This is a genomic window from Rhodococcus sp. AQ5-07, from assembly GCF_009707305.1.
In the GTDB taxonomy this organism is placed as follows: Bacteria; Actinomycetota; Actinomycetes; order Mycobacteriales; family Mycobacteriaceae; genus Rhodococcus_F; species Rhodococcus_F erythropolis.
Window position 1 is genome coordinate 5,274,752 of sequence record NZ_CP046099.1, and the last position, 56,384, is coordinate 5,331,135.

Here is a 56,384-nt window from a genome sequence, read left to right on the forward strand (position 1 = left end):
GCGACCCCCGGTGACGTTGGCGTGGTGAACGGCGTCGTGTGGCCGAAAGTGGAGGTTGCCCGCGGCCTGTATCGATTGCGACTGCTCAACGCCGCAACCTATTCGGTGTGGAATCTGCATTTCGCAAATCGTATGCGGTTCTGGGTGATCGGGTCCGAAGGCGGTTTACTGGCCGCTCCGGCGCCGACGGATCACGTCCGGTTGAGTCCGGGTGAACGCGCTGATCTGCTGGTCGACTTCAGTATGCTCGAGCCGGGCACAACGGTGGAATTGCGCAACGACGAACCAGTACCCCTTGCGGTGGCTCAACGCGGCACGCAGGTGATGCCGGTGTTCTGTCGGTTCGACGTGGGCAGCGCAAAGGGATTCACCGGCTCGATCCCGCAGCAGCTGAATTCCGTTGCCGCCGAACCGGCGTCCCCGGATGTGGTGCGAAATCTCACGATCATGCAGCTGTCGCGTCCGTCGGATTACCCGTCGATCACTATGTCGCTCAACAATTTGAGGTTCACCGATTCGGATATCGAACTGCCACGTCAGGGGGCCGTCGAGCAATGGAATCTGATCAACATCACCACGGAACCACATCCGATTCATCTGCACCTGGTGGCGTTCCGCGTTGTGGGACGCCAGAGCCTCGACACTGCAGCACTGATGCAGCGGTATCCGGTGCCTGACTTGGGGGTCCGGTGGACGCCGTCGGCGGAGGAATTCGTGACCTCTTCGCTGCGGCCTCCCGAAGTGTGGGAAACGGGGGAGAAGGACACGGTCATCGTGGATGCCAACTCGATCACCCGCGTGATCGTGCGCTTTCCGACGGCCGACGAGTTGGGCTTCGATCCGGATGCAACTTTCGCGAGAGGTTCCATGGCAGATCACTCGGCGCACGGAGAAGCTGGCATGGGGGACTTGCAGGGGTACGTCTGGCACTGCCACATGCTCGATCACGAAGACCACGACATGATGTTGCGATACCGGGTGGTGACGTAGCCTTCAAAGGGAGAAAAGTTCCCAGAGGAGGCAGCTGTGTCGGAAGGTGCGCCCACCGGGCCCCTGGACGGATATCGGGTGATTGAACTCGGAACCTTGATCGCCGGGCCCTTCGCCGGGAAATTGCTCGGCGACATGGGAGCCGACGTGATCAAGATCGAATCACCGGACCGTCCAGACCCGCTTCGTACCTGGGGTCAGGCAGAGCAGGACGGTCATCGATTCTTCTGGACGGTTCACGCCCGCAACAAGCGGTGTGTGACGTTGGACCTTCGCGTCGACGCGGGCCGCGACCTGTTTCTGAATCTGATCGAACATGCCGACGTGGTGGTCGAGAACTTCCGGCCGGGCACCCTCGAGAAGTGGGGTCTGGGATTCGACGTGCTGAGCGCGCGCAATCCGAAGTTGGTGTTGGCCAGGGTATCCGGCTACGGGCAGAGCGGACCGCAAGCCAAGAGCGCCGGCTACGCCTCGGTTGCCGAAGCAGTCAGCGGATTTCGGCATCTGAACGGTTATCCAGGGCAGGCACCCCCGCGTATTGCCCTTTCACTCGGAGATTCTCTCGGTGGGATGTTCGCCGTTCAGGGAGTGCTGGCGGCGTTGCTCTCGCGAGAGCGGACCGGCCGTGGTCAGGTGGTCGACGTTGCCCTCACGGAATCCTGTCTGGCGGTGCAGGAATCCACGATCCCGGACTACGATCGGGGCGGGATCATCCGGCAGCCCTCGGGAACGAGGTTGGAGGGTATCGCACCGTCCAACATCTACCAGACCTCTGAAGGAAACTGGGTGGTGATCGCGGCCAATCAGGACACGCTCTTCGTGCGTCTGTGCACCATCATGGGTCGACCGGAACTAGCGCAAGACGACCGATTCTCCAATCATGTTGCGCGTGGCAAACATCAGGACGAGCTCGACGAATTGATCAGCGCCTGGGTTGCGCTCCAAGATCCCACCAGTCTCGTGGAACGCCTCACCGAAGTGGGAGTTGTTGCCGGGCCGATCAATACGGTTGAAGATGTGGTCAAGGATCCGCAGCTGATCGAACGGGGGATGCTCGTCGACCACTACGACGAGCGGATCGGGGAAAACGTCCTCGGCCTGGGCGTCGTGCCTACATTCAGTGAGACACCCGGATCCGTTCGCAACGCGGGAGCAGCGTCGCCGGGGTACGACAACGCTTCGGTCTGGGGTGGGCTCCTCGGACTCTCGGGCGACGAGCAGACAGAACTGAAGAAGAAGGGCGTGATCTGACGTGTCGGTACCTGAAGCAGGTGTTCCCGCGGTCAGCATTCGTGAAGTCGGGCCACGGGATGGGTTGCAGATCGAAGACCCGGTCTCGCTGGCGGAGAAACTTCGTCTTGTCGAAGCTCTGGCTGCGACAGGTGTTTCGCGCATCGAGGCGACGTCGTTCGTGTCACCGCGTGCGGTGCCGGCACTGGCCGACGCGGAGTTGTTGGCCGCAGAGTTGCACCAGTGGCCAGGCATCGAGTTCTCGGCATTGGTCGCCGGAATCGGTGGAGCGAAACGGGCCGTTGCTGCAGGAATGAAAACCGTCGAATATGTGGTGTCGGCATCGAATAGCCACAGCGAGGCCAATACTCGGTCGACGACGGAGCAAGCGACCGAACGTATCGGAGAGGTCGTCCGGATCGTCCACGAGGCTGGTGGACGGGTGGAGGTCATCGTGGCCACGGCCTGGGACTGTCCGTTCGACGGTCCAACCGATCCGGACCGTGTTCTGCGGATTGCGGAGCAGGCCAAAGAGTTCGGCGCTGATCAGTTCTCGATCGCGGATACCATCGGCACTGCCACACCGGGACGCGTCGGACGGTTGATCGACGCTGTCGGCGAAAGAGTGGGTGACTTCGGCTTGGGTGTGCACTTCCACAACACGCGTGGCGCTGGTCTTGCCAGTGCGTTGGCGGCTGTGCAGCACGGAGTTCGAAACCTGGATGCGTCCACCGGTGGCCTGGGCGGTTGCCCGTTTGCTCCTGGTGCCAGTGGCAATATCGCGACTGAGGAACTGGTCTACATGCTCGAAGACATGGGCATTGCGACAGGTATCGACCTGGATGCGAGCATTCGTGCCGCTGCCGTTGCAGAGGAGATAGTGGGCCATACGGTTCCCAGTAATCTTCTCCGCGCCGGCGATCGGAAGCGATAGGGACCTTTACTCTTCTCGGTTGGGTGATGCCAGCTGCAGTTTGACCAGCTGCTCGTGTGCCGCCGGCGGCCAACCGATGCGCTGTTTCTCCAGATACCATGCACCGGCGGCACATGCGATCGCGAGGACGATCCAGATCGCTACGCTTCCGATCTGAGAGCCCAGGTCGCTCGATGAGGATACTTCGCCCGTGCTGTAGTCGTATTCCGTTGTCGTGGTGATTCCCTCGACTGCGAAGGTCCACAGAATCGGAAGGGCACACAGTGCGGCAAGGGCGCGTGCAACATGTGCTGGACGCAGTTCGAAGATCATTCATTTCTCCTGGTGATCGACGCGGTGAATCTCACTCTCCTCGAAAGCTATTCGGGATAGACGGCGCTGTCTGTAGTCGGATCGACGGACATGGACGAGGCGCCGAGTTCCCTCTGATCTTCCTGCCGTAACAGCTGCATTCCGTTGTGATCGAACTCGATTCGTCGAACGTCTTCAGTGTCGACCAGCATCGTGGCCATAGCGGTGCGCCGAGGTGGAAGGATCCGAATGGTCACTTTGCCTCGCGTGATCGCGGTGAGTTCCCGGACGATGCTCGCGTGGATTCGGTCGCGCACGGCGGGGTCAGCGCCATCCATTCCGTGGTCGTCGAGCAGGACTACCTCGACGCCGCGGTTTCGAGTGGCATGCACAGCATCGATGACATCTGTCTGTTGTAAGCCAGGCGCCCTCAGCGAATCTCGGAGTTGCGCCTCGAGGAGTTCGCATTCTTGCCGCTCGGCGGTTGTCAGCGGAATCCCGGAAGCGACCCGTTCGAGGAGTGGGCGCGCAAGTAGATCGAGCCTGTCGAGTTGCGCGTCGCGTTCCTCGAGAATCGCAGCGCTAGCGGATGCGGAGGCAATTCGTTGGGTGGACTGCTCCCGAAGTTCGTAGATAACCCTGGCTTGAGGACGGATGGTGTACGCGAAGAAGGTCGACATCAGAACAGGGCCCGCGTTGATGACCGTCAACGACACTCCGTACATGGCCCCCTGGCCGGTAGTGGAGGACCAGATGGCGGTCACCAACACCATGAGCCCAAGCCCGAGCCACGCGAGTGCTGTACGCCCACGAACGCACATGAAGGTGAAAACGGCCGTAGACATCCCGAACATCCACAATTGAGTCATGTCGTTGACGGGCACTGGAACCACTGACAACACAAGGCCACTCGTGACGGCGCCAGTCAGAGACACCAGAACGCTCTGCCCCAGCGGCATCGGGTCGCCTCGGCTCAGAACGAGTGTGAAAGCCGCAGTCGAGCACACGATAATTGCCAAGACCATCGGCCAGACTGCGCGGACGTCGGAGGAGGTGTACGCGACCGAGATCACGCAGGTGAGCGCGAAGCATGCAGCCATGAATCGAGCAGCACGGCTGTGCATACCGAGGAGATCGCGGACATCTCGTCCGTCCGGTCTGGTCATGCCATCACCGCTGCGGGCAAGCTCAGGGTCAGAGTCACCGAAGTGCCGCGGCCGGGTGACGATCGAATGGTTGCCGATCCGCCGTCGAGTTGGCGCATTCTGCCGCGGATGCTGACAGTGATTCCGAGGCGATGCGTCTCGACGGAGCTCGGATCGAAGCCGACGCCGTCGTCCGCGACGACTACTTCGAGGTGGGTGGCGGTTGCCGTGACCGTGACCGAACGCCGTGCACTGCTTCCGGCGTGCTTGACGCTGTTGCGCAGCGCCTCGGCCATCGCACCGGCCATCGTACGAATCGAGTCGGGTGCGTATCCGCTCGGATCGGACCCGACTGAGAGGGCGGTCTCGAACGTGATGTTTTCGTCTACTTCCGAAGCGGCTGAACGCAACTGAGCGAGGATTCCGTCGAAGTCGAAACTCGTCTCGTGATCGGTTCCGGAGCGGAGTTCGTCAAGCCTCTCGACAGTCCTTCGTGCCTGAGCGATGACCGAGGGATCGGCATCGTTTCTCGAAGCAGCGAGCAGGGTGGACATCACGGTGTCGTGGATGAGTGCGTCGAATCTCTCGCGTTCGACGGACTTGGCCTCGGCCGCGGCGGCGCCTGCCGCAGCGGCATGAGTGGTGGCGATAGTTGCATCCAGCACTCGACCGGTACGCAAGGCCATGACGGCCGCTGCGACGAATACCGCGCAAAATGTCCAGGCGAAGGCGAGGTCGGGAACAAGCAGGTGCGTCGTGGGACTCGTCCGGATTATGTGATTGGTCAACTGTGCGAGTGTTGCCGCCACGAAAAGGTGCACGACGGCAGCGGCCGGTCGCCAAGCCGCAGCTGCCGCAAGGCTGGCGACGCCGGGGAAATTGGAAATCCACAAGGTGAAATCCGTGACGTGCTCACCATTCCAGGCCGGCCACCACAGGAGGATGACCACGACGTAGAGGAGCGCATTTGCACTCGCGGCTCGTTTCACCCACCGGGTGTCTGCGTGAAACGTCGATGCTCCCAATACCAGTCCGCTACCGAAAGTTGCGACCACTGCCAGCGGGGTCCACCAAGACGCGGACATCGCAGTGGCTTCGGCAATGGCAGGGGCGAGCAATATCAGATAGCAGACATAGCCTGCGCCGATGAAACGGCCGAAGAGCCTGAGAATTTCGTCAGAAGCAGTGGCTGTTTTGTCGAAAGCAACTTTGTCGATCAGAGTTCGTCGATCGTCACTATCTGATCTTGTATCGCTCGCACGAGTAGTTCGCATTTCGTCGGTGCGTTCCTTCCAACGTCGGCATACTTCTCGCGAATCCGGGACAGGTGGGTTCCCACCGTTCCCACGCTTATGTAGAGGTTTTGAGCGACGCGTGATTTCGAATCACTCAGTAGCCATTCCCTGAGAACCTCGACTTCGCGCTCCGAAAGGTGCGGTCCGACAGGGTCTTGTGTCATGCAGTTTTCCACAGTGACGGTCATGAGTTTCGTCTTTCTTTCGTCTAGCGGAATGACAGACTCCCCGACAGCGCCGTCTTCTTACCAGGTGAATGTAAGTCGAAGTTGGCCATTTTTCCCAGACATCAATTCCTCTGCCCATATTTCCAGGGGCAGCCTCAGCGAAATCAATCGTTACCGAACTTTTTCATTACTGAAGGTCATTGTTAGTCAAGGTCAGATTTCTACCGAGATTCCTGCGTTCCGGAATCGGTAACACCCCGTCCTCGACCGCGCGTTTGTACAGATCTGTCTTTGTGGGGGCCGGCCGTCCGGCAGCCGCATATTTCTGCCTGATGCGTTGGAGGTAATCGTTGACCGTCTGCGGCGCCAAACCGGTGAGTCGCGCAACGCGATCTGCCTTCTCTCCGGATGCGTAAAGTTCGAGGACCTCGAGTTGTCGAGGGCTCAGACCCACCTCGTCGAGACCTGGATCCCCGTCGATTGCGGCAGCCCACTCCGTCGTCACCACCTGCCTTCCCGACGCGGCGGCGCGTATTGCATCAATCACGACGGCAGTCGGTTCGGACTTGCGCACAACGCCCAGTACGCCGGCACGGGCGGCCGAGCGAACGAGGAACGGGTTTTCCGCCCCGGTGAAGATCAATGTCTCGAGCCCCGCGGCCCGCAGTTCCTCGACGTTGCTCTTGGGCGATGAACCGTCGGCCAGTCGGAGGTCGAGAATTGCCAGATCCAAGCTGACGTTCTGAGCGAGCATCTCGGACACAGTGGTCGCGATGCACACCAACTCGATATCTGGCTCGTCCTTCAGCATCACGGACAAGCCGATAGCCACCGACTCGTGGTCTTCCACCAGTCCGACACGGCGGTGTGGAAATGCAGTTTGCTCTGGCATAGCGATTGTTTCCCTCCGCTCGATGCGAGGACGTTATCAGGCAGAGCTGACTGATCGGTATGTTACGTATCAAGATTTGAAGTCAGCCTGGACTGTTTTACGTTTCGGCTCTACAGTTGTCTTGTGACCGAGACCACTTCCGATGCGAAAGTAAGCCGTACGCAGGCCGAACGAACTGCCGCGATGCGTGGGCGCCTGCTCGACGCCGCTGTCGAATCGCTTGTCGAACTGGGCTACGCCCGGACCAGCACCCAGGAGATCGCCCGCCGCGCAGGGGTCTCGCGAGGTACGCAACTGCATCACTTTCCGACCAAGGAATCGCTGGTCGTTGCGGCCGTCGAGTATCTGGTCGACAAGCGACTGGAAGAAATCCTCACCGCTGAAGTGGATCGCGGCCGAGGTCTCGAGGTCCTGGCGGACGCGTTCTCCGGGCCACTGTTCTACGCCGCCCTCGAATTGTGGGTCGCGGCGCGAACCGATCCTGTTCTGCATGCGGCGACGGTGCCCCTCGAACGCAAGGTCAGTGAGGCACTCGAGTTCGGTAGCGCCGAGTTGTTCGGCGATCGATTCGATTCCGAGTCGGTTGAACTCACCATCGAACTCGTCCGCGGTCTTGCAGTCTCAGCCCTTTTCCGTACACCCGAAGCCGACGACGCGCTCAGAGCGCGACTGTTGCCGGCCTGGCAATCCCGAGTGGAGAAGAAGTGAAGCTTCCCGAACATGTCGAAACGCTGATCGTCGGTGCCGGATTCGCCGGTATGGGCTTGGCAGCCAGAATGCTTCGCGACAATCGCGCGGCGGACGTCGTGTTGATCGAGCGCGGAGCTGACATCGGCGGCACTTGGCGCGACAACACCTACCCAGGGTGCGCCTGTGACGTGCCGACGGCGCTGTACTCGTATTCTTTTGCGCCGAGCGCCGATTGGAGTCATACCTTCGCTCGTCAGCCCGAGATCTACGACTATCTGAAGAAGGTGGCGGCAGACACCGGCATCGTGGATCGCGTAGTCCTGAACTGCGAACTCGAAGCTGCTGTGTGGGACGAGGATGCGGCGCTGTGGCGTGTCCGGACATCCCGAGGGGCATTGACGGCCAAGACGCTGGTCGCTGCGACCGGGGCGTTGTCGACTCCAAAGATTCCCGACTTTCCCGGTCTCGACCAGTTCTCCGGTACCACTTTCCATTCGGCGACGTGGAACCACGAACACGAACTGCGTGGTGAGCGCGTAGCCGTGATCGGAACGGGAGCGTCGGCGGTTCAGTTCGTTCCCGAAATTGCCGACCCTGCTGCCCATGTCACCGTGTTCCAGAGAACTCCGGCCTGGGTGATTCCGCGAATGGATCGCACCCTGCCTGCGGCGCAGAAGGCCGTCTACTCGCGGATTCCCGCTACGCAGAAAGTTGTTCGCGGAGCGGTTTACGGTTTTCGCGAGTTGCTCGGTGCCGCGATGTCACATGCGACGTGGGTCCTGCCGGCCTTCGAGGCGGCCGCGCGCCTCCATCTGCGCAGACAGGTGAAAGATCCGGAGTTGCGCCGGAAACTGACTCCCGATTTCACGATCGGTTGCAAGCGCATGCTTCTGTCCAACGACTGGTTGCGCACCCTCGACCGCGCGGACGTGAGCCTGGTCGACAGCGGGCTCGTCTCGGTCACCGAGGGCGGGGTGGTCGACGGGCACGGAGTCGAGCACAAGGTCGACACCATCATCTTCGCCACGGGGTTCACGCCGACGGAACCGCCTGTGGCGCATCTGATCACCGGAAAACGTGGCGAAACGCTGGCCGCGCATTGGAACGGTAGCCCCAATGCCTACAAGGGCACTGCGGTCAGCGGGTTCCCGAATCTGTTCCTCATGTACGGTCCGAACACCAACCTCGGACACAGTTCGATCGTGTACATGCTCGAGTCCCAGGCCGAGTACGTCAACGACGCGTTGAACACCATGAAACGTGAGCGACTGGACGCTCTTGATGTCAACGAGTCGGTACAGGTGCACTACAACAAGGGAATTCAGCACGAGTTGCAGCACACGGTGTGGAACAAGGGCGGATGCTCGAGTTGGTACATCGATCCGGAGGGGCGCAACTCGGTGCAGTGGCCGACGTTCACATTCAAATTCCGTTCGCTGCTGGAGCATTTCGATCGTGAGAACTACTCCGCTCGCAAGATCGAAAGCGTCCAGGCATGACCACGACGCACTACGACGTGGTGGTAATCGGATCGGGATTCGGTGGCAGTGTCGCCGCTCTTCGCCTGACGGAGAAGGGCTACCGTGTCGGGGTGCTCGAAGCCGGTCGACGGTTTGCCGACGACGAGTTGCCCGAAACCAGTTGGCGGATGCGAAAGTACCTGTGGGCGCCGTGGATCGGATGTTATGGGGTTCAGCGTATCCACCTTCTTCCGGACGTACTCGTGATGGCGGGAGCCGGCGTCGGGGGCGGATCGTTGAACTACGCCAACACGTTGTATCAGCCACCCATGCGGTTCTTCGAAGACCGTCAGTGGGCGCACATCACGGACTGGCACGACGAACTGGCGCCGTACTACGACCAGGCCAAACGGATGTTGGGTGTTCGCACCAATCCGTCCTTCACTCCGGCCGATGCGGTAATGAAAGACGTAGCCGAAGAGATGGGCGTGGGGGAGACCTTCACGTCCACCCCCGTCGGTGTTTTCTTCGGGGAGGCAGGAGTTTCCGTGCCGGACCCGTTCTTCGGCGGAAAAGGGCCCGAACGCACCGGTTGCACCGAATGCGGGGGATGCATGACCGGGTGCCGAGTCGGGGCGAAGAACACGCTGGTCAAGAACTACCTCCATCTCGCCGAGCAAGCGGGCGCCAGGGTTCATCCGCTCACGACCGTCACCGACCTTCGGCCGAGCGCAAGCGGTGGTTATCACCTGCTTGCGAGGCGAACGGACGGCGTCCGCCGGCGAGAAGTTCGGTTCACCGCCGATCAGGTGGTGGTAGCCGCCGGAACTTACGGAACGGCGAGACTGCTGCTCGGTATGAAGGAATCCGGTGCCCTGCCTGACCTGTCGGACACTCTGGGCACCGTTGTACGTACCAATTCCGAAGCCGTACTGGCCGCAACGTCGAAGTCGCGTCGACGGAACTTCACGCAGGGCGTAGCGATCACATCATCCTTTCACCCGGATGATCACACGCACATCGAGCCGGTGCGATACGGCAAGGGCAGCAATGCAATAGGACTTCTGCAGACCGTCCTGAGTGACGGTGGTGGGCGAACTCCCCGGGTGCTGAAGACTCTGGCGGTCGCGGCACGGCACCCAGGTGCCTTCTTCCGGTCCTTGTCGGTACGGAACTGGTCCGAGCGAACCGTCATCGCGCTGGTGATGCAGACCGACGACAACTCCCTCGAGCTTTCCAAGAACACCAAACGATTCGGGCGTTCCCTCACCAGTAGGCCGGGACCGGGTGATCCACCTCCCCAGTGGATTCCGCAGGGCCATACAGCTATTCGCAAGGTCGCCGAGAAGATCGACGGTGACCCGGGCGGTTCCATCGCCGAGATCGTGAATATCCCGATGACGGCGCACTTTCTGGGTGGCTGCGCAATCGGTGACAGCGCGGCGAGTGGCGTCGTGGATCCGTATCTCCGTGCTTACGGACATGCCGGCCTGCACGTCATGGACGGTTCGGTGGTGAGCGCGAATCTCGGCGTGAATCCTTCCCTGACCATCACTGCGCAGGCGGAACGAGCGTGCGCGATGTGGCCGAACAGAGGTGCCGCAGACGCCCGCCCGAAGACCGGCGAACCATACGTACGTATCGATCCGACGTTGCCGTCCAACCCGGTGGTGCCGACGCATGCACCAGGTGCTTTGCGGCTTCCCCTGACCGTTCGAGCTGAGAAGGTGTCCGATGTGGAGCGTGCCTGAATCGACAAGTGACCGCGTCGACTGGCCGGTGAGCGATCCGCCGCCGTGGCCCGCTTCCGTTCGCGCAACACTGTGGTGGCACCGCAGTACGCCGGCGGCGCGGGAACTCGGGCCAGACGGTCGAACGATTCCGGTGACGGTAGCAATGATGGTGGACTACCTCGATTCGCCGGTCGGCCCGTATCGCGAGATCCTCGCCAGTCCGGTCTTGCATGCGCCAGGGAAACGGATCGGGCCTATGCCGCGGATGGCGGTCCCTTTCATCGCGGTGGATTCGGAACCGTCGGTGCACGGCGGACGGTTCCACTGGCAACTACCCAAGGTCCTGGCCGAGTTCGACGGAGACGTGCAGCAGAAATTCATTGCAACCGGCGACGGATGGCGGGTGCGTTCGGACACGCGGATGCTCGGGCCGCGTCTGCCGATTGCCGGGGCGTTGGGATTTGCGCAGCCGGAATCCGGTGGAGGTCTGGCGATCGCGTCGGCCACGCTGACGGGGTCGTTCCGATATGCGCGCGTGAGCGTCGAGGCAGAGGGGCCGACACTGCCGAACTGGTTGGCATCGGGCACTCATCACGGCGCCGTGATTCTGGGCGGAAAAATGACTACGGGAGCAGCCAAGCACCGATAGCGGGGGGTTGACCTGCGAAGGAACGAGCAAGGCCGCCCGTCAGTGATTGGGCGGCCTTGCTCGTGTTGTGTAAAAAGTTGGGTGTCGACGTCCCACAGGCGCCTCTCGGCGGGTGGTCGCTCGCAGCGACAAAAGGGGTGGGGCCCGGGGCTTGTTCGGACGCCGACAGGGTGTTCAACGGTGGTCGCCCCGCATTTGTTCCCGTCCCGGGTATGTGACGCCGGTCTCGATTCAACTTAGGCAATCCTTTTCTTGACTAATTCCAGAAAAGCGGCATACTGGGAAACATGCGAGACGGAGAGCATGACTTCGACCCCCGAGCGCAACTTCGCGCCGTCGGGTTGAGGATCACTGCTCCGCGCCTCGCCGTGCTGGATGCGGTTACAGCCCAACCGCATTCAGACGCCGATTCTGTTGCAGCACTCGTGCGGCAGCAGCTCGGATCGGTATCCACACAGGCCGTTTACGACGTGCTCAAGGCATGCGTGAACGCAGGATTGCTGCGACGCATCGAGCCGGCGGGTTCACCCGCACGGTTCGAGACGAGAACTGGTGACAACCACCATCACCTCGTCTGTCGCGGCTGCGGCAAGGTCGTCGACGTCGATTGTGTTGTCGGCCAAGCTCCCTGCCTCGAACCTTCCGATAATCACGGCTTCGAAATCGACGAAGCCGAGGTCGTGTTCTGGGGCCGTTGCGAAGATTGCCTGAAGAATTCTGCCGAATCCGACACCGCGTCGGACACGGTCTCGCAGAATCGAATTGATGCGTCCAGAACCTCCGAGCCAGCCCCTTCGCATGCAGCCCATGCGTTCGGCTCGGATGCAGCCCCGCTCCTCTGACGCCCAGCCCACAACGCTAGGAGGCTTCGCCATGACCAAGCCCACCACCAACAATTTCGGTATCGCGGTCGCAAGTGATGACGAATCGCTGACCGCGGGTATTCAGGGGCCGGTGCTCCTTCACGACCACTACCTGATCGAGAAGCTCGCGCAGTTCAACCGCGAGCGTGTCCCGGAGCGCATCGTCCACGCCAAGGGCGGCGGCGCTTTCGGTGAACTCGTCATCACACACGACGTCAGCAAGTACACGAAGGCCGCGTTCCTGCAGCCGGGTAAGAAGACCGAGTCGCTCGTCCGCTTCTCCACCGTCGCCGGTGAGCAGGGCAGCCCGGACACCTGGCGCGATCCGCGCGGTTTTGCGATGAAGTTCTACACCGAAGAGGGAAACTACGACCTCGTCGGCAACAACACCCCGGTGTTCTTCATCAAGGACGCCATCAAGTTCCCCGACTTCATCCGTTCGCAGAAGCGACTGCCAGGCTCCGGTCTTCGTGACCACGACATGCAGTGGGACTTCTGGACTCTGCGTCCCGAAACGGCTCACCAGGTGACCTGGTTGATGGGTGACCGCGGTATCCCGAAGACCTGGCGCAACATGGACGGCTTCGGATCGCACACCTACCAGTGGGTCAACGCTGCGGGTGAACGCTTCTGGGTGAAGTACCACTTCAAGACCGATCAGGGCATCGAGTTCCTGACGCAGGCAGAAGCAGACAGCCTCGCCGGTAGCGATCCCGACTACCACCGCGCGGATCTGTACAACGCCATCGAGGCCGGTAATTTCCCGAGCTGGACCCTCAAGGTTCAGATCATGCCGGTCGACGAGGCCGAAGGCTACCGCTTCAACCCGTTCGACCTCACCAAGGTCTGGTCCCAGAAGGACTACCCGCTGATCGAGGTCGGCAAGTGGACGCTGAACCGTAACCCGGAGAACTTCTTCGCGCAGATCGAGCAGGCATCCTTCGAGCCGTCGAACGTGGTGCCCGGCATCGGATTCAGCCCGGACAAGATGCTTCTGGGCCGCGTCTTCTCCTACGCCGACGCACATCGTTACCGCATCGGCACCAACTACGCCGACCTGCCGGTCAACGCCCCGAAGAACGAGGTGAACTCCTACTCCAAGGAGGGCGCCATGCGGTACAGCTTCAATTCCCCGTCGACGCCGGTGTACGCACCCAACTCGTACGGCGGACCTCACGCCGATCCGTCTGTTGCCGGTGACGAAGGCCTGTGGTCGTTCGACGGCAAGGCAGTGCGCGCCGGATACATCGAGCACGCCGAGGACGGCGACTTCACGCAGGCCGGAACGCTGGTCCGTGAAGTTCTCGACGACGCAGCTCGTGAGCGCCTGGTGAGCAACATCGTCGGCCACGCCCTTGCCGGCGTCAGCGAAGAAGTTCTACTGCGTGTCTTCGAGTACTGGAAGAACGTCGACGCAGATTTGGGCAAGCGCGTCGAAGAAGCTGTACGCGCAGGTCAGTGACCCGCTGACATGAGCATCGCCTCGGTTTACCGAATGCGGACCGCTGCAAGGGAAATCACTTCCCCGCAGCGGTCCGTTTTTGTCTGCCCAACTACAGCAGTGCGAACCAGTAGACGAAGCATGCCAGAAGGAACACAACCACTGACTCCATGACGACACCCCTGTTCGACGTGCACTTCTGCTGTCCGCACTCTCCATGATCCGCTTCTCGAGCGGAGAATGCTCGGGGCACAAGTTTCGCGAACCGAGGTGTTGGGCAGTCAATTCCCATGGCAACAGGTGCAGTTCTCTTCGACATCGACGGAACGCTCGTCGATTCCAACTATCTGCATGTAGAAGCGTGGTCGCGAGCCTTCTTCGAGGTGGGTCGCCCGGTTGACGCGTGGCGGGTGCACCGCTGCATCGGCATGGACGGAGACCAACTACTGGAGACGTTGCTCGGCGAAGACATCGACGGGTGCGGGCCTCGGGCCAAGGAACTTCACACCAAGTACTACCGGCAGTCGGCTGACCGTCTCCGAGTACTGCCGGGAGCGCGAGAGTTGATCCGCCGAGTTCACTCGCTCGGACTGCACGTCGTGCTCGCTACCTCGGCGCCCGACGACGAACTGGAGTTGTTGCGCCAGACGCTCGACATCGACGAAATGATCTACGCCGCGACCTCTTCGGAATCCGTCGACGAGGCCAAGCCTGATCCGGACCTGATCGAAATCGCGCTCGCGAAGGCAGGTGTCGACGCGGGCGATGCGGTCATGGTCGGAGACGCCGTCTGGGACATGAAGGCGGCGACATCGGCGGGCGTTGTGGCTGTGGGAGTGCGCAGCGGCGGCATGTCGACCGACGAACTCGAAGGCGCGGGTGCGGCGACGGTGTACGACGACGCCCGCGACCTTCTCGACCACCTCGACGGCAGTGTGATTTCCGAACTCGTTTCAGGCCTAGATACCGGGAGTTGATCAGTGATGGCACGATTCGGCTATACCTTGATGACCGAACAGGCCGGCCCGAAAGAACTGGTCCGCCATGCAGTTCGGGCCGAAGAAGTCGGCTTCGACTTCGAAGTGATGAGTGATCATTACTCGCCGTGGCTGACCGAGCAGGGGCATGCGCCCTACGCCTGGTCGGTGCTGGGAGCAGTTGCCCACGCCACCGAGCGAGTCGGGTTGATGACGTATGTGACTTGTCCGACCGTCAGGTATCACCCTGCCGTGGTCGCGCAGAAAGCCGCGACGATCCAGATCCTCGCGGACGGGCGCTTCACACTGGGATTGGGAAGTGGCGAGAGCCTGAACGAGCATGTGGTCGGCGAGGGGTGGCCGTCCGTCGACACCCGGCACGACATGCTGCAGGAGGCAGTGAGCATCATTCGCGCACTGCTTGCCGGAGATCTGGTGAGCTGGAAGGGGGAGTACTTCGACGTTCAGTCCGCGCGGATCTGGGATCTCCCGGAGAACCCGGTTCCCCTGGCGCTGGCCATGTCCGGCGACAAGTCTGTCGAGCGTTTCGGTCCGATGGCCGATGACCTGATTGCCGTGCAACCGGATTCGGATCTGGTGCACCAGTGGAAGCATGTTCACGGACGGGCGTACGGGTTGGCGCCAGCAGGCCGGACCATCGGTCAGATTCCGATCTCGTGGGATCCTGATCGCGACACGGCCATCGCTCGCGCTCATCAGCAGTTCCGGTGGTTCGGTGGAGGGTGGTCTGTGAACTCCGAACTACCCACACCGGCGAGTTTCGCAGGTGCGACTCAGTTCGTGCGCAAAGAGGATGTGGCGGAAAGTATTCCGTGTGGTCCTGATCTCGATGTCATCGTGGAGGCAGTCAAGGCGTACACGGATGCCGGGTTCACCGATGTAGCGCTGGTACAGATCGGTGGAGATACCCAAGACCGATTCTTCGACGAGGCAGCCAAGCCACTGCTCGAGGCTCTGCACGTCGAATTGGGTTGATCGAGAAAATCAATCGAGTTCCGCCTAGTGGGCTCGCGTCGAGTCGCGCGCTACCGCCGTGCAGCCGCGCCTGCTGCGCGACGAGGGCCAACCCCAAACCGCTTCCGGCGTCGCCGGCTCCGGTACCACGAACAAATCGTTCGAACATCGCTTCGCGTTCCGACGGCGCGATCACGGTGCCGTTGTCGTCGACGAATACCGTCGCCGAACCGGTGGCAGCCCCTGATCGGACGGTGATCTCGACTTCGTCGGCATTGCCGTGCCGAACGGAGTTGGTGACGGCGTTGGTCAACACCAGACGGATGCCCGCGGGAAAGGCCTGAACCGAAAGTTCTTCCGGTGCTTTCAAACGAACGTCGACCTGAGGGTGCAAACGGCCGGCGTCAGCGACGGCGCGATCGGCAACCTCCACGAGATCGACGTCGGCACAATCCTCCGGATCGGCCACTTCACCCAGGGCGAGCGTCTCGAGATCGGTCAGGGTGCGCTCGATCTGGCGCTGCGCCTCCAACAACTCGCTGGACAGTTCGCGGCGTTGGCTTTCCGTGAGATCCAGTGTTGCGAGAACTTCGAGATCGGTACGCATCGATGTGAGAGGTGTGCGTAGTTCGTGGGCGGAGACGCGAGCGAAATCGCGCGCCGACTCCAACGCCTCTTCGGTGCGGCTTCTATCGGTTTCGATGCGACTGAGCATGCTGTGGATTGCCTCCGACAGTTCTTCGGCTTCGCGCGTTCCACGAACCGACGGTGCCCGGCGCGAGAGTCCTTCGGCGTCGAGGTTGTTGCCGATCGAACTGGTGGTCTCGGTCAATTGCTGTAGAGGCCGGACGGCTCGGCCTGTGAGGAACCAGCCGAGCCCGGCCGCGGCAAGGATGGCGACCACTGCCGCAGCAGCCACTTGGAACTGCTGCTCACGGATTGCCTGGGTCAGTGGGTCTTCAGGGATGCTGACGGCCAGTGCGGCGCCGCTGTCGCCGGGCACGAGAACGTCCCGACTGCGAACATCGTTGGTAGCCAAGGCACTCACGGTTGTGGCATTGAATCCAGGGCTGACCACGAATGGTTCTGTGGTTGCAGTTGGTGTTTCGATGAATAGCGGGCTCGGCGCACTCGCTGCGACGCCCAGGGTGACGGAATCGAGAGTGCGTTCGAGTTGTTCGGATCCGTTGACGCGCAAGAAGACCGCGAACGCAATTCCGATCGCGGCAATCACGATTCCGGCGGCCAGGCCCGAGGCGATGGCTACCCGGGTCTGAAGTGACAGCGGCCGCTTCATCGTTCGGCCCTCAGGACGAAGCCCACTCCGCGCACCGTGTGGATCACGCGGGGCGCCCCGTCGACTTCGAGTTTCTTGCGTAGGTAGGTGACGAAGACGTCGACGACATTGGTGTCGGCCGCGAAGTCGTAACCCCAGACGAGTCGCAGGAGTTGTGCGCGACTGAGTACGACACCGGCATGCTCGGCGAGTACCGACAACAGGTCGAATTCTCTTTTGGTGAGTTCGATTCGCCTACCGCCGATGTGCGCTCGATGGCCACGGAGATCGACCGTCAGCAGTCCCACCGTGATCGGATGGTCGACCGACGGAGTGGCTCGCGTCGTGCGTCGTAGCAATGCGCGCAGTCTGGCGACGAGCTCGGCCAATTCGAAGGGCTTGGTGAGGTAGTCGTCGGCGCCCGCCTCCAGCCCCGCGATGCGGTCACCCACGGAACTTCGGGCGCTGAGTACGCAGATCGGAACCTCGTTGCCGATCGCGCGCAGGGCGGTTACCACTCCGACGCCGTCGAGGCCGGGCATGTTGACGTCGAGAACGAGTGCGGCCGGGCATTGCTTGTTCACCGATGACAAGGCCGATCGTCCGTCGACGGCAGTTGCCGTGTCGAAGCCCGACAATCGGAGTCCACGTTCGAGCGAATTCAGAACCTTCGCGTCGTCGTCAACGATCAGGATGCGCTCGCGTGTACTCACTCGAGCCATGGTGCCATCGGATTGCGACCTGGGGCCTCGCTCGGAGCGAGGGCCGCCGCATTCTCATCAACTCCTAAGAAACCGACAACAGATCTGCAGTGTTGGCTTCATAACCTCGGGTTTCTCGGATGCGACCGCGCCGAGAATTCGAGAACGTTCGATCAAGGAGAACAACGATGACGCGATTGAAAGTGAACGGCAAGCGGGCCAGCCGGACCGGTGTGGTGGTGGCGTCGGTGGCGGTCCTCGGTATGGCCGTGGCGCCGGGAATCGCCTGGGCTTCCAACCCGATTTCCGACGGGTCGCCGGTGGCGGTGCGATCGATCGCGACCGCTCCGTCAGAGGCGGGTGTGGCTCCGGAAGTAGCGTGTGGTGCCGCCACGCCGATTTCCGACGAGGAACTGCAGAAGCTCATCGACGAGGGCAAGGTTGTGCGCGCCGAGGAGGCGGGTACAGCCGCAATCACGATCGAAGTCCCTGGCGACGCTGCGACATTCATTGCGCGTGAAGGGGTGCCGGCGTTGCCGACCGTCGAATGGGCTCCGGCGATCGAGGGTGTTCCGGCAGAGGTGCTCAACATGGCAGGCGTCGCTCCGCTGGAGGAAGGCGTTGCCCTGTCATGCGCGGTTGCTGCGGGCTGACGAGCGAAAAAAGCTCCGCATGAACCGCTTTGACCTGGAACGGTACGGCCGTACTCAACCGGGTCCGGAGGTTGGTCAACCCTGTCGGTAGCACTTGCTACGTTCGGGGCGGTCTCGGCGAGCATGCCGGGGCCGTCGCCGACGGCGTCATGTGTGTGGTGTCTTGCAGAGGGTCCGGTACGGCCTGATGCGGGGCGCGTTTCGAAAGGTGTTGTGTTTCATGGTCATGGGCCCCACCCACGCGATGTCCGGTGCTGCTGTGGGGTTGGTGGTTGCAGAGTTGTTGCCTCTCGATTGGGGAGGGCCCACATCCACCGCTGAAACCTTGACTTTTGCCGGTGTGTGCGCGGGAGCCGCCTTGCTTCCCGACCTCGATACCGGTCAGTCGACGGTTTCCCGATCATTCGGTCCGCTCAGCAAAGCGCTGGCCAAAGGTATCGACGCAATTTCGGTGACCTTCTACCGCATCACCAAAGGCAAGAAGGACGGCAAGCGTCGTGGTGGACATCGGACGCTCACGCACACCGCGCTGTTTGCCGCCGGTCTTGGGGCCGGGGTCTCGGCGCTGGTTGTTCAGTTCGGGAAGCCCGCCATCATCATCACGCTGTTCTTCTGCCTCGGGCTGGCGATCCGAGGATTGGCGGGTGAATTGGCCAAGGAGAAGGGGTGGCTCGCCGTCTCCGCCGTTGCGTTGGTGCTCTCGGCCCTCACCTGGCAGTGGTATCCGAGTGAGGCCGGATCCACCGGGCTAGGTGTTGCAGTGGCACTGGGCTGCGCCACACACTGTCTCGGCGATGCGATCACCAAGGAAGGGGTGCCGTTTCTCGCGCCCCTGATTCCGCTCGGCGGCAAGCGGTGGTGGGAACAACGGCTGCCGTCATTTCTGTCCATCCGCGCAGGTGGGAACCTCGAGAAGATTCTGATCGGGCCGGCGCTGACGGTCCTGACTGCCTGGTTGATCATCAGTGCTTTCGACGGCGCCCCGGAAGCGATCTACGCCGTCTTCGCTCCGATGGTGCAGTGAGCATCTAAATCTTTTATTACGGAACCACTGGCATCGTAATCATATTTGTTCTACGTTCGTCCCTGACATGAACCGAGTCGGCTGACGGAGTGAGCAGTGGTGCATCAAGCAGAGCGCAAGGCGGAGCACAGCTCGAGAGAAGACGGTGTGAGCCGGCGCGGATTTCTCGCAGCGAGTGTCGGCGCAGCTGCTCTCGCGGGTATTTCCTGGGCACCGGCGGGAGCTGTTCCCTGGGGCTCGGCATCGACCATCGCGCCACCGCCCGGATTTCCGTCGGACATTCCGTTGTCACAGCAGGCATACGCGAACTGGTCGCGAGAAATCATGCTCGAGAGTGTGTGGACGGCGACGGCGCGTCACAGCGACGACGTCGTCGCCCTCGCCAACTGGGCGTTCGACAACGGGTACACAGTGCGTGCGAAGGGAACGATGCACGGGTGGAGTCCGTTGACGGTGGTGCCCGGCGCGCCTTCGGATCGAGTTCTGCTGGTCGATACGATGGCGAACTTGAATTCGGTTGTGGTGCAGCACGGCACGCCCGCAACGGTCACGGCGGGCGCCGGCGCCAGTATCGAAGCGATTCTGACAGCGCTCGAGCGCGAGGGGCTCGGGTGGGCCAATTCTCCGGCGATCGGTGAGCTGTCCATCGCCGGGGCACTGGCGATCGGCGCTCACGGGGCAACGTATCCGGCGGTGGGGGAGACGATTACCCCTGGCCAGTCGTACGGGTCGCTGAGCAACCTGATCACCGAGATCACGGTGGTGGCGTGGGACGAAGGCAGCAATCGCTACGGGCTGAAGACTTTTCACCGATCAGATGACGAGATCACGGCTTTCCTGACTCACCTGGGCCGAACCTTCGTCACCTCCGTGACGCTGCAAGCCGGGGAGAATTATCGGCTGCGGTGCCAGAGTTTCACCGACATTCCGTGGCAAGAACTCTTTGCTGCTCCCGGTTCGCCAGGGCGTACCTACGAGAGTTTTGTCGAGAAATCCGGACGGGTGGAGGCGATCTGGTTCCCGTTCACGCAAACACCGTGGCTCAAGGTCTGGACGCCGACCCCGGTCAAACCACCGGAGTCCCGAGAGGTGAGCGGGCCGTACAACTACTTCTTCTCCGACGCGATTCCCGAAGAAGTCACCACCCCGTTGGGGATGGTGGCGCAGGGCCTTCAAGCTGCGACACCGCTGTTCGGCGCCTCTCAGTTCGGAGCTGTAGCAGCAGGATTGGCGCTGACCGACACCGACGATCTGTGGGGCTGGTCAAAAGATGTTCTGTTCTACCTGCGGCACACGACGTTGCGCGTAGTAGCGGGCGGCGGCGCGGTGATCACCAAGCGGTCCAACATCGGCCGAGTCGTCCACGAGATGACGAGTTGGTTGAACGAGCGAATGACGCACTACGCGTCGCTGGGGCAGTATCCCGTCAACATGCCGTTCGAAGTGCGTCTCTGTGGTGTCGATGACAGTGGCGAAGTCCTTGTCGACAGCGCCGGCGTGCCGGATCTGTCAGCGGTGCGGCCCCGGGCGGATCGTCAGGACTGGGATACGGCGATCTGGATGAACGTGGTCTCGATTCCCGGCACCGCGGGATTGCCCGCGTTCCTTCGCGAGATGGAACGGTGGATGGTCGCGAACTACTCCGGCGATTACGCGACTTTCCGTCCGGAGTGGTCCAAGGGATGGGCATTCACCGATCAAGCTGCGTACCAGGACGACGAATTCCTCACCAGCACAGTGCCTGCCACCTTCCGTGCCGGTGGCGACGGGAACTGGGACTTCGCTCTCGCCACTCTGGACGAACACGACCCGCACCGCGTCTTCAGCAATACGTTCATCGACCGCGTCTTGCCACCCAGCTGAATCTCCTACTGCGGTAGTGGTTTGCGCCAGCGCACGTCGGAGATGCGGATGCGCTGATTGTTGTCACCGTTCCAGTCGACGCTCAGTCCCTGGGCTCGGAGTGCGTCGGCTACCTGGCGCCCGACGGTCTGATCGGTGTGCGCGATCATCTGTGCCTTGGCGGTTTCGTCGCCGCCGAACGCGGCGGAGACCAGCGCGGGATCGAGATCGTGGGCCGGACGAAACGCACTGTAGGACAAGTAGAGATCGGACGGCTCGTCGCCGAGACGCTCCGCATCTTGCATGTGGAAGAACGTGTACGCCCACTGAGCAAAGGGATACCCGTTCTCGTCCGGTTCGGACGGCGTGCGTTCGTCGTCGATTTCGGTAGTGCCGCACTGCATGCAGCAGGTGAAGTTCATGCGGGCCACGATGCCGTTGCGCTCGAGTTCTGCGAAGGCGGCGGATACGCGCTCGAAGTCGCCGGGACCCGCCCACTGGGTCTGCTCCCCGAGCCTTCGGTCCCAGACCTCACGCACTACTGCGTCGATCTGTCTGCCGAGTTCATCGTTCTCGAAACCGCCCTCGACACAGTCTCGGGCGGCCTCGCAGATTTCATCGAACGTCGCGAACCCGGGGACTACCAATTCGCGTGCTTGCTCACGGACGGCCACGATGTCGGCCGCGCTGAGCACCGTTGCAGGCTGACGTGACCGTGCTGACCGTGACGGTGCTGACCGTGACTGTGCTGACCGTGACCAGGGCAATCGCATACCGGCACCGTACTGCACCGATCCGGCCGTCAGGCGTCGGCTGCTGCCTTTGTTTCCTCCTCGGTCGACGGGGCACGCTTGTTCGGGATGAGCGCGGTGGCGATCAGGCCGACCACGACAAATCCGGCCGCAAGGTATCCGCCGAGTGTGATCCCGTGAGTCATTGCAGACTGTGCAGCGTCGGCGACGAAAGCGGTGCTCGGTGACCCGGCCAGCGAGTCGATGGCGGCGCCCGCGCTGTCGGTGACAGCACGCGTCAACTGATCAGCCTGAGCTTGGTCGACACCGGACTCGGTGAGGTCGTTGTTCAGCGTGGAATTGAGAGTGCTGAAGAAGACCGTGGTGAGGACAGCGATGCCCAGTGCGGATCCGAGTTGGCGGAACGCACTCTGAATGCCGGAGCCTTGACCGGCGCTCTGCTCGGGAATCTCCTCGAGCACGACGTTGGTCACCTGCGCAGTCGCAAAACCGACACCGATGCCGTAGAAGAAGAGCACTGCGGCGATAGTCCACCAGGGGCTGTCTGTCGCAGCGATGAATCCGAGACCGGCGAGACCGAGCGCTTCGAGGGCCAAACCGATACGGACCAAGCCCAACGGCGAGACCTTCGACGCCATTCCGAAGCTCGCACCACTGGCGACAAAGCTGCCGATGGCAATGGGAACCAGCGCGAGCCCTGCCTGGAGTGCGCTGTACCCGAGCGTGAACTGAAGCCAGAGGGGAAGCACCGCAACGATTCCGAACTCACCGAGCCCGATGATCAGCGTCGCGATGTTGCCGTTGCGGAACGACGAGATGGAGAACAGCCGTACGTCCATCAGCGCCCGCGACGGATCGTCGCTGCGGGTGAGCATGGTTTGACGGTAGGCGAACGCACCGAGCGACAGAACGGCGAGAACCAACGCCACCAGAACCGGCGACGGTCCGCTGGACCACGACAGGCCGAACAGATCGAAGGGTTCCTTCGTCGTCAGCCACCCATACGTACGTCCCTCGACGAGGCCGAAGGCGAGCAGGCCCAGGCCGGCGATGGACAGTGCCGCTCCGGTGGTGTCGATGCGCCCAGCGGTGCGGGGTGAGGGCGCGATGAACAGCACCGCGCCGATCAGAATGAGCGCAGCAAGCGGAATATTGATGCCGAATGCCCAACGCCATGAGGCATGTTCGGCAAGCCAGCCGCCGAGTAGTGGGCCGAGGGCGGAAGCAGCACCGATGGTGGAACCCCAGACTGCGAAGGCCTGGCCGCGGGCTTTGCCGGTGAACATCGCGTTCAGAAGCGACAGTGAGGTGGGCAGGATCATGGCCGCGCCGGCGCCCTGCAGGAATCGCGCCAGGATGAGCAGGCCGCCGTTCGGTGCCAGTCCGGCCAGTAGGCTCGTTGCGCCGAACACGACGACACCGGCGATGAAGATGCGACGGGCGCCGACCAGGTCCGCAACTCTGCCGACCAATAGCAGGAGCGCCGCGAACACGATTGCGTAGGACTCTTGGATCCATTGAGCCTGAACGGAGTTGATCCCGAGATCTTCGATGATCGAGGGAACTATGACGTTGACGATAGTGGTGTCGACGACGATCAGTGCCACGCCGAGTGCGATGGCGATCAGGCCCAACCACTTGCGAGTGGTGGGTGAGATGTTCACGAATAAACCTCCATTGTGAAGTAACTTCACAGTGAAGGTATATTTGAGGCGGTAAGTTGTCAACGTGCGCGCTGGGCTCGACCGGCCGCCGTCTGGCACAGGAAAGGTGGGATCACGGGGTGGAAGCACCGCGCGACATCTCCGTGGAGCGGGAGCGGCTGATGGACGAATTCCGCGCGTACGGTGGGACGTTCACCGAATTCAGTCATCGATTCGCGTCGTGGCTCGGCCTGCATTCCACCGACGCGACTGCCTTGATGGAAATCACCGCTGCCGAGGAGAAGGGGGCGCCGCTCTCGCCCGCCCGCCTCGGAGAGCGGATCTCGCTGACGTCGGGCGCAACCACCGCGTTGCTCAACCGCCTGGAGAAGGCGGGACATATCGTCCGGACCCGTGAGAATGCAGACCGTCGCGTGGTCACGCTGCACAGCAGTGCGCATGTGCAGGACCTCGCGGACGAGTTCTTCGGCCCACTTGCCGTGCGACTCGACGCCATGATGGAGAAATACCCGCCCGAACTGCTCAGTCGATTCGAGGAATTTCTCGTCGACCTGCACTCGACGATGAACGAACACCTCGAGCAGGACAACCGCTGAACAAGAAAGCCGCCCGACTCCGGAGAGTCGGGCGGCTTTTTTGTGTCGGTGACGGCTACTTGCCGAGCTTGGCCTGCAGGTCGTCGAGAACCAGGCCTGCGCCTGTCGGGCCGAGGCCCAGGAACCAGGTCTCGTCACTCACCTCGGTGGCGCGGCCTTCCTTGACTGCGTCCATGCTTGCCCACAGCGGACCGGCGACAACGGTGGTCTGACCGGTGTCTGCGGGATTTCCGTAGCTGGAGTAGAAGATTCGGTCACCCTCTGCCTCGGTGATCGTTTCCGGGCTGACCTCGACGGCCAACTCGTTGATGTTCTGGATCGCCGGGCGTGGCAGGCCGACGTCCTTCAAGATGACGCCGATGAACGACAGGTTGCCGTACAGGCGCAGCTTCCCGGACATGAAGCGAACCAGCGAGATCGTCGGCGAACCGTCGATCGACTCACGGACCTGATCCGCGTGCGTCTGGTAGTCGTTGAGAACCTGCTCGGCCTTGGTCTCCTCGCCGAGTGCGTCACCGGCAAGGAGGAAGTTCTCCTTCCACGGGAAGCCGGGGCGGATGCTGAAGACCGTCGGCGCGATTGCCGCGAGCTGCGGGTAAAGCTTGTCCTGGCGCAACTTGCTGCCGAGGATCAGATCTGGCTGCAGTGCGGTGATCGCCTCGAGGTTGAGGTTGTTGGTCGTGCCGACATCGGGGACGCCGACCAATTTGTCAGCCAGGTACGACGGCTGACCGGCGGCACTTTCCGGGCTGGCGATGCCGACCGGGGTGATCCCGAGCGATAGGACCTCGTCGAGTTCGCCACTGTCGAGGACGACGACGCGGGTCGGCTTGGCCTCGAGGGTGGTCTCGCCCAGAGCATGGGTGATGGTGCGTGGGAACTCGCCGGGCGCAGCATCGCTGCCGAGCTTCGCGGTTTCCGTGTCGGCGGTGCTGAACAGCTTGCCGCCGGTTGCGACATCAGTGTTGCCGTTTGCGTTGCCGCCGGCGTCGGAAGAACCGCAGGCCGTAGCGGCAAAAACAGTCGCCAGGGCAAGCATGGCGACCCGGACCGACGTGCGGCTCCGGAGAGTGGTGCGTGAATGCATTAGGCTACCCTACCTTCCGGCTATCGGGCTTGGTCAGAGAGGTATCCGCACCGTTGATGCCAGGTGAGCAGCGCGTCAGGTCTCGCTCAGCGGGACCGCTACGCAATTCGGACTACAGGGTGCGACCAACGTGTTAGCTTCGCGAAAGACCTGTACTGGTAAGCGAAGACGCGTGTAGTGAGGATTTCGATGACCCTGAACATTGCCGATCTGTTCGAGGCCGTTGCCGATGCGATCCCCGATCGGGTTCCCTTGATTCTGGAAGACGCGCGGTTGAACTACGCCGAACTCGAACTGCGATCGAACCGACTCGCACATCATCTGCAGTCCGTCGGCGTCGAGCCTGGGCAGCACGTCGGTATTCACATGCGTAACTGCGTCGAGTACGTCGAAGCGCTCCTGGCTTGCTTGAAGATCAGAGCAGTGCCGATCAACGTCAACTTCCGCTATACCGATGCAGAACTCCTGTACATCTACACCAACTCTCAAATGGTGGCATTACTCGTCGAAGAGGAATTCGCGCCGACGGCATTGGCCGTGGTTCCGCAGTGTCCGGAGATCTCCCACGTGCTGATCGTCGGCGACGACTATGAGAACGCCCTTGCCGCGCAGACTGATACTCGCGACTTCGGCCCGCGAAGCAACGACGACCATTTCATCATCTACACCGGCGGTACAACCGGAATGCCCAAGGGCGTGGTGTGGCGGCACGAGGACTTCTTCTTCGCCGCGCTGTCCGGAGCGAACCTCAGCGGGCCGCCGCGTCGGAGTCTCGAAGAGGTTGTGGATGCGGCCGTGGCGAACACCAATCCGACTGTGCTGCTACTAATCCCGCCGCTCATGCATGGAGCCGCGATCTATTCACTGCTCACGGCTTTCCTCATGGGAGCGCCCCGAGTGCTGACTCGCAGCTTCGATCCGACGGAAGTGCTGCGACTGGTCGAGGCCGAGAAGATCAGCGGAATCACCGTCGTCGGCGACGCGATTGCTCGGCCGATCGCCGACGCCATCGCTGCAAGCGAAGGGCGCTACGACCTTTCGACTCTCAAACTGATCGGGTCGGGTGGCGCATTGTTCTCCCCGAACCTGAAGGCAGAACTGACAACCCGATTACCGGGACTGGTGATCAAGGATGCCTTCGGTGCTTCGGAATCCGGCAACGACGGCGTCGTCGAATTCGGTGAGGACGGTTCCAAGCGCATTCGATCCAACCCCAACATGATTCTTGTCGACGACGAATTTCGTCGCATCGAACCAGGCTCGGGCGCAACCGGGTTCATCGCCAGGGCCGGCCATGTCCCCGTGGCCTACTTCGACGACCCCGCCAAGACTGCTGCAACTTTTCCTGTCGTCGACGGGGTGCGGCTGGCGGTACTCGGGGACATGGGCACGATGGAAGTCGACGGAACCATCGTGCTGCTCGGGCGCGGTTCGATGTGCATCAACTCCGGCGGCGAGAAGGTCTACCCCGAAGAAGTGGAGCAGGCACTCAAAACTCACCCGGCAGTTTTCGACGCCTTGGTAGCGGGCGCGCCCGACGCACGATTCGGTGAGAAGGTCGCCGCTGTCGTGCAGGTTCGGCCGGGGTTCGAAGATGTTGCGACGGAATCATTGTCGGAGCACTGCCGCACCCACGTGGCTGGGTACAAGATCCCCCGGTCGATCGTGCTGGTACCCAGCATCCTCCGCTCACCCAGTGGGAAGGCCGACTACCGTTGGGCTCGCGAAACCGTAGCTGGTTGTACATAATCGTGAAACACCTGCGGAAGTAGGTAGGTCGCTGACAGCTTCCATTCGCGCCCTGCTTTCAAGATTTCGATTGGAGATTTATGCCCACCAGGCAACTGACCTCGGTAGATTTCGGATTGATTGCGGCCAACGTGGAAAACCGTTCTACGGATGTTCTAACGATATTCCTGTTCGATTCAGGTAGTTCGCTACCGCTCGATAGAAAAGAGCTACTTGAACTCCTTGCTGCGCGCGCGTCGAGGATCCCGCAATTGCGATGGACTTTGACCACAGTCCCTGGTGGGTTGAATTTTCCCTACTGGATTGACTCCCAACCGTTCGATATCGACGACCACGTCGAAGATAATGTTGAAATTTCGACGTGGAAAGGTGTTTTCGAATACTCTGCCGAGTTGGCGGCGCGGTTTGTAGATCCTTACCAATGTCTGTGGCGTCTGCACGTAATTCGAGGTGTTCGCGATGCGCCTGGAGTGCAGGGGGAAGCAACGGTAGTGATTCTCAAGGCCTCCCATGCTCTGGGGGACGGACGGATGTACAACGAAATCGTTCACGATCTGTTTTCGACGAAGCAATTACCCGACTTTGTTCCGCAACTGACAACGCTCAACCCGTGGTGGTCGTCCGTCAAGGGAATTATTGGAACGCCGCGTAAGTATGTCCGCGCATTAAGGGCTCTGCCGGAGTCCCGGAAGTACGACGCGCCGGATTCAGGTGGTGGCGCTGTGACCTTCACCGGCGAGCGTTCGGCAACGGCGGTGATGCTCGATTTGGCACTGATTCGAGAGGCCAAGAAAGAATGGCCAGGAGTTACGGTGACTGCCATTGCCCAGACAGTGATCTCGTTGTCTTTGGAAGAATATTTCGGTGAGAAGAGTCCGCGATCGATGCAAGTAATGTCCGGGGCGCCCATGGGCGCCGCAGTGCGCGGACAAAATCACATGGGCTGCTATCACATCGCCTTGGCGTTGGGCACAGTAGACATCGAGGAGCGACTTCTCGCCATCACCAAGAACAACAACCACGCCAAAGCGGGATATCTCGACGCATATCGAGCCGTACGCGCACTGCAATACGAACTTCCGGCAATTGCGATCAAATCTGAATTGTCCGCGGATCCCAAACTGGGAACTGTCGCGAGCAGTGTCAACCGTGGTCCCGCTGTCATGACACTCGGAACCTCGAAGATCCTGTCGACCGTGTCTTTCCCATACGTGTCACCGAGGAGTCCCTTCAATCACGGGATCTATTCGGTGGGTGACGTGCTCGCTATCTCGGTGCTCAGCGGATCCCCGGACAGTGGTGACATCGACAACTACGCGACAGTTCTCGAGAGGAACTCAGCCCGGGTTCTGGCATGCCTCGCGGAGCGAAGTACTACAGCCAGGGCTCGATCGGCTTCTTCACCCACATGATCTTCTCGTCCGGATGCTCACGCCGAGCTTCGGGACGGTCAGGGTTAGCGGCTGCCCACACAGCTTTCTCGTCGAGCAGTCCGGCCGCGATGGTCCAGGTCTCCCGCGTGCTCGGCGGATTGGCGCCGGCCGCACGTGCGAGTTTGCGCAGTCGATCGTCGGGCATCTCGAGCAACTCTGCGCTACTGATATCGCGATCCCAGGCGAACTTGGCCAGGCCGACGGCTTTCTCGCGTCGGCTACGGCTCGCCATGTCGTTGTGCGCAAAGTCTGGTTGGGATGCCACGGCTTCACCTTATCGTCAACGCAATCGAGGCCCTCCCGCGTGAGCGGAAGGGCCTCGATTGCTGTTCTTCACTGTCGGGGTGGCGGGATTTGAACCCACGACCTCTTCGTCCCGAACGAAGCGCGCTACCAAGCTGCGCCACACCCCGTGTCGAACCTCGGTTAGCTTACATTACCGAGTCGACTGCCATTAAATCCGCAGGTCAGTTGCGTAGAACCGACGCTGGAGACTCTGCGGAACTGTGTGCGGAGACGTGCTCCGGTTCGCGCCTGGTGGCCGGAACCAGAGTCAACAGAGTTGCCTCGGGGCGGCAGCAGAAGCGCGCCGGCGCCCACGGCGAAGTGCCGATGCCCGCGGAGACGTGCAGCTGGGTGTGCGCGCCCCACTTCGACGGCCCCTTGACCCGGGATCGATCGATCTGGCAGTTGGTGACCAACGCGCCGTAGAACGGAAGGCACAGCTGACCACCGTGCGTGTGGCCGGCGAGCACAAGGTCGTAACCGTCGTCGGCGAACCGATCGAGAACTCGAGGTTCGGGCGAGTGCGTCAGACCAAGCTTGAGCTGGGCGACGGGATTGGGTGTTCCGGCGACGGTGTCGTAGCGATCACGCTTCAGGTGCGGATCGTCGACTCCGGCCGCTGCGATGCGAATACCGGCCACTTCGAGTTCGCGGCGCACGTGGGTCATGTCCAGCCATCCACGTTCGGTGAACGCGGCCCGCAGATCGCCCCAGGGGAGGGGATCCCCGGTGATGCGCTTGTCCTTGTTGAAGATGTAGCTCAGTGGGTTCTTCGGTTTCGGAGCGAAGTAGTCGTTGCTGCCGAAGACGAACAGACCCGGCCGAGCCAACAGATCACCGAGCGCCTGGACCACTGCCGGGACGCTGCGCTGATGCGACAAGTTGTCGCCGGTGTTGACCACGAGGTCGGGGTCGAGGCCTTCGAGCTCACGCAACCAATTCTGTTTCAACCGTTGGTTCGGCATCATGTGCAGGTCGCTGAGATGGAGGACCCGCAGCGACGACGAACCGGGCGCCAGGACTGGCATCGTCACCTCACGCAGTGCAAATGCATTGCGTTCGATGCCGGATGCGTACCCGATCCCTAGTGCAGCGGCGCCCGCGGCACCAAGTGCGGTGCGGGTCAGATTGGTGCGGAACTGGGAAGACACCTCTCAAGGATACGGGTGTGGCGTTCTTCTGCGTCGCTCTCGCCGCCTTTTACAGCTATTCCACAGAGAATTGTGTCCGGGCGGAGGTAACTATCGGCACGCTCGAAACGCCGAGCGCGTAACGTTTCCACCATGTCCGACACGACACCATCGCTCAAAGCCACCCTCCGAACCGACATGGTTGCATCCATGAAGGCGAAGGATCCGCTACGTACAGCCACCCTTCGGATGCTCATGGCAGCCATCCAGACCGAAGAGGTGGCCGGTAAGGAAGCACGAGTCCTCACCGACGAAGAAATCATCAAAGTCCTTGCAAAGGAATCGAAGAAGCGCGGCGAATCGGCCGAGATCTACACCGAGAACGGCCGCGGTGAGCTTGCCGCGAAAGAGCGCGCCGAAGCTCAGATCATCGACGAGTACCTGCCGACGCCGTTGACCGACGCCGAGCTTGTCGACGTCGTCGACACCGCCCTCGCTCAGGTGTCCGAGGAGCTCGGTGAGCGTCCGGGAATGCGTCAGATGGGCCAGGTCATCAAGGCCGCCAGCGCGCTGGCCAAGGGCAAGGCCGATGGCGCCCGTATCTCTGCAGCAGTGAAGTCCCGCCTGTAGAAAGCGCGCCACCAGAATCGAAAACGGCCGCGATCTCCGAGTCACTCGGAGATCGCGGCCGTTCTTGTTTTCAGAGCCGTCAGTTTTCAGGGCCGTCAGTTCGGCGGGGTCCCCGCGGGCGGTGCGGGTTCACCTCCGGGCGGAGTCGCATCCGGGGGAGTCGCGCCCGGTACCGGAGCTGCTGGAGCTGCCGGGGATGCGGGTGCTGCCGGAGCCCTCACGGAACCGTCACTGATGTAGATCGTGACGGTCGAACCCGGGATCGCGGACCCGGACGGCGAAACTCCGGTGACCGTTCCCGCGCGTGCTCCGGACGCCGTCGTCACGGAATTGACCGTGAATCCGGACGCCTGCAACCGCGACGTCGCCGCCGACTGGCTCAGGCCGACAACCTCGGGAACCTGGCCGTTCTGCGATCCCCGTGCGTACTTCTCGTCGATCGGAGGCAGCGAGGTGGGCCCGAAGTTGTTGGCGACCGGGTTCATTGCCGCGAACCAGGATCTCGCCGGTTCGGTACCGCCGTACAGGTTGCCGCTGTAGCAGGGGCGCAGCGGGCTCGAGCAGATCTCTCCCGGCGTCGGGGAGTCGCCGAAGATGTAGACGGCAGCAGCGAGGTTGTTGGTGAAGCCGAGGAACGCCGAGGACTTGTGGGTCTCGGTGGTACCCGTCTTGCCCGACATCGGCAGGCTCCATCCGGCGCTGCTTGCAGCTCCGGCAGACGTACCGGCGCCGACGTCGTCACGGCTCATGGCGTTGGCGAGTGTGTCTGCCAAGCCGGGCTCGACAACCTGCTCACAGCCCTGCTCGGTGACGGCCACAGGCTTGCCGTAGCGGTCGAAGACCGAATCGATGGGACTCGGCGGGCACCACTTGCCGTGCGAGGCGAGAGTGGCCGCGACGTTGGAGAGTTCGAGTGGGTTGATCCAGGTGGGACCGAGGGTGAACGAACCGAGGTTCTGTTCCTTCTGGAAGTCGGCCATGCTGCGCTCGTCGAAGCCCGAGGTGTTGGGATCAGCGTACGAGCGCATGCCGAGACGGACGGCCATGTCGACGGTCGGCGTGACGCCGGTTGCCTCGATGAGCTTGACGAAAGCGGTGTTGGGGGACTGTGCCAGCGCGTCGGTCACGGACAGCGTCGGCGGGTAGTTGCCGGCGTTCTCCACGCAGTAAGTCGACACCGGGCAACCGGCCGCACCACCGCTACCCATGCCCTTGGCTTCGAATCGCTTGGGCACGTCGAGCGTCGCGTTGATACCGAGGCCCTTCTCCATCGCCGCAGCCGTCGTGAAGATCTTGAAGACGGAACCCGCACCGTCACCCGCAAGGGAGTACGGCTGTGCCTGGACGGTTTCGTCGGCGTCGGCATTGAGACCGTACGTGCGACTGCTGGCCATCGCGATGACCTTGTGTGAATCCTGGCCCGGCCTGATCACGTTCATCACGTTCGCGATGCCGTCGAGGTTGGCGCTCGCGTTCGCGTTCAGTCCGGCCTTGGTGGACGCCTGGACCTGCGGATCGAGAGTGGTCTTGATGAGGTAACCACCCTCGTTGATCTGGTCGCGCGTGATTCCGGCGTCCGAGAGGTACTTCAGTGCGTAGTCACAGAAGAATCCGCGATCGCCTGCAGCGATGCAGCCGCGCGGCAAGTTGTTGGGGGTTTCCAGGACGCCGAGGGGCTCTTCCTTGGCGGCGCGGAACTCGTCGGCACGATCCGGAATGTTCGTGATCATGGTGTCGAGCACGGTGTTACGACGCTCGGTCACGCCCTCGACGTTCGTGTACGGGTTCAGTGCGGAGCTGGACTGAACCATGCCGGCAAGCATCGCCGACTGGGGAACGGTCAGATCTGCGGCATCGACGCCGAAGTAGGTCTGAGCCGCGTCCTGGATGCCGAAGGATCCGTTGCCGAACGGTACGAGGTTGAGGTACCGGGTGAGGATCTCGTCTTTCGTGAGTTCCTTGTCCAGCGTCAGGGCCATCCGGATCTCGCGGATCTTTCGGGCCGGGGTGGTCTCGATGGCAGCGCGGCGCTCGGCATCCGTCTTGGCCACGACCAACAGTTGGTAGTTCTTCACATACTGCTGATCGAGTGTCGACGCGCCCTGCTGCACTTCACCGGTCGTCGTGTTGGTGAGGAAGGCACGCAGCGTTCCCTGCCAGTCGACGCCCTTGTGGTCGGGGAACCGGCGGTCCTCGATGGAGACGATCGCCAACTTCATGTTGTTGGAGATCTTCTCGCTCGGGACTTCGAAGCGTCGTTGGTCGTAGAGCCAGGCAATGGGATTGCCTGCCGCATCGACCATGGTGGACACCGCGGGGACCGTGCCTTCGACCAGTTCGGCCGAGACGTTGTCGACGGTATCGGCGGCGCGGTTGGACGCGAATCCGAATCCGCCCGCCACTGGGAACATCACCCCTGCGACCAGGACACCCGCCAATGCGGAGCTTCCGGCGAGCTTCGCCACTGTTTTTGCAATCGACACGATCTACAGAGTACGTGTGCCCACCCATTGGAACCGGTTTCAGTGTTTTGGGGGTGTTCAAAACCTTCTGAACACGCGCTTTGTACTGCCGTACCAAAAAATGCTCCCGAGCGTCTTGCGTTAGGGCCGTTCTTTACCTAAATTGTGATCAGTGTGATCGACGTAACACTCGATCACGAATGTGTCTCAGCTTTCACCGTGCTACCGCGGGGACGGCTGAGATGGTGCGCTGCTCGCCCTATGGCGACGGTCAGACTTTGTAGAGGGGACCCAGAATGTACACAGCCACCCCGAGTAGCCGTTTGGACATCGAGCAGGCCGAGGCACGAATTGCCTGGGTAACTAAGGCACGATGCCGCGAGGTCGACCCCGACCAGCTTTTTGTTCGTGGCGCCGCGCAGCGCAAGGCGGCCACCATCTGCCGTCACTGCCCGGTCCTCATGCAGTGCGGAGCAGATGCTCTCGACAATCGTGTCGAGTTCGGTGTGTGGGGCGGAATGACCGAGCGTCAGCGCCGTGCACTGCTCAAGCAGCACCCCGACGTCGACTCCTGGTCCGAGTTCTTCGAAGACCAGCGCCAGCATCACTCAGCAGTCTGATCCAGGCCGATCGGGGGGATCAGCCCTTACGAGTGAGCTGATCCCCCACCGCGCGCAGCGCCTCGAGGTCCGAGACCTCGAACGGTAGCGACGGAACACCGATCAGCGGCACCCTCGGGTGAGCTGCGGTGAATCGACTCAGCAAGGCGATCTCCCGCTTCGCGATCACTGCCCGATGGGCATGGATGCGGAGAACGGCTGCGGTGAGGGCTTCGGCCTCGGTCGCACTTTCCTTCGCTTCCAGTTTGTCGGCGGCGGTCACCGCATGATCGGCAGGCAGAGCCGTCAATGTCGGGTGCGTGCGGTTGAGAACCAGACCGGCCAACGGCATGGAGTCGCCCGCAAGGCGATCGACGAAGAACGCCGCCTCGCGCAGAGCGTCGGGTTCGGCCGCTGCGATCACCAGGAAATGAGTCCCCGGCTGACGTAGCAACTCGTAGGTCTTCGTTGCGCGTTCACGGAAACCGCCGAACATCGAGTCGAGCGACTGCACGAATGCCGATGCATCCGAAAGCATTTGGCTTCCCACGATGGTGGAGACACCCTTCAGTGCCAATCCCATCGCGCCGGCGACGAGCCTGGTCAGGCCACGGCCGGGTGCGGAGAGCAGCCGGATCATCCGTCCGTCGAGGAATGTGCCGAGCCTCTGCGGGGCGTCGAGGAAGTCGAGCGCATTGCGCGACGGCGGGGTATCGACGATCACCAGATCCCACGCGTCGTTCGACGCCAGCTGCCCCAACTTCTCCATCGCCATGTACTCCTGCGTTCCGGAGAACGATGTGGCAACGGTTTGATAGAAGGGATTCGCCAGGATCTGCTCGGCCTTCTCAGGGCTCGAATGCTCGATGACCATCTCGTCGAAAGTCCGACGCATGTTCAGCATCATTGCGTGCAGTTCGCCCGTGGCCTCGGGACCCAGCTTCACCGGCTGCGGAGTGTTGTCGAGTTCGGCCACACCCAGGGCCTGTGCGAGGCGGCGGGCCGGATCGATGGTGAGGACGACTACGCGTCGGCCCTCTTCGGCTGCACGCAACGCCAGCGACGCGGCCGTCGTGGTCTTGCCGACGCCGCCTGCGCCGCAACACACCACGATTCGGGCTGTCGGGTCCTTGATGATCGCCGAAATATCGAGGGCTGGAGCTGCGCGTCGGCCGGTCCTGGAACTGCCGACCGTCACGTTCTCGGTGGTCTCGGTCATCACACGCCCTGTTCCGTGAGGTATTCGGCAAGCTCGTACAGCCCGCCGAGATCGACGCCGTCGGCGAGTGCGGGAAGTTGCACCCGAGCCCCGTCGATCTCGCGGAGCTTCTCGGCGCTGGATTCTTGAGCTTCGAGCACCGACGCGTGCTCGATCGTCTCGGTGAGCAGGCCTGCGAAGTCGTCGTCGGACAGATCGATGCCGACGTCCGAGAGTGTCGACCGGATCGAAGCCGCGTCGATATCGCCGGCAGCGGCACCGGAGAGTTGGTCTTCGGGCAAGAACCTCGGGCTGGCGCGGTTGACGATGATGGCACCGAGGTTGAGGTCGTCGCGCGCCAGTTCTGCGGCGGCGTCGGCAGTTTCCTGAACGGGCAGCGCTTCGAGAAGTGCAACCAGATGTACGACGGTCTCCGGCGAGTGCAGCAGCCGAACGACGCCTTCACTCTGGGAGTGCACCGGGCCGCCCTTGGCGAGATCGGCCATCGCCTTGGTGACGTCGAGGAAGCTGCCGATTCGTCCGGTCGGGGGAGCGTCGACGACAACGGCGTCGTACACGCGTTTGCCGGTTCGATCGGTGCGGATGACGCACTCCTTGATCTTGCCGGTGAGCAGAACGTCGCGAAGGCCGGGAGCGATGGTGGTGGCGAATTCGATGGCGCCGAACTTACGCATTGCCCGGCCGGCGAAGCCGAGGTTGTAGAACATTTCGAGGTATTCGAGGAACGCGGTCTCGATGTCGACGGCCAGAGCCATCACTTCACCGCCACCTTCGGCGGCCGCGACCTTGGTCTCCTGCGGTGGAAGCGGCGGTACGTCGAAGAGCTGCGCGATTCCCTGGCGGCCCTCGACCTCCACGAGGAGAACGCGCTTGCCGCCCTCGGCCAACGCGAGCGCCAACGCGGCGGCAACCGTGGACTTACCGGTTCCGCCTTTACCCGACACAAAGTGCAGGCGGGCCTTCGTCGCAGACTCGGGCCAGGTCCTGCTCAGCTCATCTTGGGATGCAACCACACCGCGAGCCTATAAGTCTGGGGCCGAAGATGTACGCGGGATAGGCTCACCGCATGAGCGAAATAACTTCCTGGGAATACACCGTGACTCCGTTGCTGGTCCACAATCCGAAGGCAATTCTCGACAACTGGGGTGTCGACGGCTGGGAACTCGTGGCAGTCCTGCCGAGCGCGTCGGGCGAGCAGCACGTCGCGTACATGAAGCGTCCGAAGGGCTGAATCACATGGCAGAGGCAACACAGACCTGGTCGGAGCGTCTCGCCGAACTGGGCATCGCACTTCCCGCCGTCGCGGCACCCGTTGCTGCGTACGTTCCCGCGGTTCGCAGCGGCAACCACGTGTACACGTCGGGTCAGCTCCCGTTCGTCGACGGAAAACTGGCGCTGACCGGCAAGCTCGGTGCGGGCGTGTCGGATGAGGACGCCAAGGCCGCGGCGCGTACCTGCGCGCTCAACGCTCTTGCTGCCATCGACGCCCTGGTCGGCATCGACAACGTCGTTCGCGTTGTCAAGGTTGTCGGCTTCGTGGCATCCGCCGAAGGATTCACCGGTCAGCCCGGCGTGATCAACGGCGCTTCCGAATTCCTCGGTGAGGTGCTCGGCGACGCCGGTATCCATGCTCGTTCGGCAGTCGGCGTGGCAGAGCTTCCCCTCGGCTCTCCGGTCGAGGTGGAACTGATCGTCGAAGTTCGCTGATGTCGACGGTCCATCCCGCCTACGCGCAGCTTCGCCGCGTCACCGACATCGCTTCGGTCTTGCTCGAGAACAATCCGGGCATGATGACGCTGGACGGTACGAACACCTGGATTCTGCATGCTCCCGGCAGCGTCGAGTGTGTAGTCGTCGATCCAGGCGACAACGACGAGGAACACCTGCAACGTGTCGCTGGTATCGGTCCGGTTGCGCTGACCTTGATCACGCACCGGCACTACGACCACACCGGCGGGGTGGACCGTTTCCATGAATTGACCTCGGCTCCCGTGCGTTCCGTCGACCCCACTTTTCTGCGCGGGGGTGCTTCGGCGCTTGTCGACGGTGAAGTGATCGAGGTGGCGGGTCTGAAGCTGCGGATCCTCGCGACTCCGGGACACACCGCTGACTCGGTGTCGATAGTCATCGAGAACGATGCGAGCGTGCTGACGGGCGACACCATTCTCGGCCGCGGCACAGCAGTTCTGGACGACTCCGACGGCGATCTGGGGGATTACCTCACATCACTGCGGTCGTTGGCCGCACTCGGCGAAGGACTGACGGTTCTTCCCGGGCACGGTCCGGACCTGCCCGATCTGCAGGCGATTTCGCAGCAGTACCTTGCCCACCGCGAGGAGCGTCTAGCCCAGGTGCGGGACGCTCTGACGACGTTGGGGGAGTCGGCATCGGTGCGCGAGGTTATCGAGCACGTCTACTCCGACGTGGACCCGAAGCTGTGGCCGGTGGCGGAGAAATCCGTCAACGTGCAGTTGGCGTATCTGCGCCGCTGAGGCGCTCGGCGCCGACATTCTGCGCCGCTGAGGCGCTCGGCGCCGACATGAGGAGCTGAGTTGTGTAGCCGAACTGCCGCCATCTATGCCGATCGAGGTATAGCTGGCGGCAGTTTTTGCATTTGTTTGATATGGGTCACGGGCCAATAGTTAGTCCATGACCTCACAATGCGACGGATGGATCCGCAATTACGTGGACGGCTCCTATGTCGAACCCGACGAGTCGTCGAGCTTCGATCAGGTCGACCCAGCAACGGGCCGTGTTCTCGCCCGGGTCCACGAGGCCGACAAGGCCCTGGTCGATCGGGCCGTGACCTCTGCCAGACGTGCTCTGGACAACGGTTGGGCCGATACGCCGGTCCGCGAGCGGACGGCTCTGCTGCGACGCGCCGCCGACCGGATCGAGGAGCGATTCGAAGAGTTCGTCGCCGCAGAAATGGCGGACACCGGCAAGCCGATCACACAGGCACGCGAACTCGACGTCGCGCGCGCCCTGACGAACTTCCGCACTTTCGCCGACATCGTCGCCGCGGCCGGACAGGAATCGTTTGTCACGGATCTCGCGGGTGGCAAGCAGGCGCTGAACTACGCGATCCGCAAGCCGCTCGGCGTGGTCGCCGTGATCGTTCCCTGGAACCTGCCGCTGCTTCTCCTGACCTGGAAGGTTGCGCCCGCGCTCGCGTGCGGAAACTCCGTGGTGGTCAAGCCCTCCGAGGAAACCCCAGCGACGGCGTCGTTGCTTGCCGAGGTACTCGAAGAAGTCGGCCTGCCTGCCGGTGTCTACAACGTCGTCCACGGGTTCGGTGCGAACTCCGCCGGCGAGTTCCTCACCACGCACCCCGGCATCGACGGTGTCACCTTCACCGGATCTTCGGCAACCGGTTCGCATGTCATGAAAACCGTTGCGCCGCGAGTCCGTCCGGTCTCGTTCGAACTCGGTGGCAAGAACGCCGCGATCGTCTTCGACGACGTCGACATCGACGAAGCGTTGACGGGTCTGACCAAGTCGGTGTTCACCAACACCGGCCAGGTCTGCCTGTGCACCGAGCGGGTGTACGTGCACCGCAGCATTTTCGACGACATCGCCGGTGGACTCGTCGAGCGGGCAGCAGGATTGCGTCTGGGCGACCCGACGCTCGATGCAACGACGACCGGACCGCTCATTTCGCAGGCGCACCGGAAGAAGGTTCTCGACTACTTCGAGATCGCCGAGCAGGAAGGCGCGAAAGTGCTGACCGGCGGCGGTATTCCGGACCTCGGACAGGAACTGTCGGGCGGATCGTGGATCGAACCCACCCTGTGGACTGGCTTGACCAACAAGGATCGCGTCGTGCGCGAGGAGATCTTCGGACCCGTCGCAGCACTCATTCCGTTCGATACCGAGGCAGAAGCGATCGCCTTGGCAAACGACACCGAGTACGGCTTGGCGGCCTCCGTGTGGACCAACGACCTGCGCCGTGGACACCGCGTCGCGCAGAAGATGAACGTCGGAATCTCCTGGGTCAACACGTGGTTCACCCGTGAACTGCGATCTCCCTTCGGCGGCATGGGCCTGTCCGGCATCGGACGTGAGGGTGGCGAGTCCTCGCTGCACTTCTACACCGAACCGACGAATGTATGTGTGCAACTGTGAACATCGAAACCGCAAAAGTTTTCCAGAAATGAGCGAGGCGTGATGACAGCCCCCGAAGACACCGTATCCGCGCTCGCGCGTCGCCTCGACGACGCTGCGCAGACTCGCACCGACACCCCGAGCCTCGCCGACGAATACACCATCGACATCGACGAGGCCTACCGGATTCAGAACGAACTCCTCGAACGACGAACCAGCCGTGGCGAATCGATTGTGGGTATCAAGCTCGGCTTCACAAGCCAAGCGAAGATGGCGCAGATGGGTGTCTCCGAAGTGATCGTCGGTCAGTTGACCGACGCGATGTGCGTGAGCAACGGCGGCGAAGTCGATCTGAGGAAGTTCATTCATCCCAAGATCGAACCCGAAGTGGCATACCGTCTGTCGAAGGACGTCGATCTCGACGATCCGAACGTCGACATCGAAACCTGCGTCGATGCACTGGCTCCTGCAATGGAGATCATCGACTCGCGCTATCGCGACTTCCGCTTCACCTACACCGACGTCGTCGCTGACAACACCAGCGCTGCCGGGTATGTGATCGGGCGGTGGCTGCCGCTACAGAACGTCGAAGACCGTTCCGTACGTATGGAGGTCGGCGGCGAGACGGTAGTCGGTTCCACGTCGGCCATTCTCGGCGATCCGGCGCGCGCTTTGCATGCACTGCTCGACATCGCCCGCCGACGCCGAATTCCGTTGCGCGCCGGTCAGGTAATTCTGGCCGGTGCCGCCACAGCAGCTGTGCGACTCGACGAGGGCGTCGCACAGTGCACGATCGACGGACTCGGAACCGTCACGGTGAAAGGCGTGAAGCGATGAGTGGGGCGCAGGTCATCGAGAAGCTGGCGAAGCCGCGCGGAAAGTTCCCCCACGTCAAGGTGGTCGGCGATTTCGTCTATGTCTCCGGGACCAGTTCGCGTCGACCCGACAACACGTTTGTCGGCGTCGAGGTCGACGAGATGGGGACGACGGTGCTCGACATTCGGGCGCAGACGCGTGCCGTCATCGAAAACATCGCGGCAATCCTCGCCGAAGTGGGTGGAGAACTCAGTGATCTGGTTCAGGTCACCTCCTACCTGGTGTCCATGAACGACTTCGGTGGATACAACGAGGTGTACGCCGAACTGTTCGACGAAAACGGTCCGACGAGAACGACTGTGGCTGTTCACCAACTGCCCCACCCGCATCTGCTCATCGAAATTTCCGGCGTGGCGTACGTGCCCGCCTCCAAGCGCTCAGCGTCCGAAGATACGGAGAATGCATCATGACCACGATTCCTCCCGTCATCGACTTCAAGAAGTGGATCGACGACAACCGCCACCTGCTGCAGCCGCCTGTCAACAATCAGACGATGGCGCTCGGAGACGACTTCATCGTGCAGGTCGTCGGCGGACCGAACCAGCGGACCGACTACCACCTCGATCCGTACGAGGAGTGGTTCTACCAGCTCGAAGGCGACATCCACGTCAACGTCATGACCGAGGACGGTCCTCAGCGTGTCGACATTCGTGAGGGCGAAACCTGGTTGCTGCCGGGAGACATTCCGCATTCGCCGCAGCGTCCCACGGCGGGCTCCATCGGCCTGGTCATCGAACGCGTCCGCAAGGAAGGCACGCTCGAGAAGTTCCAGTGGTACTGCCTCGAATGCGATCACAAGATTCACGAGGTCGAACTTCAGGTGCGCGACATCGTGGCCGACCTTCCGCCGGTGTTCGTCAAGTTCTACGAGAGCGAAGAAGCCCGCACGTGTGACAAGTGCGGCACGCTCCATCCCGGCAAGGGCTGAGTGATGAGCAACCTGATCGACATCCACACCCACTACGTGCCCAACGGGTGGCCGGATCTGACCGAAGACGCGGGGCCGCAAGCGCCGTGGCTGAAGGTCGAGTCGGAGACCGAAGCCATGATCATGATGGGCACCAAGGAGTTCCGCCGCATCCAGTCCGATGCCTGGGACGCCGAGGTGCGGCTTCGGGACATGGATGCCGACGGCGTGCACACGCAGGTCGTCTCGCCGACGCCGGCATTCTTCAATTACGGCCGAAGCGGCGAGCAGGCAAGTCGCATCGCACGGATCTTCAACGACCTCGCGCTCGAGATCGTGGAGCCGGCGAAGGATCGGTTGATTCCGTTCTGCCAGGTGCCTCTGCAAGACACCGACGCAGCGTGCCGTGAGCTCGAGCGGTGCATCGCGAACGGGCACCGCGGTGTCGAGATCGGCAATCATGTGGGCGATCTGGACCTCGACAGTGAGGGCGTGGTGACGTTTCTCCAGCACTGTGCGTCGCTTGACGTGCCGGTATTCGTGCACCCGTGGGACATGGCCAACTCTCCGCGCCTCGATCGCTGGATGGCGCAGTGGCTCACCGCGATGCCGGCCGAAACGCATCTGTCGATACTCGCGCTGATTCTCGGTGGGGTGTTCGACAAGATCGACGATCGTCTCAAGATCGGATTTGCGCACGGTGGTGGATCTTTCGCGTTCTGGTTGGGCCGGATGGAAAACGCCTGGCACGGCCGCAACGACATCATCGGTACGTCGGAGTTCCCGCCTTCGCATTACCTGGGTAGGTTCTACGTGGATTCCGTCGTCTTCGACGAGCGCGCACTGCGACTGCTGGTGGACACGGTGGGGGTGGACCGTGTGATGGTGGGTAGTGATTACCCGTACCCCTTGGGGGAGCGTCCGGTCGGTGAGGTGGTTCGCAAGAGTGAGTTCTTGGACGATACTGCGCGCCAACTGATTTCGCGGGGGAATGCCGAACGCTTCCTGGGTCTCGTCTGAGACCCCGGCTATACCCTTTCCGGTATGGCGGACGGTGATTTCGGCATTTGTGAGTCATGTCTCGAGCGAGCACAATTCCAAACACAACGATCGACGACGCTCGTGATGCCGACAATCCCGAAGACGGGGTCGGTGACTACAGATTTCATCGTCCGCCTGCCCCATCCAATCGATAGGTTCCGCGATGTCAGACAAGATATCCAACAGCACAACGAGTGACGGAAAGCCGTTGCCGGAGAAAGCTGCCCGTAGCCGAGTTGCCATGGCAACTCTGGCCGGCACAACTCTCGAATGGTACGACTTCTTCCTCTACGGCACAGCCGCCGCGCTGATCTTCAACAAACAATTCTTTCCGAGCCTGAGCCCCACGGCCGGCACGCTGGCTGCCTTCAGCACCTTCGCCGTCGGATTCATCGCACGGCCGGTAGGTGGGCTCGTGTTCGGGCACTTCGGTGACCGGATCGGGCGCAAGGCCACACTCGTGGTCTCCCTGGTGATGATGGGCGTCGGGTCCACACTCATCGGCCTCATCCCGAACTACGATTCCATCGGATTCTGGGCGCCCGTCCTCCTGGTGGCCATGCGCGTCGTTCAGGGCATCGGTCTGGGCGGTGAAGGCGCCGGTGCGACACTCATGTCGATGGAGCACGCGCCGGCAGGGCAGAAGAATCGTTATGCAGGTTTCCCGCAGATGGGCACACCCGCCGGACTGGTTCTCGCCAACGGCATCTTCCTGACGACCAACGCCGTGATGTCGGACTCGGCATTCGCTTCGTGGGGTTGGCGAATCCCGTTCCTGCTCAGCTTCGTTCTGGTGGCGATCGGTCTGGTGATTCGCCTGCGCGTCACCGAGTCGCCGTCATTCGCCGGGATCATGGAGAAGGGCGAAATAGTCCGCTTCCCGCTGCGTGAGTCGCTCAAGGTCGGCTTCCCCCGTTTGTCTCTCACGCTTGCCGCGTGCTTGGCGAACTCCGCCGTGGCGTACGCCTTCATGGTGTTCACCCTGTCGTACGGAACTCAACATCTGGGCTACGACAAGCAATTCCTGGTGCTCAGCGTGACCGCGGCCGCAGTCCTGTGGTTCCTTTCCATCCCGTTCTGGACCAAGATCGCTGACAAGTACGGGCGTCGACACATGTTCATCGGCGGATCAGCCGCAATCCTGTTGTGGTGCATCGTGTTCTTCCCGCTACTGAACACCGAGAACAAAGTGGTCGCTGTCATCGCGTTCCTGGGTATGGGTCTGATCGTGCCGGTCACCCACTGCGTTCAGGGCAGCATCATCGCCGATACCTTCCCGGCCAAGGTCCGCTACTCCGGTTCGTCTCTGATCCTTCAGAGTGGTGCGATTCTCGGCGGTGGACTGGCGCCGATGATCGCCACCGCACTGCTGGACGCCACCGGGTCTTCGGTAGGCGTCACCTGGTACCTCGCCTCGATATGCACAATCAGCCTGGTCGGCGCCATCGCACTGTTCAAGATTGTCCCCGATTCGTCGCGGGGCTTGGAACACGAGGAGATTCGCGTCTCCGAAAACGCCTGAGTACTGGATTGATCCGACATCGGCCCGTTCCCCCTCGCGGGGAACGGGCCGATCGGCGTTTCACGGTCGCATGAGCTCAGCTGCAAAGGACTCCAGCGTCGCGATCAGGGCCTGTGCGGACGGGCTCGACGTGCGAGTCGCCGAGGAAGTGATGCCGACGCTGTGCCCGATCGGATCGAGTGTGATGGACAGGGTGGTCAAGCGCGCGTCGTCGCGGGGGATGAGGCTCGGTAGGACCGCGATCATGTCGGTCTCGACCAGCAGCTGGCGCACGGTGAGGAAAGAGGTTGCCTCGACGCGGTTTTCGGGCAACGGCAGGCCGTTACGGGCGAAGAACTCCTCGAGCTCGCGGCGGAGCACTGTCTCGACCCCGGGAAGGATCCAGGGGAAGCCGCGTAGTTCTTCGAGTTGGACGTCCTCGCGGTGAGCGAGCGGGTGATCCACGCGGGTGACGAGTTCGACGGACTCCGCGTAGAGGTTCCGTCTTATCGCGGTGTCATCGGTAGGTGAGGTGAGCCGGCCGACGATCAGATCGATTCGGCCCGCTTCCAGATCGGTGAGCAACTGTTCGGGCGTGCCTTCGCGCACGATGACGGTGAGCAGCGGGTGGTGAACCTTCAGGCGCGCGATAGCGCCGGGAAGCAGCACGTTGGATCCGGCGAGATGTGTTCCCACGATGACGGTTCCGCGATTGGCGTCGGCAAGTTCGACGACGTGCCGCCCGGCTTCGGTCAGCTGCGCGATCACGGCCCGCGCATGAGTTGTGAAGGCATCGCCGAAAATGGTCGGGGTGATTCCGCGTGGCCCGCGGTCGAAGAGCGAGACACCGAGAATGGACTCGATGTCGTGCAGACTGCGGGTCGCGACGGGTTGTGTGATGTGAAGTGCGGCAGCGGCGCCGACCACGCTGCCCTGACGGCTCAATGCGTCGACGAGCAGGAGATGGCGGAGTTTGAGTCGCCCGTCGAGGAGCTTGGGCATGTCCATGGAGCAATCCTAGACGGGATTGCCGCGAGTGGGTAGGCGCCCGAAGTTGCTCAGAAGAAGGTGATTCCGATCGGTTGGGCCGAGGTGTACTTCTCCCAGGTTTCGCTGCTGTCCGGACTTCCCGTGTGCGCAAACGACGTCCAGTGCCGGCGTATCCGACGGCCCAGTGCGTCGATGCTCTGCCAGTCGCTGCTGCCCAGCATCGGTGAGCTCTTCCAGGACTGCTCGGTTCCCAACATGAAGGGCAGTTCGATGCAGTGAGTGGCTCCGAAGACGTCGTCCGTCGGTGCCCAGTCGAAGCGATACGTGTACACCGACGCGCCGGCCGCTGTGAAGGCGTCGGCCAGCTCCATCGCCGGTTCGGCAAACATGTTCTGTGTCAGTGCCTTTTCGGCGACGCGTTCGGGATCGGGTACTCCCGCCACGTCGCGCACGAAAGCGGATCCCTCGTCGCGGGTGTATCCCACGATGACGTCCGGCGCTGTTTCGAAAGTTCGGATCACCGGATCCAGTTCGGAAATCGGTGCGAAGGGCGGTTGCACGACATTGGGGGACCGCCGGCTGAACTCGATTGCGGTGCTGCGGAATGCGTCGAGAATGCGGGAGAGTGGCGCGGTCCGAGGATCTCCGTCGAGCAGTCGGGCAAATGCTTCACCGTTCTCGATCGCGGCAGCCTGCGTGAAATTGAGGTCCGGCCGTGGGGTGCTCTGCAGAATTGCTCGATGGAAAAGAGTTCGAGAGTTGTTACTGCTCAACAGATTCACAATCGAATGAGCGCCGGCCGACTGCCCGAACACGGTGACCGAGTCTGGGTCGCCGCCGAATGCCTCGACGTTCTCGCGCACCCACTCGAGCGCTGCGATCTGATCGTGGACCCCGAGATTGCCTTCGCTGACGCCGTCGAGGAGGAGGTATCCGAGCACGCCGACGCGGTAGTTGACCGACACCACGACGACGTCGCCCTCGGCTGACAAAGCGTGGCCGTCGTACCAGGGGAGGGAGCCGCCGCCACTGGAGTAGCCGCCACCGTGAAGCCAGACCATCACCGGGCGATGACCGGTCGGCGACGGGGTTGTGACGGTGACGGTGAAGCTGTCCTCGCTCTGCTCCGGTTCGGGGAGCGGTGTCCCCATGATGCGCTCGAGTCGTGAAGGTGGTTGGGGGAAGACCGTTCCAAGCGCTGTGGCGTCGAAGACGTCGGAGAACGGTCCCGCCGGCCGCGGCTTCTCGAAGCGCAGTGCGCGGGCGTAGGGGATCGCACCGAAGTAGTAGGAACCGTCACGCTTTAGGCCGCGGATCTTCCCCGAAGCTGTGGATGCGATCACCGTCTCGGACGAGGGCATGGGTTCCTTTCCTCTTGTGCATACCTTTTCGAGCATGCCAGGTGCATGCCGCGGCACAAATGCCTTTGTGGTCGTGCGGTATGCGTTACGGCGTGAGTGCCTGTACCAGTCGATCTTCGAGTCGCGTCGTCACTCGGCTGTATACGGCACCGTCGTCCAGGGCTCGGGACATCACTATTGCGCCTTGGATTCCGGCCACGGCTTCTTCGGCGAGTCCGGTGGAATCTTCGGCGCCGACGAGTGCCGCCTCGAGAGCTGCGGTCCATTCATCGAAGTAGGTTCGCACCTTGGCGCCGAAGCGGTTTCGCTCTTCACCGAGTGCAAATGCGCCGAACAGGCAAATGCGTTGCCCTGACCGAAAGTAGTCGGCGACGGTAGCGAACATGCTCTCGATGCGCTGCCGCGGTGGAACCGACTCTGCTCGAAGCGGTTCGAAGACTTCGGTGCGAAACCATCCGTCGACCTCGTCGAGTACGGCCTCGGCCATCTCTTCCTTTCCTCGCGGAAAGAAGTTGTAGAGACTGCCTTTGCCCAAACCGGTGTGTTCGGTGATGACGGCCAGGCTTGCTCCGTCGAACCCGTAGGTTCGAAACACGTTCGCGAGGGCGGGGATCGTGTCCGAGCGTTCAGCTACCTGTCTGGCCATGGATTCATCCTTTCATCACAGACCCAACTCGCTCAGGCCCGGATGATCGTGCGGGCGTGGTCCGGTCGAATCCCAGAAGAACTTTCGCTCGGACTCCGCGATGGGGACGTCGTTGATGCTGGCATGACGGTGGTGCATGAGGCCGTCCGCGTCGAATTCCCAGTTCTCGTTGCCGTAGGAGCGGAACCACTGCCCATCGTGATCGTGCCACTCGTACGCGAATCGCACGGCGATGCGGTCGTCGCCGTGTGCCCACAACTCTTTGATCAACCGGTAGTCCAGCTCGCGGGTCCACTTCTCGGTCAGAAGTTCGACGATTTCGGATCGGCCGGTGACGAACGTCGACCGATTACGCCACCAACTGTCCGGCGTGTAGGCCAGCGACACCTTGTGCGGATCGCGTGAGTTCCATCCGTCCTCGGCGAGGCGGACCTTCTGGACGGCGGTTTCGTGGGTTAAGGGCGGAATCGGTGCTCGGACGGTCATTGCGTGGCCTCTCGATCGGATGTGTACCTATCGGTACACACTTTACCGATAGGTACAACAAGAGTCCAGGGAATGACTTCGGCCGCCCCCACCGAAGTGGGAGCGGCCGAAAGAGTCGAGAAGGAAGAAACTAGCGGGCGCGACGAGCCAGACGCTCGGAATCCGAGATCAGAACGCTCTTGCCTTCGAGGCGCAGCCATCCGCGGTGTGCGAAATCGGCGAGCGCCTTGTTGACGGTCTCGCGGGAAGCGCCGACGAGCTGGGCGATCTCTTCCTGCGTGAGGTCGTGAGTGACGCGCAGGGCGCCACCTTCCTGAGTGCCGAAGCGCTGCGCGAGCTGCAGGAGCGCCTTGGCAACACGGCCGGGAACGTCCGTGAAGATCAGGTCGGCCAAGGTGTTGTTGGTACGACGCAGTCGGCGGGCGAGAACGCGCAGCAGCTGCTCGGCGATCTCGGGGCGCTGCTGGATCCATGCCTTGAGAGCGTCGCGGTCCATGCTCACGGCGCGAACCTCGGTGACGGTCGTAGCCGTCGAGGTGCGGGGGCCGGGGTCGAAGATGGACAGTTCGCCGAACATGTCGGACGGGCCCATGATCGTCAGTAGGTTCTCGCGACCGTCGGGTGAGCGTCGACCGATCTTCACCTTGCCGGACACGATGATGTACAGGCGGTCACCGGGTTCACCTTCGTTGAAGATGACATGTCCACGGGGGAAGTCGACGGGCTGCAGCTGCTTTGTCAGCGCCGCTACCGCTGAGGGCTCGACTCCTTGGAAGATGCCGGCTCTTGCCAGGACGTCGTCCACGTGCGCTCCTTGTTGGGATTTGTTCGTTTGTGGTGTCATTTTTGCGCTAACTATCTTTGTACCCGCGCTGCGCACAAACCGTCGTACACAGGCTCAGCCCTCATGAGTGAGACACCGTGTCCAATGCAATCTGTGTTCAATGCAACAGGTACGGCATCGAAGTCTACGTCCCGATAGCTCGCGACGAGTGATTGATGCCACGTAAGGGCCGAAAATTCTTCCGGAATCCGCTGCGGTGACTACTTTGTATGGCCGTCAACTTGCCCGTTGTGTCCGGATTTCGCCCAGGCTGGAGCTCTCGGGAGCCTCCGACTGACGGCCCTTCCGCTTCCGGTGGAAGCGAGCGAACGCATGGGGAAACCCATCGCTTGCCAGGCGGGCGACGTCGTCGTGACTTGCCTGATCGAGGAAGTCTTCTACTTCGTGCTCTTGAACCGAGAGCCGACGCAATCGCCCTTCGACTCGTTCCATCGCCAGGGCAAAGAGCATCAGCAGTAGCGGAAAGAGAATTACTGCGAGTCCTTGCATAGGGGGAAGTAAACACGTCGAAGGTCTCAGAATCGACACGACGGAGTCTCCACTCATGTCGTATCCGTACAGTTGTCTGAGTGCAGACCACCCCGACAGGCAGTTCAGAGCAGCGGAAGAAACCGCGTTCGGGGGGTGCGCGGAAGGAAGAATCACACCTCGGATTGGTACGCCGGGCGCGTCGGATGAATCGCGAGCTCGCTGTGGCTTTCCCGCACGTGTATTGCGAACTCGACTTCACGACTCCGTTGGAACTGGCAGTGGCGACAATCCTGTCGGCGCAATGCACCGACGTCCGCGTCAACATGGTCACGCCGGCGCTCTTCGCCCGCTATCCCGACGCGAAGGCGTACGCGGAAGCCGATCGGACCGAACTCGAGGAGTACATCCGCTCCACCGGCTTCTACCGGAACAAGACGACGTCGTTGATCGGACTCGGTCAGGCGCTACTCGAACGCCACGACGGTCAGGTCCCGAACAAGCTCGAAGATCTGGTGAAACTTCCAGGCATCGGACGCAAGACCGCGAACGTCGTGCTGGGCAATGCCTTCGACATTCCGGGAATCACCGTCGACACCCACTTCGGTCGGCTCGTGCGTCGGTGGAAGTGGACCGAGGAAGAAGATGCCGTCAAGGTGGAACACGCCGTCGGGGCACTGATCGAACGTAAGGAATGGACACTGCTCTCGCACCGCGTGATCTTTCACGGCCGACGGGTCTGCCACGCGCGCAAGCCCGCGTGCGGGGTGTGCGTTCTCGCCAAGGACTGCCCGTCGTACGGACTCGGCCCGACCGACAAAACCGAGGCCGCGGCCCTGGTGAAAGGCCCCGAGACCGACCATCTGCTCGCCCTGGCAGGGTTGTGATCGCCGATGACAAGTGCTGGAAGATGGTCTCTCGCTGCGCTCGTGGTCGTCGCGGCTCTCGTCGTGGCGATCTGGCCGCGCGGGGGAGACGACACGACGCCCACGTCCACGGGTCCGTCGTCGTCCGCGTATCAGCCGCCGACGTTCACTCCGTCGTCGGAATCGCTCGATCAACTCCGTAGCCAGGCCTCACTGGCTCCCTGTCCGACTCCGACGGGCGAAGCTCCGGCCGGCTCGGCTCTGGCCGGAATCACCCTCGACTGCGTGTCAGACGGTCGGCCCGTCGACCTTGCCGCAGCGGTCGGCGGAAAACCGACTCTGCTCAACTTGTGGGCGTACTGGTGCGCGCCATGCGCCGAAGAGCTTCCGTACCTTCAGGAATTCGCGGAGCGCGCCGAGGGCAGCATCAACGTTCTGACGGTGCATTCGGATCCGAATCAGGAGAACGCTTTGACGCGACTCATCGACTACTCGGTGCGTTTGCCTGGCGTCCAGGACGGTGACGGCAAGGTACGGATCGCAGTGGGCGCACCGCCGGTGCTGCCGGTGTCGGTGCTCGTGCGCGCGGATGGAACAGTCGCCAAGGTCTTGCCTCAACCTTTCCGCAGTGCGGACGAAATCGCCGCCGCTGCGGCGCAATATCTGGGAGTCGTCGTATGAGCACACCGGTTCCCGAGTGGTTGCGAGCTGTCGCCAGCACCGAGCCCACCGATCCACACCGGATCAACCCCGTCCTCGAGCGTCGCGCGCCGCGCGGGACCGTGACGCGTCCGGCCGCGGTGCTCGTGCTCTTCGGCGGACCGCGTGAGGCAGACCCTCTCGCCGTCGGCGGCTTGCCGGAGGGCGCAGACGTGTTGCTGACCCAACGGGCGTCGACGATGCGTCAGCACAGCGGACAGGTCGCATTCCCGGGCGGCGCCGCCGATCCGGGCGACGACGGCCCCATCGGCACCGCGCTGCGTGAAGCGCAGGAGGAGACCGGGCTCGATCCGAGCGGAGTTCAGCCGCTCACCGTGCTACCGGAGATCTTCATCCCGCCGTCGGGTTTCGACGTGACGCCGGTGCTCGGCTACTGGGAGCAGCCGACGACGGTGGGGATTCAGGACGAGGGCGAGGTCGGACGGGTGGCCAGGGTGCCGCTGCGCGCGTTGCTCGACCCCGACAACCGGTTTCAGGTTCGCCATCCCCTCGGATACCAGGGCCCGGCGTTCCGCGCCGACGGCATGCTGGTCTGGGGGTTCACAGCAGGAATCCTCGCGGCGCTGTTCACGGTGTCGGGCTGGGAGATTCCGTGGAACTACGAGGACGTGAGAGACCTGGACACAGCGCTGTCCGAGTTCGGTGAAGGTGTCGAGGATTCGGCGGTGCCGCGATGACAGGTTCTCGCTGGGTGGACATCGCCATCGTTCTGGTCGCCCTCATCGCGGCCACGTCCGGATGGCGTCAGGGTGCGGTGGCGTCGGCGTTGGCGTTTGTCGGCGTGATCCTCGGTGCCGTCGCCGGAATTCTGTTGGCGCCCCACCTGCTCGTGCACGTCACCGAAGGCAAGCTGCGCATCCTCGCGGGCATCTCGCTGATCGTGGTGTTGGTCATCATCGGCGAAGTCGCCGGCATGGTGCTCGGACGCGCGGCGCGCAGCGGAATGCACAGTCCGACGGCGCGATCCGTCGACAGCGTCATCGGTGCGGGTCTACAGGCGGTGGCCGTCGTGGTCGCGGCGTGGTTGCTTGCGATTCCGCTCACTTCTTCGTCGCAGCCGAACATTGCCGCCGCTGTTCGTGGTTCGGATGTTCTCGCCAGCGTGGACGAACTGGCGCCGCAGTGGCTGCGCCGCATCCCGACGGAGTTTTCGGCGTTGCTCGACACCTCCGGCCTGCCGGACGTCATCGGCCCGTTCGGGCGTACGCCCATCACCGAGGTCGAAGCACCCGACGCGAGCGTTCTGGCCAGTCCGTTGGCGGCGCAGTTGCGTCCGAGTGTTCTACGCATCAACGGCGTCGCACCGAGTTGCCAGCGCGCGCTCGAGGGATCCGGATTCATCGTCGCCCCCGAACGCGTCATGACCAACGCACACGTGGTTGCCGGAACAGAGAGCATCACGGTGGACACCATGGAGGGCGCGCTGCCCGCGCAGGTGGTTCTCTTCGACTCTGCCGTCGACATCGCGATTCTGGCGGTTCCCGGACTGGACGCACCGGTGCTGCCGTTTGCTCCGGAGCAGGCTCAGACCGGCGACAACGCGTTGGTGCTCGGTTACCCCGGCGGCGGTCCGTACACGGCCAGCGCAGCCCGCGTTCGTGAGGTCCTGAACCTGAACGGACCGGACATCTACAAGGCCGGAACCACTCAACGTGAGGTCTACACCGTCCGCGGATCCATCAGGCAGGGCAACTCTGGTGGGCCGATGGTCGACGATCAGGGGCGCGTCCTCGGCGTCGTGTTCGGTGCCGCCGTCGACGACAGCGACACCGGATTCGTCCTCACCGCCCAAGAAGTATCGCGCCAGTTGAACGCGGCTGCCTCGGCGTCGACGCCGGTGCCGACAGGCGCCTGCATTCTGTAGCGGTCACTTCTCCGTAAGGAGGAAGTCCTCGAGTTCGCGGTTGACGCTCTCGGGGGCTTCCTGATGCGCGTAGTGACCAACTCCGGCAATGGTGCGCAGTTTCTCGCCGGGAGCCCAATGCTTGTCGCGCCGCACGGTACGGGTGAGCACGTACGGGTCGAGTTCGCCGTGAATCTGGACGATCGGAATGCGAAGAACCTGATCCATCAAACGCATGAAACGACGACCCTCGGGCCGAAGCTGGCTGCGGAAGGCCCAGCGCTGGTACTCCAGCGTGGAATGCGCGACGCCCGGGATCCGGATCGCGGCCCGCATCTTGGTCATCACGTCCGCGAACTCGGGTTGCTGCGGCCAGGTGGGGCCGGACCGCGAGCGAACCAGACGCTCCACCTCGGCGCCGTTGTCGGCCGTCAACCGACGTTCCGGGCGTAGCGGTACCTGATAGGCCAGGAAAGAGGGCAAAAGCGCGCGGCGCTGATATGGGTCGCGCACGACTGCTTTCTTGAGTGCCATCGGGTGTGGCGACGAGATCAACGCGATCGACCGCACCAGGCGTGGATGCAGGAGCGCGGTCGCCCAGCACACCAACCCGCCGTCGGCATGACCGATCAGCGTGGCCTTGCCGTAACCCATCGCACGAATGAGACCGGCTACGTCACCGGCGAGCGTCCAACCGTCGTAGCCGCGAGGGGGCTTGTCGGAATCGCCGTACCCACGAAGATCCATGGCGACGACGCGGAATCCCTGCTCCGACAGTGCCGTCAACTGATGGCGCCAGGACCACCAGAAATCGGCGAATCCGTGCAACAGGACCACCAACGGAGCATCCGGCTCCGCGTCGCCTACCTCGACGACGTGAAACCGGATGCCGTTGGCGTGAATGTCCCGGTGAATCCAGGGGCCGTCGAACCTGACGGTGGATGGATCTGGGGCTGCCACTTTCGATCAGACTCGCTACCGGCGCGCGTTGAAATCGACAGACGGCTTTGCGTCGTCATGGCTGCCGGGAAGGACGTTCTTGGCCTGCTTGAGCGATTCGATCGTCTTCTCCGGAGCCCTCAGCTTGCGCACACGCAGATAACCGAGCAGCGCCAGAATCGCGGTGGTCACCACCATGATCAGGAAGACGATGAGGAACGCCAGCCAGCGCGGCACCCAGGTATCGAGCATCTCGGCCAGGAAGAAAAAGAAGAAGAACGAGCTGAACAGCAGAACCGTGAAGGCCAGGATGAAGAAGACACTGCCCTGCAGACCCTTCTTGACCTCGCCCGTGACCTCGGCCTTGGCAAGTTCAACCTCGGCGCGCACGAGGGTGGAGACCTGTGCGGTCGCGTCCTTGACGAGGGCCCCGATGGTGGCCTCACCCGGCGTGCGGGCGTCCACATCGGTGAGAGGGATGGACGAGACCGTGTTCGGTACTCCATCTCCGGTGAAGCGCTGGCTCTCTCCGTTGGTCAAGCTCACTTGTCGACCTCTCCAGGTAGTTCTCTCGCGTCCGTGGCAATGGCGGTGGAAGCGTCGTCTCGAGCCGCATGAACTCGTCCACGTCGCCACAGCAGCGCTGATCCGATCAGCGATGCCACCAACGATGTCACGAGAACTGCGGCCTTCGCTATCTCGGCCTCGCTGCCATCGCCGACCCCGTCCAATGCGAGGTCTGCTACAAGCAGGCTAACGGTGAACCCGATGCCACCGAGAACTGAGAGGGCAAACATGTCTCTCAATTCCAGTGTCTTGGGCTTGGTGGCTATGCCCAATTTGATCGCGAGCAGGGAAATTCCGAAGATTCCGACGGTCTTTCCGACCAGAAGGCCGACGACAACCGATTGCCCGACGGGGTCGGTGAAAATGTCGCCGAGTACCGCGGCGTTGATCGGAACACCGGAGGCGAACAGTGCGAAGACGGGGACGCAGAAGCCTGCGGAGTACGGCTGAATGCGGTGCTCGAGGCGGCTGCCCGGCGCGTACTCCTCGTCCGGATCGCGCCTGACACGGGTGAGTAGGCCGAGCGCGACGCCCGCGAGTGTGGCGTGTATCCCCGCTTCGTGCATCGCGTACCAGGTCAGTAGTGCCAGCGGGACGTAGAGGAACGGCGTCGTGATGCGCTTGTGCTGGGCGTAGGCGTAGACAGCGAGGGCTGCGGCCGCGGTCAGCAGCCACAACATCGCGAGGGAGCCGGTGAACAGTACGGCGATGAGGATGATGGCGAGCAGATCGTCGACGACGGCCAGGCTGAGCAGGAAGACTCGGGCGCTTGCGGGGATCTTCGATCCGGTGAGAGCGAGCACGCCGAGGGCAAAAGCGATGTCCGTCGCGACGGGAATGGCCCAGCCCTTGTCCATACCTGGAGTGCCGAAGCCGATGGACGCCGCGATGATCGCGGGGACCAGGACGCCGCCGCACGCCGCGATGATCGGGAGCATCGCGGCTTTGCGGTCCGCGAGTTCGCCGACCACCAGTTCGCGTTTGAGTTCGAGGCCGGCGACGAAGAAGAAGACGGCAAGCAGTCCGTCTTGCGCCCAGGTGCCAAGGCTGAGGTCCAGATGGAGTGCAGACGGGCCTATCTGGAAGTCGCGCAGTGCGATGTAGCTCTCACCGAAAGGTGAGTTCACCCAGATCAGAGCGACGGCAGCGGCGATGAGCAGTATCGATCCGCCCACCGTTTCGGTGCGGAGATAGCGGGACAGTTCGGAACGCAAAGTGGAGATCACGCGTGGGGACGACCTTTGTTCGTGCACCCGAGTTCGGATGCAACAGACATGAACGTGATCGACGTTGTAAAGCATCGAATGCACGTGCCGACCAGACTTCCCGGCTCACCTTTACGGGATTTTATCGCGGATTGCTCGCTGAGCCGAATTAGCGAACCGAATTTGCGCCGGAAAACCCCGCGGGTGTTCAATTCCTACTGATTGGGACACCATCCCACCAATTGGACAATTTTCGTATAACGGCGCAGGAGCATGTTTTGAGCACGTCAGTCAGTGAGAACCCACCCAAGCCGGAGGGCGGCGACGCAGATACCGTCGCCGGAGTGCCGCGCAGCCGAATCGTGGTTGCCAGCATGGTGGGTACGTCCATCGAGTTCTACGACTTCTACATCTATGCAACAGCGGCAGTATCGGTGTTCCCGCACCTGTTCTTCCCGAAGGGCAACGACACCACCGCGCTTCTCGCGTCGTTGGCGACGTTCGGACTCGCGTTTGTCGCCCGTCCCCTCGGCTCGATTCTCTTCGGACACTTCGGTGACCGCGTCGGACGCAAGGCAACTCTGGTCGGCTCGCTGCTGACGATGGGCATCGCGACCTTCCTCATCGGACTGCTGCCCACTTATCACCAGATCGGTCTACTGGCCCCGGCGCTGTTGGCGCTCATGCGTTTCTGCCAGGGCCTCGGACTCGGCGGCGAATGGTCTGGCGCGGCTCTGCTCGCGACCGAGACGGCCAAGGAAGGCAAGCGGGCCTGGGCGGCGATGTGGCCGCAGCTCGGTGCACCCATCGGCTTCTTCATGGCCAACGGACTGTTCCTGATCATCACGTTGTTCATGAACCACGACAATTCCAGCCCGGACCTCGAAGGTGCCTTCCTGAGCTGGGGGTGGCGAATTCCGTTCCTGCTCAGCGCAATCATGGTGATGATCGGCCTGTACGTCAGGCTCAAGCTCGAAGAGACCCCGGTGTTCGCGCGCGCAGTCGAGCGCGGCGAGAAGGTCAAGACCCCGGTCGCCGAGGTATTCAAGACCAGCTGGCGTCAGCTGATCATCGGTACGTTCGTGATGCTCGCGACGTACACGCTCTTCTACATCATGACCACCTGGGTGCTCAGCCACGGAACCGGCAAGACGGCGGCCGACGGCGGAACCGGCGCCGGCTTCAAGTACACCGATTTCCTTGTTCTGCAGTTGATCGCAGTCGTGTTCTTCGCTGCTGCCGTGCCGGTCTCGGGTTGGCTTGCGGACCGTTACGGGCGTCGTATCACACTGCTGATCATCACCGGCCTGATCATGGTGTTCGGCTTGACCTTCGGCGTGTTCCTCGAACCGGACGGAATGAACGACGGTCGTATGTTGGCGTTCCTCATCGTGGGCATGCTGCTCATGGGCCTGACCTTCGGACCGATGAGTGCCGTTCTCCCGGAGCTCTTCCCGACCAACGTCCGCTACACGGGCTCGGGAATCGCGTACAACACCGCCAGCATTCTGGGCGCTGCGGTGGCGCCGTTCATCGCCGTCTACCTCGCGAAGAACTACGGCGTCGGCTGGGTCGGCATCTACCTCCTCGTAGCGGCGACGCTGACTTTTGTTGCGCTGCTGGTCATGCGCGAGACAAAGGGTGAGTCGCTAGACGATGTAGGGGCATAACCCTGCTGTGCGCCTTTATTAACCCCCGGCGGTTAATAAAGGCGCACAGCAGTTGTCAGGGAAGCTGAGCAGGCAGGACGTGCTCACCGGTCTTGTCGGTGCTCAAGGCCAAGGAACTGATGTACTGCTTCTCGCCGTTCGGGCCGGGAACGTTCGACGCGAGCATGTCGGGTCGCTCGAACTCGATGCCGCTGACGCAGCACAGAAGCGTTTCACCCGAGGGGTTCCCGTACTCGTCGAACATCGGCAGATCGATGCCGTCGTCGGTGCGTCGTAGGTAGTACTTGCCCTTGGTGGCGACGGCGAGGACCGGCGGCATCACCAGTGCGATGACGATCGCGACGATCGGGGAGAACGGCTTGATCGCCGAACCGAAAGCACCGAAGAACACCAGGATCGAAATGCCCGCGGCCAGCAGCATCGACACGAAGCCGACGGGATTGACGTCGTAGAGCATCCCGCGTCGGAACTCGGGGACCTTCGGGGAGAGCTTCAACCAGTACTTGTTGATCGCGA

58 protein-coding genes and 1 tRNA gene (2 of these 59 running past the window's edge) are annotated in these 56,384 nt (G+C 62.4%); 33 read left to right on the forward strand and 26 right to left on the reverse strand.

Annotation, left to right across the window (positions count from 1 at the left end):
- The 3 genes in view from GJB56_RS24570 to GJB56_RS24580 are tightly spaced (at most 36 nt apart) and all read left to right on the forward strand, a layout consistent with a single transcriptional unit that may run on beyond the window.
- Positions 1 to 990: the 3' portion of a multicopper oxidase family protein gene (locus GJB56_RS24570; protein ID WP_020905930.1), read on the forward strand. Its footprint begins 777 nt before the window's first position; the window shows 990 of its 1,767 coding nt (coding positions 778–1,767); the start codon falls outside the window, past its left edge; the stop codon is at positions 988 to 990.
- Positions 991 to 1,026: 36 nt separating this feature from the next.
- Positions 1,027 to 2,241, forward strand: a complete 1,215-nt coding sequence (locus GJB56_RS24575; protein ID WP_019746577.1) for a CaiB/BaiF CoA transferase family protein — start codon at positions 1,027 to 1,029, stop codon at positions 2,239 to 2,241.
- A 1-nt stretch (position 2,242) separates the two neighbouring features.
- The gene (locus tag GJB56_RS24580) at positions 2,243 to 3,154 is read left to right on the forward strand and encodes a hydroxymethylglutaryl-CoA lyase (protein WP_019746578.1); all 912 of its coding nucleotides are present in this window, start codon (positions 2,243 to 2,245) and stop codon (positions 3,152 to 3,154) included.
- A gap of 6 nt (positions 3,155 to 3,160) precedes the next feature.
- Here the strand turns inward: GJB56_RS24580 and GJB56_RS24585 are convergent, their stop codons facing one another.
- The 5 genes from GJB56_RS24585 to GJB56_RS24605 form a co-directional block, all read right to left on the reverse strand.
- Complete coding sequence (locus tag GJB56_RS24585) at positions 3,161 to 3,466, reverse strand: hypothetical protein (protein ID WP_019746579.1); 306 nt, start codon at positions 3,464 to 3,466, stop codon at positions 3,161 to 3,163.
- A 47-nt stretch (positions 3,467 to 3,513) separates the two neighbouring features.
- The gene (locus tag GJB56_RS24590) at positions 3,514 to 4,611 is read right to left on the reverse strand and encodes a hypothetical protein (RefSeq protein WP_046377828.1); all 1,098 of its coding nucleotides are present in this window, start codon (positions 4,609 to 4,611) and stop codon (positions 3,514 to 3,516) included.
- The gene (locus tag GJB56_RS24595) at positions 4,608 to 5,864 is read right to left on the reverse strand and encodes a sensor histidine kinase (protein ID WP_230091068.1); all 1,257 of its coding nucleotides are present in this window, start codon (positions 5,862 to 5,864) and stop codon (positions 4,608 to 4,610) included. Before GJB56_RS24595 ends, GJB56_RS24590 begins: the two co-directional genes overlap by 4 nt.
- Positions 5,807 to 6,073, reverse strand: a complete 267-nt coding sequence (locus GJB56_RS24600) for a response regulator transcription factor (protein WP_020905934.1) — start codon at positions 6,071 to 6,073, stop codon at positions 5,807 to 5,809. Before GJB56_RS24600 ends, GJB56_RS24595 begins: the two co-directional genes overlap by 58 nt.
- A 166-nt stretch (positions 6,074 to 6,239) precedes the next feature.
- Complete coding sequence (locus GJB56_RS24605) at positions 6,240 to 6,944, reverse strand: response regulator transcription factor (RefSeq protein WP_019746583.1); 705 nt, start codon at positions 6,942 to 6,944, stop codon at positions 6,240 to 6,242.
- Positions 6,945 to 7,127: 183 nt separating this feature from the next.
- Between GJB56_RS24605 and GJB56_RS24610 the strand changes: the two genes are divergently transcribed.
- The 8 genes from GJB56_RS24610 (at position 7,128) to GJB56_RS24645 (ending at position 15,753) form a co-directional block, all read left to right on the forward strand.
- Positions 7,128 to 7,652, forward strand: a complete 525-nt coding sequence (locus GJB56_RS24610; RefSeq protein WP_020968240.1) for a TetR/AcrR family transcriptional regulator — start codon at positions 7,128 to 7,130, stop codon at positions 7,650 to 7,652.
- Entirely contained in the window at positions 7,649 to 9,133 is a 1,485-nt protein-coding gene (locus GJB56_RS24615; protein WP_060939240.1) for a flavin-containing monooxygenase, read from the forward strand. The genes GJB56_RS24610 and GJB56_RS24615 overlap by 4 nt, the downstream gene beginning before the upstream one ends.
- The gene (locus tag GJB56_RS24620; protein WP_113683524.1) at positions 9,130 to 10,845 is read left to right on the forward strand and encodes a GMC oxidoreductase; all 1,716 of its coding nucleotides are present in this window, start codon (positions 9,130 to 9,132) and stop codon (positions 10,843 to 10,845) included. Before GJB56_RS24615 ends, GJB56_RS24620 begins: the two co-directional genes overlap by 4 nt.
- Positions 10,829 to 11,476 (forward strand): hypothetical protein, encoded by a 648-nt coding sequence (locus GJB56_RS24625; RefSeq protein ID WP_113683525.1) that lies wholly within the window; start codon positions 10,829 to 10,831, stop codon positions 11,474 to 11,476. Before GJB56_RS24620 ends, GJB56_RS24625 begins: the two co-directional genes overlap by 17 nt.
- Before the next feature lie 287 nt (positions 11,477 to 11,763).
- Positions 11,764 to 12,318 carry a Fur family transcriptional regulator gene (locus tag GJB56_RS24630; protein WP_019746588.1) on the forward strand — a complete coding sequence of 185 codons (555 nt, stop codon included), beginning with the start codon at positions 11,764 to 11,766 and terminating at the stop codon, positions 12,316 to 12,318.
- A gap of 31 nt (positions 12,319 to 12,349) precedes the next feature.
- Positions 12,350 to 13,801 (forward strand): catalase, encoded by a 1,452-nt coding sequence (locus GJB56_RS24635; RefSeq protein WP_113683526.1) that lies wholly within the window; start codon positions 12,350 to 12,352, stop codon positions 13,799 to 13,801.
- 269 nt (positions 13,802 to 14,070) lie between these two features.
- Positions 14,071 to 14,757: an HAD family hydrolase gene (locus GJB56_RS24640; protein ID WP_113683527.1), complete on the forward strand. Its 687-nt coding sequence runs from the start codon at positions 14,071 to 14,073 to the stop codon at positions 14,755 to 14,757.
- 6 nt (positions 14,758 to 14,763) lie between these two features.
- On the forward strand, positions 14,764 to 15,753 hold the full coding sequence (locus tag GJB56_RS24645; protein ID WP_020723628.1) for an LLM class F420-dependent oxidoreductase: 990 nt from the start codon (positions 14,764 to 14,766) through the stop codon (positions 15,751 to 15,753).
- Here GJB56_RS24645 and GJB56_RS24650 read toward each other — a convergent pair.
- A complete protein-coding gene (locus tag GJB56_RS24650) occupies positions 15,650 to 17,029 on the reverse strand; it encodes a sensor histidine kinase (protein ID WP_113683528.1) in 1,380 nt (459 codons plus the stop codon). The two genes, GJB56_RS24645 and GJB56_RS24650, sit on opposite strands and share 104 nt — an antisense overlap.
- Positions 17,026 to 17,730 carry a response regulator transcription factor gene (locus tag GJB56_RS24655; RefSeq protein ID WP_113683529.1) on the reverse strand — a complete coding sequence of 235 codons (705 nt, stop codon included), beginning with the start codon at positions 17,728 to 17,730 and terminating at the stop codon, positions 17,026 to 17,028. Before GJB56_RS24655 ends, GJB56_RS24650 begins: the two co-directional genes overlap by 4 nt.
- Before the next feature lie 167 nt (positions 17,731 to 17,897).
- On the opposite strand from GJB56_RS24655, the gene GJB56_RS24660 reads away from it, so the two are divergent.
- The 3 genes from GJB56_RS24660 to GJB56_RS24670 all read left to right on the forward strand — a co-directional run bounded on the left by GJB56_RS24660 (position 17,898) and on the right by GJB56_RS24670 (position 21,249).
- Positions 17,898 to 18,362: a hypothetical protein gene (locus GJB56_RS24660; RefSeq protein ID WP_019746594.1), complete on the forward strand. Its 465-nt coding sequence runs from the start codon at positions 17,898 to 17,900 to the stop codon at positions 18,360 to 18,362.
- Positions 18,363 to 18,582: 220 nt separating this feature from the next.
- Positions 18,583 to 19,386: a metal-dependent hydrolase gene (locus tag GJB56_RS24665; protein ID WP_007732353.1), complete on the forward strand. Its 804-nt coding sequence runs from the start codon at positions 18,583 to 18,585 to the stop codon at positions 19,384 to 19,386.
- 96 nt (positions 19,387 to 19,482) lie between these two features.
- Positions 19,483 to 21,249, forward strand: coding sequence for a cholesterol oxidase substrate-binding domain-containing protein (locus GJB56_RS24670; protein WP_113683530.1), 1,767 nt, complete (start codon positions 19,483 to 19,485; stop codon positions 21,247 to 21,249).
- A gap of 5 nt (positions 21,250 to 21,254) precedes the next feature.
- Here the strand turns inward: GJB56_RS24670 and GJB56_RS24675 are convergent, their stop codons facing one another.
- Together GJB56_RS24675 and GJB56_RS24680 are read right to left on the reverse strand one after the other, a co-directional pair.
- Positions 21,255 to 21,923 (reverse strand): DUF6891 domain-containing protein, encoded by a 669-nt coding sequence (locus tag GJB56_RS24675; RefSeq protein ID WP_046377835.1) that lies wholly within the window; start codon positions 21,921 to 21,923, stop codon positions 21,255 to 21,257.
- 107 nt (positions 21,924 to 22,030) lie between these two features.
- Positions 22,031 to 23,644 (reverse strand): DHA2 family efflux MFS transporter permease subunit, encoded by a 1,614-nt coding sequence (locus GJB56_RS24680; protein WP_113683531.1) that lies wholly within the window; start codon positions 23,642 to 23,644, stop codon positions 22,031 to 22,033.
- A gap of 119 nt (positions 23,645 to 23,763) precedes the next feature.
- On the opposite strand from GJB56_RS24680, the gene GJB56_RS24685 reads away from it, so the two are divergent.
- Positions 23,764 to 24,240, forward strand: coding sequence for a MarR family winged helix-turn-helix transcriptional regulator (locus GJB56_RS24685; protein ID WP_020905958.1), 477 nt, complete (start codon positions 23,764 to 23,766; stop codon positions 24,238 to 24,240).
- Positions 24,241 to 24,295: 55 nt separating this feature from the next.
- Here the strand turns inward: GJB56_RS24685 and GJB56_RS24690 are convergent, their stop codons facing one another.
- Positions 24,296 to 25,327 (reverse strand): ABC transporter substrate-binding protein, encoded by a 1,032-nt coding sequence (locus GJB56_RS24690; protein ID WP_030535687.1) that lies wholly within the window; start codon positions 25,325 to 25,327, stop codon positions 24,296 to 24,298.
- A gap of 189 nt (positions 25,328 to 25,516) precedes the next feature.
- Between GJB56_RS24690 and GJB56_RS24695 the strand changes: the two genes are divergently transcribed.
- Positions 25,517 to 27,076 (forward strand): acyl-CoA synthetase, encoded by a 1,560-nt coding sequence (locus tag GJB56_RS24695; RefSeq protein WP_113683532.1) that lies wholly within the window; start codon positions 25,517 to 25,519, stop codon positions 27,074 to 27,076.
- An 80-nt stretch (positions 27,077 to 27,156) separates the two neighbouring features.
- On the forward strand, positions 27,157 to 28,488 hold the full coding sequence (locus tag GJB56_RS24700) for a wax ester/triacylglycerol synthase domain-containing protein (protein ID WP_113683533.1): 1,332 nt from the start codon (positions 27,157 to 27,159) through the stop codon (positions 28,486 to 28,488).
- On the opposite strand, the gene GJB56_RS24705 is transcribed toward GJB56_RS24700, so the two are convergent.
- The 3 genes from GJB56_RS24705 to GJB56_RS24715 all read right to left on the reverse strand — a co-directional run bounded on the left by GJB56_RS24705 (position 28,451) and on the right by GJB56_RS24715 (position 29,945).
- Positions 28,451 to 28,774 carry a hypothetical protein gene (locus GJB56_RS24705; protein WP_019746603.1) on the reverse strand — a complete coding sequence of 108 codons (324 nt, stop codon included), beginning with the start codon at positions 28,772 to 28,774 and terminating at the stop codon, positions 28,451 to 28,453. The genes GJB56_RS24700 and GJB56_RS24705 overlap by 38 nt on opposite strands.
- A gap of 74 nt (positions 28,775 to 28,848) precedes the next feature.
- Positions 28,849 to 28,922 (reverse strand) — tRNA-Pro (locus GJB56_RS24710).
- Between the two features lie 54 nt (positions 28,923 to 28,976).
- A complete protein-coding gene (locus tag GJB56_RS24715) occupies positions 28,977 to 29,945 on the reverse strand; it encodes a metallophosphoesterase (protein ID WP_003943461.1) in 969 nt (322 codons plus the stop codon).
- 132 nt (positions 29,946 to 30,077) lie between these two features.
- On the opposite strand from GJB56_RS24715, the gene GJB56_RS24720 reads away from it, so the two are divergent.
- Positions 30,078 to 30,554 (forward strand): GatB/YqeY domain-containing protein, encoded by a 477-nt coding sequence (locus GJB56_RS24720; RefSeq protein WP_003943491.1) that lies wholly within the window; start codon positions 30,078 to 30,080, stop codon positions 30,552 to 30,554.
- A 95-nt stretch (positions 30,555 to 30,649) separates the two neighbouring features.
- Here GJB56_RS24720 and GJB56_RS24725 read toward each other — a convergent pair whose 3' ends face one another.
- Positions 30,650 to 33,019, reverse strand: a complete 2,370-nt coding sequence (locus tag GJB56_RS24725; RefSeq protein ID WP_113683534.1) for a penicillin-binding protein — start codon at positions 33,017 to 33,019, stop codon at positions 30,650 to 30,652.
- A gap of 293 nt (positions 33,020 to 33,312) precedes the next feature.
- Between GJB56_RS24725 and GJB56_RS24730 the strand changes: the two genes are divergently transcribed.
- Positions 33,313 to 33,636, forward strand: coding sequence for a WhiB family transcriptional regulator (locus GJB56_RS24730; RefSeq protein ID WP_019746605.1), 324 nt, complete (start codon positions 33,313 to 33,315; stop codon positions 33,634 to 33,636).
- A 19-nt stretch (positions 33,637 to 33,655) separates the two neighbouring features.
- On the opposite strand, the gene GJB56_RS24735 is transcribed toward GJB56_RS24730, so the two are convergent.
- The gene (locus tag GJB56_RS24735; RefSeq protein ID WP_029254327.1) at positions 33,656 to 34,834 is read right to left on the reverse strand and encodes an ArsA family ATPase; all 1,179 of its coding nucleotides are present in this window, start codon (positions 34,832 to 34,834) and stop codon (positions 33,656 to 33,658) included.
- A complete protein-coding gene (locus GJB56_RS24740) occupies positions 34,834 to 35,847 on the reverse strand; it encodes an ArsA family ATPase (protein ID WP_019746607.1) in 1,014 nt (337 codons plus the stop codon). Before GJB56_RS24740 ends, GJB56_RS24735 begins: the two co-directional genes overlap by 1 nt.
- 53 nt (positions 35,848 to 35,900) lie before the next feature.
- Between GJB56_RS24740 and GJB56_RS31445 the strand changes: the two genes are divergently transcribed.
- The 9 genes from GJB56_RS31445 to GJB56_RS24780 all read left to right on the forward strand — a co-directional run bounded on the left by GJB56_RS31445 (position 35,901) and on the right by GJB56_RS24780 (position 43,284).
- Entirely contained in the window at positions 35,901 to 36,065 is a 165-nt protein-coding gene (locus GJB56_RS31445) for a hypothetical protein (protein WP_003943454.1), read from the forward strand.
- Positions 36,066 to 36,070: 5 nt separating this feature from the next.
- Positions 36,071 to 36,541, forward strand: coding sequence for a RidA family protein (locus GJB56_RS24745; RefSeq protein WP_003943508.1), 471 nt, complete (start codon positions 36,071 to 36,073; stop codon positions 36,539 to 36,541).
- Positions 36,541 to 37,326: an MBL fold metallo-hydrolase gene (locus GJB56_RS24750; protein WP_113683535.1), complete on the forward strand. Its 786-nt coding sequence runs from the start codon at positions 36,541 to 36,543 to the stop codon at positions 37,324 to 37,326. The genes GJB56_RS24745 and GJB56_RS24750 overlap by 1 nt, the downstream gene beginning before the upstream one ends.
- Before the next feature lie 157 nt (positions 37,327 to 37,483).
- Complete coding sequence (locus tag GJB56_RS24755) at positions 37,484 to 38,959, forward strand: 2-hydroxymuconic semialdehyde dehydrogenase (protein WP_092765741.1); 1,476 nt, start codon at positions 37,484 to 37,486, stop codon at positions 38,957 to 38,959.
- 42 nt (positions 38,960 to 39,001) lie between these two features.
- A complete protein-coding gene (locus GJB56_RS24760; protein ID WP_019746611.1) occupies positions 39,002 to 39,775 on the forward strand; it encodes a 2-keto-4-pentenoate hydratase in 774 nt (257 codons plus the stop codon).
- Positions 39,772 to 40,224, forward strand: a complete 453-nt coding sequence (locus GJB56_RS24765; RefSeq protein WP_113683536.1) for a RidA family protein — start codon at positions 39,772 to 39,774, stop codon at positions 40,222 to 40,224. Before GJB56_RS24760 ends, GJB56_RS24765 begins: the two co-directional genes overlap by 4 nt.
- Positions 40,221 to 40,742, forward strand: a complete 522-nt coding sequence (locus GJB56_RS24770) for a 3-hydroxyanthranilate 3,4-dioxygenase (RefSeq protein WP_003943511.1) — start codon at positions 40,221 to 40,223, stop codon at positions 40,740 to 40,742. Before GJB56_RS24765 ends, GJB56_RS24770 begins: the two co-directional genes overlap by 4 nt.
- Before the next feature lie 3 nt (positions 40,743 to 40,745).
- Positions 40,746 to 41,741 (forward strand): amidohydrolase family protein, encoded by a 996-nt coding sequence (locus GJB56_RS24775; protein WP_020968257.1) that lies wholly within the window; start codon positions 40,746 to 40,748, stop codon positions 41,739 to 41,741.
- A 184-nt stretch (positions 41,742 to 41,925) separates the two neighbouring features.
- Positions 41,926 to 43,284, forward strand: a complete 1,359-nt coding sequence (locus tag GJB56_RS24780) for an MFS transporter (RefSeq protein WP_019746615.1) — start codon at positions 41,926 to 41,928, stop codon at positions 43,282 to 43,284.
- 60 nt (positions 43,285 to 43,344) lie between these two features.
- On the opposite strand, the gene GJB56_RS24785 is transcribed toward GJB56_RS24780, so the two are convergent.
- The 6 genes from GJB56_RS24785 to GJB56_RS24810 form a co-directional block, all read right to left on the reverse strand.
- Complete coding sequence (locus GJB56_RS24785; RefSeq protein ID WP_113683537.1) at positions 43,345 to 44,271, reverse strand: LysR substrate-binding domain-containing protein; 927 nt, start codon at positions 44,269 to 44,271, stop codon at positions 43,345 to 43,347.
- Between the two features lie 50 nt (positions 44,272 to 44,321).
- Entirely contained in the window at positions 44,322 to 45,614 is a 1,293-nt protein-coding gene (locus GJB56_RS24790; protein WP_113683538.1) for a carboxylesterase family protein, read from the reverse strand.
- Positions 45,615 to 45,699: 85 nt separating this feature from the next.
- Positions 45,700 to 46,260 (reverse strand): TetR/AcrR family transcriptional regulator, encoded by a 561-nt coding sequence (locus GJB56_RS24795; RefSeq protein ID WP_021342679.1) that lies wholly within the window; start codon positions 46,258 to 46,260, stop codon positions 45,700 to 45,702.
- Between the two features lie 15 nt (positions 46,261 to 46,275).
- Positions 46,276 to 46,746, reverse strand: coding sequence for a nuclear transport factor 2 family protein (locus GJB56_RS24800; RefSeq protein ID WP_113683539.1), 471 nt, complete (start codon positions 46,744 to 46,746; stop codon positions 46,276 to 46,278).
- Between the two features lie 130 nt (positions 46,747 to 46,876).
- Positions 46,877 to 47,551, reverse strand: a complete 675-nt coding sequence (locus GJB56_RS24805; protein WP_003943506.1) for a Crp/Fnr family transcriptional regulator — start codon at positions 47,549 to 47,551, stop codon at positions 46,877 to 46,879.
- 255 nt (positions 47,552 to 47,806) lie between these two features.
- On the reverse strand, positions 47,807 to 48,079 hold the full coding sequence (locus GJB56_RS24810; protein WP_113683540.1) for a hypothetical protein: 273 nt from the start codon (positions 48,077 to 48,079) through the stop codon (positions 47,807 to 47,809).
- Positions 48,080 to 48,159: 80 nt separating this feature from the next.
- On the opposite strand from GJB56_RS24810, the gene nth reads away from it, so the two are divergent.
- Genes nth through GJB56_RS24830 form a run of 4 tightly spaced genes read left to right on the forward strand, consistent with a single transcriptional unit; the run spans position 48,160 to position 51,508 of the window.
- Entirely contained in the window at positions 48,160 to 48,945 is a 786-nt protein-coding gene (gene nth, locus GJB56_RS24815) for an endonuclease III (protein WP_003943471.1), read from the forward strand.
- Between the two features lie 6 nt (positions 48,946 to 48,951).
- Positions 48,952 to 49,605, forward strand: a complete 654-nt coding sequence (locus GJB56_RS24820) for a TlpA family protein disulfide reductase (protein WP_020905971.1) — start codon at positions 48,952 to 48,954, stop codon at positions 49,603 to 49,605.
- On the forward strand, positions 49,602 to 50,321 hold the full coding sequence (locus GJB56_RS24825) for an NUDIX hydrolase (protein WP_113683541.1): 720 nt from the start codon (positions 49,602 to 49,604) through the stop codon (positions 50,319 to 50,321). The genes GJB56_RS24820 and GJB56_RS24825 overlap by 4 nt, the downstream gene beginning before the upstream one ends.
- The gene (locus GJB56_RS24830; RefSeq protein WP_019746623.1) at positions 50,318 to 51,508 is read left to right on the forward strand and encodes a MarP family serine protease; all 1,191 of its coding nucleotides are present in this window, start codon (positions 50,318 to 50,320) and stop codon (positions 51,506 to 51,508) included. The genes GJB56_RS24825 and GJB56_RS24830 overlap by 4 nt, the downstream gene beginning before the upstream one ends.
- A 3-nt stretch (positions 51,509 to 51,511) precedes the next feature.
- Here the strand turns inward: GJB56_RS24830 and GJB56_RS24835 are convergent, their stop codons facing one another.
- From GJB56_RS24835 to nhaA, 3 genes are read right to left on the reverse strand one after another with little or no spacing between them, the layout of a single operon-like run.
- Complete coding sequence (locus tag GJB56_RS24835; protein WP_113683542.1) at positions 51,512 to 52,447, reverse strand: alpha/beta fold hydrolase; 936 nt, start codon at positions 52,445 to 52,447, stop codon at positions 51,512 to 51,514.
- 15 nt (positions 52,448 to 52,462) lie between these two features.
- Positions 52,463 to 52,972 carry a phage holin family protein gene (locus tag GJB56_RS24840; protein WP_019746625.1) on the reverse strand — a complete coding sequence of 170 codons (510 nt, stop codon included), beginning with the start codon at positions 52,970 to 52,972 and terminating at the stop codon, positions 52,463 to 52,465.
- Complete coding sequence (gene nhaA, locus GJB56_RS24845; RefSeq protein ID WP_019746626.1) at positions 52,969 to 54,303, reverse strand: Na+/H+ antiporter NhaA; 1,335 nt, start codon at positions 54,301 to 54,303, stop codon at positions 52,969 to 52,971. The genes GJB56_RS24840 and nhaA overlap by 4 nt, the downstream gene beginning before the upstream one ends.
- Positions 54,304 to 54,476: 173 nt before the next feature.
- Here nhaA and GJB56_RS24850 point away from each other — a divergent pair, with 173 nt between their 5' ends.
- Positions 54,477 to 55,868, forward strand: coding sequence for an MFS transporter (locus GJB56_RS24850; protein ID WP_020968263.1), 1,392 nt, complete (start codon positions 54,477 to 54,479; stop codon positions 55,866 to 55,868).
- 55 nt (positions 55,869 to 55,923) lie between these two features.
- On the opposite strand, the gene GJB56_RS24855 is transcribed toward GJB56_RS24850, so the two are convergent.
- Positions 55,924 to 56,384, reverse strand: partial view of a purine-cytosine permease family protein gene (locus GJB56_RS24855; protein ID WP_019746628.1) — the 3' end only. Its footprint extends 1,225 nt past the window's final position; only the last 461 of its 1,686 coding nucleotides appear in the window; its start codon lies beyond the right edge, outside the window; the stop codon is at positions 55,924 to 55,926.

Coding starts and splice junctions, on each gene's coding strand:
- GJB56_RS24665 (WP_007732353.1), top strand. CDS start 18,583: ATGGTCATGGGCCCCACCCACGCGATGTCCGGTGCTGCTGTGGGGTTG.
- GJB56_RS24595 (WP_230091068.1), bottom strand. CDS start 5,864: ATGCGAACTACTCGTGCGAGCGATACAAGATCAGATAGTGACGATCGA.
- GJB56_RS24620 (WP_113683524.1), top strand. CDS start 9,130: ATGACCACGACGCACTACGACGTGGTGGTAATCGGATCGGGATTCGGT.
- GJB56_RS24785 (WP_113683537.1), bottom strand. CDS start 44,271: ATGGACATGCCCAAGCTCCTCGACGGGCGACTCAAACTCCGCCATCTC.
- GJB56_RS24690 (WP_030535687.1), bottom strand. CDS start 25,327: ATGCATTCACGCACCACTCTCCGGAGCCGCACGTCGGTCCGGGTCGCC.
- GJB56_RS24695 (WP_113683532.1), top strand. CDS start 25,517: ATGACCCTGAACATTGCCGATCTGTTCGAGGCCGTTGCCGATGCGATC.
- GJB56_RS24730 (WP_019746605.1), top strand. CDS start 33,313: ATGTACACAGCCACCCCGAGTAGCCGTTTGGACATCGAGCAGGCCGAG.
- GJB56_RS24780 (WP_019746615.1), top strand. CDS start 41,926: ATGTCAGACAAGATATCCAACAGCACAACGAGTGACGGAAAGCCGTTG.
- GJB56_RS24645 (WP_020723628.1), top strand. CDS start 14,764: ATGGCACGATTCGGCTATACCTTGATGACCGAACAGGCCGGCCCGAAA.
- GJB56_RS24650 (WP_113683528.1), bottom strand. CDS start 17,029: ATGAAGCGGCCGCTGTCACTTCAGACCCGGGTAGCCATCGCCTCGGGC.
- GJB56_RS24625 (WP_113683525.1), top strand. CDS start 10,829: ATGTGGAGCGTGCCTGAATCGACAAGTGACCGCGTCGACTGGCCGGTG.
- GJB56_RS31445 (WP_003943454.1), top strand. CDS start 35,901: ATGAGCGAAATAACTTCCTGGGAATACACCGTGACTCCGTTGCTGGTC.
- GJB56_RS24630 (WP_019746588.1), top strand. CDS start 11,764: ATGCGAGACGGAGAGCATGACTTCGACCCCCGAGCGCAACTTCGCGCC.
- GJB56_RS24795 (WP_021342679.1), bottom strand. CDS start 46,260: ATGGCCAGACAGGTAGCTGAACGCTCGGACACGATCCCCGCCCTCGCG.
- GJB56_RS24640 (WP_113683527.1), top strand. CDS start 14,071: ATGGCAACAGGTGCAGTTCTCTTCGACATCGACGGAACGCTCGTCGAT.
- GJB56_RS24760 (WP_019746611.1), top strand. CDS start 39,002: ATGACAGCCCCCGAAGACACCGTATCCGCGCTCGCGCGTCGCCTCGAC.
- GJB56_RS24605 (WP_019746583.1), bottom strand. CDS start 6,944: ATGCCAGAGCAAACTGCATTTCCACACCGCCGTGTCGGACTGGTGGAA.
- GJB56_RS24720 (WP_003943491.1), top strand. CDS start 30,078: ATGTCCGACACGACACCATCGCTCAAAGCCACCCTCCGAACCGACATG.
- GJB56_RS24590 (WP_046377828.1), bottom strand. CDS start 4,611: ATGACCAGACCGGACGGACGAGATGTCCGCGATCTCCTCGGTATGCAC.
- GJB56_RS24750 (WP_113683535.1), top strand. CDS start 36,541: ATGTCGACGGTCCATCCCGCCTACGCGCAGCTTCGCCGCGTCACCGAC.
- GJB56_RS24830 (WP_019746623.1), top strand. CDS start 50,318: ATGACAGGTTCTCGCTGGGTGGACATCGCCATCGTTCTGGTCGCCCTC.
- GJB56_RS24800 (WP_113683539.1), bottom strand. CDS start 46,746: ATGACCGTCCGAGCACCGATTCCGCCCTTAACCCACGAAACCGCCGTC.
- GJB56_RS24745 (WP_003943508.1), top strand. CDS start 36,071: ATGGCAGAGGCAACACAGACCTGGTCGGAGCGTCTCGCCGAACTGGGC.
- GJB56_RS24765 (WP_113683536.1), top strand. CDS start 39,772: ATGAGTGGGGCGCAGGTCATCGAGAAGCTGGCGAAGCCGCGCGGAAAG.
- GJB56_RS24735 (WP_029254327.1), bottom strand. CDS start 34,834: ATGACCGAGACCACCGAGAACGTGACGGTCGGCAGTTCCAGGACCGGC.
- GJB56_RS24770 (WP_003943511.1), top strand. CDS start 40,221: ATGACCACGATTCCTCCCGTCATCGACTTCAAGAAGTGGATCGACGAC.
- GJB56_RS24655 (WP_113683529.1), bottom strand. CDS start 17,730: ATGGCTCGAGTGAGTACACGCGAGCGCATCCTGATCGTTGACGACGAC.
- GJB56_RS24700 (WP_113683533.1), top strand. CDS start 27,157: ATGCCCACCAGGCAACTGACCTCGGTAGATTTCGGATTGATTGCGGCC.
- GJB56_RS24775 (WP_020968257.1), top strand. CDS start 40,746: ATGAGCAACCTGATCGACATCCACACCCACTACGTGCCCAACGGGTGG.
- GJB56_RS24600 (WP_020905934.1), bottom strand. CDS start 6,073: ATGACCGTCACTGTGGAAAACTGCATGACACAAGACCCTGTCGGACCG.
- GJB56_RS24820 (WP_020905971.1), top strand. CDS start 48,952: ATGACAAGTGCTGGAAGATGGTCTCTCGCTGCGCTCGTGGTCGTCGCG.
- GJB56_RS24790 (WP_113683538.1), bottom strand. CDS start 45,614: ATGCCCTCGTCCGAGACGGTGATCGCATCCACAGCTTCGGGGAAGATC.
- GJB56_RS24660 (WP_019746594.1), top strand. CDS start 17,898: ATGACGCGATTGAAAGTGAACGGCAAGCGGGCCAGCCGGACCGGTGTG.
- GJB56_RS24610 (WP_020968240.1), top strand. CDS start 7,128: ATGCGTGGGCGCCTGCTCGACGCCGCTGTCGAATCGCTTGTCGAACTG.
- GJB56_RS24585 (WP_019746579.1), bottom strand. CDS start 3,466: ATGATCTTCGAACTGCGTCCAGCACATGTTGCACGCGCCCTTGCCGCA.
- GJB56_RS24810 (WP_113683540.1), bottom strand. CDS start 48,079: ATGCAAGGACTCGCAGTAATTCTCTTTCCGCTACTGCTGATGCTCTTT.
- GJB56_RS24825 (WP_113683541.1), top strand. CDS start 49,602: ATGAGCACACCGGTTCCCGAGTGGTTGCGAGCTGTCGCCAGCACCGAG.
- GJB56_RS24755 (WP_092765741.1), top strand. CDS start 37,484: ATGACCTCACAATGCGACGGATGGATCCGCAATTACGTGGACGGCTCC.
- GJB56_RS24635 (WP_113683526.1), top strand. CDS start 12,350: ATGACCAAGCCCACCACCAACAATTTCGGTATCGCGGTCGCAAGTGAT.